The 56629-nt window shown below is 62.8% G+C and carries 45 protein-coding genes, 1 tRNA gene, 2 pseudogenes and 1 riboswitch; of the genes and pseudogenes, 25 read left to right on the top strand and 23 right to left on the bottom strand.

Going from position 1 to position 56629, the window contains the following annotated elements:
• A pseudogene (gene glyA / locus G3N64_RS15940) lies at window positions 1-202 on the bottom strand (serine hydroxymethyltransferase); the annotation flags it as partial.
• A gap of 137 nt (window positions 203-339) precedes the next feature.
• A riboswitch (ZMP/ZTP riboswitch) is annotated at window positions 340-440 on the bottom strand.
• A gap of 180 nt (window positions 441-620) precedes the next feature.
• Between glyA and G3N64_RS15945 the strand changes: the two are divergent.
• From G3N64_RS15945 to G3N64_RS15985, 9 genes are all read left to right on the top strand, one after another.
• Window positions 621-1367, top strand: a complete 747-nt coding sequence (locus G3N64_RS15945) for an SDR family NAD(P)-dependent oxidoreductase (RefSeq protein ID WP_205784792.1) — start codon at window positions 621-623, stop codon at window positions 1365-1367.
• A gap of 102 nt (window positions 1368-1469) precedes the next feature.
• The gene (ybgC, locus tag G3N64_RS15950) at window positions 1470-1955 is read left to right on the top strand and encodes a tol-pal system-associated acyl-CoA thioesterase (RefSeq protein WP_205784793.1); all 486 of its coding nucleotides are present in this window, start codon (window positions 1470-1472) and stop codon (window positions 1953-1955) included.
• A gap of 130 nt (window positions 1956-2085) precedes the next feature.
• Window positions 2086-2763, top strand: coding sequence for a protein TolQ (gene tolQ, locus G3N64_RS15955; protein WP_006484959.1), 678 nt, complete (start codon window positions 2086-2088; stop codon window positions 2761-2763).
• 10 nt (window positions 2764-2773) lie between these two features.
• A complete protein-coding gene (gene tolR / locus G3N64_RS15960) occupies window positions 2774-3223 on the top strand; it encodes a protein TolR (protein ID WP_205784794.1) in 450 nt (149 codons plus the stop codon).
• Window positions 3220-4275 carry a cell envelope integrity protein TolA gene (tolA, locus tag G3N64_RS15965; RefSeq protein ID WP_205784795.1) on the top strand — a complete coding sequence of 352 codons (1056 nt, stop codon included), beginning with the start codon at window positions 3220-3222 and terminating at the stop codon, window positions 4273-4275. Before tolR ends, tolA begins: the two co-directional genes overlap by 4 nt.
• 109 nt (window positions 4276-4384) lie before the next feature.
• Window positions 4385-5680 carry a Tol-Pal system beta propeller repeat protein TolB gene (tolB, locus tag G3N64_RS15970; protein WP_205784796.1) on the top strand — a complete coding sequence of 432 codons (1296 nt, stop codon included), beginning with the start codon at window positions 4385-4387 and terminating at the stop codon, window positions 5678-5680.
• 17 nt (window positions 5681-5697) lie between these two features.
• Complete coding sequence (pal, locus tag G3N64_RS15975) at window positions 5698-6207, top strand: peptidoglycan-associated lipoprotein Pal (RefSeq protein WP_205784797.1); 510 nt, start codon at window positions 5698-5700, stop codon at window positions 6205-6207.
• A gap of 19 nt (window positions 6208-6226) precedes the next feature.
• Window positions 6227-6976 (top strand): tol-pal system protein YbgF, encoded by a 750-nt coding sequence (gene ybgF / locus G3N64_RS15980; protein ID WP_205784798.1) that lies wholly within the window; start codon window positions 6227-6229, stop codon window positions 6974-6976.
• A gap of 108 nt (window positions 6977-7084) precedes the next feature.
• Window positions 7085-7161, top strand: a tRNA-Lys gene (locus G3N64_RS15985).
• A 241-nt stretch (window positions 7162-7402) separates the two neighbouring features.
• Here G3N64_RS15985 and G3N64_RS15990 read toward each other — a convergent pair.
• From G3N64_RS15990 to G3N64_RS16025, 8 genes are all read right to left on the bottom strand, one after another.
• Complete coding sequence (locus tag G3N64_RS15990) at window positions 7403-8350, bottom strand: fatty acid desaturase family protein (RefSeq protein WP_205784799.1); 948 nt, start codon at window positions 8348-8350, stop codon at window positions 7403-7405.
• Window positions 8347-8964 carry a phosphatase PAP2 family protein gene (locus G3N64_RS15995; protein WP_205784800.1) on the bottom strand — a complete coding sequence of 206 codons (618 nt, stop codon included), beginning with the start codon at window positions 8962-8964 and terminating at the stop codon, window positions 8347-8349. The genes G3N64_RS15990 and G3N64_RS15995 overlap by 4 nt, the downstream gene beginning before the upstream one ends.
• On the bottom strand, window positions 8961-10118 hold the full coding sequence (locus G3N64_RS16000; protein ID WP_205784801.1) for a hypothetical protein: 1158 nt from the start codon (window positions 10116-10118) through the stop codon (window positions 8961-8963). Before G3N64_RS16000 ends, G3N64_RS15995 begins: the two co-directional genes overlap by 4 nt.
• Entirely contained in the window at window positions 10115-10864 is a 750-nt protein-coding gene (locus G3N64_RS16005; protein ID WP_205784802.1) for a hypothetical protein, read from the bottom strand. Before G3N64_RS16005 ends, G3N64_RS16000 begins: the two co-directional genes overlap by 4 nt.
• A complete protein-coding gene (locus tag G3N64_RS16010; protein ID WP_241021006.1) occupies window positions 10861-11877 on the bottom strand; it encodes a hypothetical protein in 1017 nt (338 codons plus the stop codon). Before G3N64_RS16010 ends, G3N64_RS16005 begins: the two co-directional genes overlap by 4 nt.
• A 65-nt stretch (window positions 11878-11942) precedes the next feature.
• Entirely contained in the window at window positions 11943-13007 is a 1065-nt protein-coding gene (locus tag G3N64_RS16015; protein ID WP_205784804.1) for a glycosyltransferase family 2 protein, read from the bottom strand.
• Window positions 13008-13146: 139 nt separating this feature from the next.
• Window positions 13147-13590, bottom strand: a complete 444-nt coding sequence (gene yiaA / locus G3N64_RS16020; protein ID WP_205784805.1) for an inner membrane protein YiaA — start codon at window positions 13588-13590, stop codon at window positions 13147-13149.
• 103 nt (window positions 13591-13693) lie between these two features.
• A complete protein-coding gene (locus tag G3N64_RS16025; RefSeq protein WP_205784806.1) occupies window positions 13694-14641 on the bottom strand; it encodes an AraC family transcriptional regulator in 948 nt (315 codons plus the stop codon).
• Between the two features lie 130 nt (window positions 14642-14771).
• Here G3N64_RS16025 and G3N64_RS16030 point away from each other — a divergent pair, with 130 nt between their 5' ends.
• The gene (locus tag G3N64_RS16030) at window positions 14772-15101 is read left to right on the top strand and encodes a carboxymuconolactone decarboxylase family protein (RefSeq protein ID WP_205784807.1); all 330 of its coding nucleotides are present in this window, start codon (window positions 14772-14774) and stop codon (window positions 15099-15101) included.
• A 176-nt stretch (window positions 15102-15277) separates the two neighbouring features.
• Window positions 15278-16111 (top strand): annotated as a pseudogene (locus G3N64_RS16035) (class II glutamine amidotransferase).
• A gap of 26 nt (window positions 16112-16137) precedes the next feature.
• On the opposite strand, the gene G3N64_RS16040 reads toward G3N64_RS16035, so the two are convergent.
• From G3N64_RS16040 to G3N64_RS16070, 7 genes are all read right to left on the bottom strand, one after another.
• On the bottom strand, window positions 16138-16812 hold the full coding sequence (locus G3N64_RS16040) for a GNAT family N-acetyltransferase (protein ID WP_205784808.1): 675 nt from the start codon (window positions 16810-16812) through the stop codon (window positions 16138-16140).
• The gene (locus G3N64_RS16045) at window positions 16809-18137 is read right to left on the bottom strand and encodes an aminotransferase class I/II-fold pyridoxal phosphate-dependent enzyme (RefSeq protein WP_205784809.1); all 1329 of its coding nucleotides are present in this window, start codon (window positions 18135-18137) and stop codon (window positions 16809-16811) included. Before G3N64_RS16045 ends, G3N64_RS16040 begins: the two co-directional genes overlap by 4 nt.
• A gap of 64 nt (window positions 18138-18201) precedes the next feature.
• Entirely contained in the window at window positions 18202-19119 is a 918-nt protein-coding gene (locus G3N64_RS16050) for a UDP-3-O-acyl N-acetylglycosamine deacetylase (RefSeq protein ID WP_205784810.1), read from the bottom strand.
• Window positions 19116-26753 (bottom strand): type I polyketide synthase, encoded by a 7638-nt coding sequence (locus G3N64_RS16055; protein ID WP_205784811.1) that lies wholly within the window; start codon window positions 26751-26753, stop codon window positions 19116-19118. The genes G3N64_RS16050 and G3N64_RS16055 overlap by 4 nt, the downstream gene beginning before the upstream one ends.
• A gap of 3 nt (window positions 26754-26756) precedes the next feature.
• Window positions 26757-28295 carry an LTA synthase family protein gene (locus G3N64_RS16060; RefSeq protein WP_241021007.1) on the bottom strand — a complete coding sequence of 513 codons (1539 nt, stop codon included), beginning with the start codon at window positions 28293-28295 and terminating at the stop codon, window positions 26757-26759.
• A 1-nt stretch (window position 28296) separates the two neighbouring features.
• Window positions 28297-29082, bottom strand: a complete 786-nt coding sequence (locus G3N64_RS16065) for an SDR family NAD(P)-dependent oxidoreductase (protein WP_205784813.1) — start codon at window positions 29080-29082, stop codon at window positions 28297-28299.
• Complete coding sequence (locus tag G3N64_RS16070) at window positions 29075-30280, bottom strand: capsular biosynthesis protein (protein WP_205784814.1); 1206 nt, start codon at window positions 30278-30280, stop codon at window positions 29075-29077. The genes G3N64_RS16065 and G3N64_RS16070 overlap by 8 nt, the downstream gene beginning before the upstream one ends.
• A 1212-nt stretch (window positions 30281-31492) precedes the next feature.
• Here G3N64_RS16070 and G3N64_RS16075 point away from each other — a divergent pair.
• The 7 genes from G3N64_RS16075 to G3N64_RS16105 all read left to right on the top strand — a co-directional run bounded on the left by G3N64_RS16075 (window position 31493) and on the right by G3N64_RS16105 (window position 41633).
• Complete coding sequence (locus G3N64_RS16075) at window positions 31493-32641, top strand: hypothetical protein (protein ID WP_205784815.1); 1149 nt, start codon at window positions 31493-31495, stop codon at window positions 32639-32641.
• Window positions 32634-33440, top strand: coding sequence for an ABC transporter permease (locus tag G3N64_RS16080; RefSeq protein ID WP_346778819.1), 807 nt, complete (start codon window positions 32634-32636; stop codon window positions 33438-33440). Before G3N64_RS16075 ends, G3N64_RS16080 begins: the two co-directional genes overlap by 8 nt.
• Window positions 33437-34093: an ABC transporter ATP-binding protein gene (locus G3N64_RS16085; RefSeq protein WP_205784816.1), complete on the top strand. Its 657-nt coding sequence runs from the start codon at window positions 33437-33439 to the stop codon at window positions 34091-34093. Before G3N64_RS16080 ends, G3N64_RS16085 begins: the two co-directional genes overlap by 4 nt.
• A 111-nt stretch (window positions 34094-34204) precedes the next feature.
• Window positions 34205-36427 (top strand): glycosyltransferase, encoded by a 2223-nt coding sequence (locus G3N64_RS16090; RefSeq protein WP_205784817.1) that lies wholly within the window; start codon window positions 34205-34207, stop codon window positions 36425-36427.
• Between the two features lie 17 nt (window positions 36428-36444).
• Window positions 36445-37659, top strand: coding sequence for a glycosyltransferase family 4 protein (locus tag G3N64_RS16095; RefSeq protein ID WP_205784818.1), 1215 nt, complete (start codon window positions 36445-36447; stop codon window positions 37657-37659).
• A complete protein-coding gene (locus G3N64_RS16100; protein ID WP_205784819.1) occupies window positions 37656-39050 on the top strand; it encodes a sulfotransferase in 1395 nt (464 codons plus the stop codon). The genes G3N64_RS16095 and G3N64_RS16100 overlap by 4 nt, the downstream gene beginning before the upstream one ends.
• A 285-nt stretch (window positions 39051-39335) precedes the next feature.
• Complete coding sequence (locus tag G3N64_RS16105) at window positions 39336-41633, top strand: glycosyltransferase family 2 protein (protein ID WP_241021009.1); 2298 nt, start codon at window positions 39336-39338, stop codon at window positions 41631-41633.
• 38 nt (window positions 41634-41671) lie between these two features.
• Here the strand turns inward: G3N64_RS16105 and rfbC are convergent, their stop codons facing one another.
• The 5 genes from rfbC to G3N64_RS16130 all read right to left on the bottom strand — a co-directional run bounded on the left by rfbC (window position 41672) and on the right by G3N64_RS16130 (window position 46461).
• Window positions 41672-42214: a dTDP-4-dehydrorhamnose 3,5-epimerase gene (gene rfbC / locus G3N64_RS16110; protein WP_205784820.1), complete on the bottom strand. Its 543-nt coding sequence runs from the start codon at window positions 42212-42214 to the stop codon at window positions 41672-41674.
• A complete protein-coding gene (rfbA, locus tag G3N64_RS16115; protein ID WP_205784821.1) occupies window positions 42211-43095 on the bottom strand; it encodes a glucose-1-phosphate thymidylyltransferase RfbA in 885 nt (294 codons plus the stop codon). The genes rfbC and rfbA overlap by 4 nt, the downstream gene beginning before the upstream one ends.
• An 18-nt stretch (window positions 43096-43113) precedes the next feature.
• Window positions 43114-44004, bottom strand: a complete 891-nt coding sequence (gene rfbD / locus G3N64_RS16120; RefSeq protein ID WP_205784822.1) for a dTDP-4-dehydrorhamnose reductase — start codon at window positions 44002-44004, stop codon at window positions 43114-43116.
• 2 nt (window positions 44005-44006) lie between these two features.
• Window positions 44007-45065 (bottom strand): dTDP-glucose 4,6-dehydratase, encoded by a 1059-nt coding sequence (gene rfbB, locus G3N64_RS16125; protein ID WP_205784823.1) that lies wholly within the window; start codon window positions 45063-45065, stop codon window positions 44007-44009.
• Window positions 45066-45288: 223 nt separating this feature from the next.
• Window positions 45289-46461 (bottom strand): polysaccharide biosynthesis/export family protein, encoded by a 1173-nt coding sequence (locus G3N64_RS16130; protein ID WP_205784824.1) that lies wholly within the window; start codon window positions 46459-46461, stop codon window positions 45289-45291.
• A gap of 167 nt (window positions 46462-46628) precedes the next feature.
• Between G3N64_RS16130 and G3N64_RS16135 the strand changes: the two genes are divergently transcribed.
• From G3N64_RS16135 to G3N64_RS16150, 4 genes are all read left to right on the top strand, one after another.
• Window positions 46629-47780, top strand: a complete 1152-nt coding sequence (locus G3N64_RS16135) for a glycosyltransferase family 1 protein (RefSeq protein WP_205784825.1) — start codon at window positions 46629-46631, stop codon at window positions 47778-47780.
• 29 nt (window positions 47781-47809) lie between these two features.
• Window positions 47810-49750, top strand: a complete 1941-nt coding sequence (locus tag G3N64_RS16140; RefSeq protein WP_241021010.1) for a capsular biosynthesis protein — start codon at window positions 47810-47812, stop codon at window positions 49748-49750.
• A 283-nt stretch (window positions 49751-50033) separates the two neighbouring features.
• Window positions 50034-50234, top strand: coding sequence for a sugar phosphate nucleotidyltransferase (locus G3N64_RS39750; protein WP_241021011.1), 201 nt, complete (start codon window positions 50034-50036; stop codon window positions 50232-50234).
• 98 nt (window positions 50235-50332) lie between these two features.
• Complete coding sequence (locus tag G3N64_RS16150) at window positions 50333-51145, top strand: mechanosensitive ion channel family protein (protein WP_205784827.1); 813 nt, start codon at window positions 50333-50335, stop codon at window positions 51143-51145.
• 79 nt (window positions 51146-51224) lie between these two features.
• Here G3N64_RS16150 and G3N64_RS16155 read toward each other — a convergent pair whose 3' ends face one another.
• Window positions 51225-51908, bottom strand: coding sequence for a DedA family protein (locus G3N64_RS16155; protein ID WP_205784828.1), 684 nt, complete (start codon window positions 51906-51908; stop codon window positions 51225-51227).
• A 172-nt stretch (window positions 51909-52080) separates the two neighbouring features.
• Between G3N64_RS16155 and mutL the strand changes: the two genes are divergently transcribed.
• Together mutL and miaA are read left to right on the top strand one after the other, a co-directional pair.
• Complete coding sequence (gene mutL / locus G3N64_RS16160) at window positions 52081-54072, top strand: DNA mismatch repair endonuclease MutL (protein WP_205784829.1); 1992 nt, start codon at window positions 52081-52083, stop codon at window positions 54070-54072.
• The gene (miaA, locus tag G3N64_RS16165; protein WP_205784830.1) at window positions 54069-55052 is read left to right on the top strand and encodes a tRNA (adenosine(37)-N6)-dimethylallyltransferase MiaA; all 984 of its coding nucleotides are present in this window, start codon (window positions 54069-54071) and stop codon (window positions 55050-55052) included. The genes mutL and miaA overlap by 4 nt, the downstream gene beginning before the upstream one ends.
• Window positions 55053-55057: 5 nt before the next feature.
• On the opposite strand, the gene tetR is transcribed toward miaA, so the two are convergent.
• The gene (gene tetR / locus G3N64_RS16170; protein ID WP_205784831.1) at window positions 55058-55690 is read right to left on the bottom strand and encodes a tetracycline resistance transcriptional repressor TetR; all 633 of its coding nucleotides are present in this window, start codon (window positions 55688-55690) and stop codon (window positions 55058-55060) included.
• Window positions 55691-55753: 63 nt separating this feature from the next.
• Here tetR and G3N64_RS16175 point away from each other — a divergent pair.
• A partial coding sequence (locus tag G3N64_RS16175) for an MFS transporter (RefSeq protein ID WP_205784832.1) occupies window positions 55754-56629 on the top strand: 876 nt, incomplete at its 3' end.

Genomic DNA, 56629 nt, shown 5'->3' on the forward strand with positions numbered 1-56629 from the left:
CGCCGTAGTAGCGCTTGCCCGGATACCCTTCCGCGTACTTGTTCGTGAGTTGCGAGCCCTGCGCGGCCATCACGGCCGGGCTCGTGTAGTTTTCCGACGCGATCAGCTCGATGTGATCTTCCTGGCGGCGGTTTTCCTGCTCGATCGCTGCAAAGACTTCGGGATCGACGTTCGCGATGGTGCTTTGGGCTCTGTCAAACATACGGTTTCCGTTAAGTGTGTACAGGTTGACCGGAGCGGCCGAGTACGGTGCGCTGCTGGCAGGACCAGCTCGACGTGGCGGAAGAATCCGTATGACGCGAGGCAGGACAGCCACCGGCAATGCACGCGACGGCGCACAACGGCTGCCCAGGCGAACGGCAAAAACGGCGCCCCGCGCTTCACGGTGGGATGCTCCACCTTGAACCCGAAGGGTTCTATCGCCAGTCACGCGGGGGTGATGAGCGCATTAGTGTATTGGATGCGTCATGAATAGGCAACCGCACGGCGGTGCGCCGGAAGCAATTGGGGCCAGACTCTACGCGCCCGTGCCGGAACGCTTTGCCGCCTTGCCGCGGTGCGGCAATCTCAGTAGGCTTGCGGGATACCACCCGCTATTTTGTCATCCACCAGGAGCAGCAATGATCGTGTTCGTCACAGGCGCGTCCGCCGGCTTCGGCGCCGCCATCGCCCGTGCCTTCGTCAAGGGAGGCCACCGCGTCGTCGCGACCGCGCGCCGCAAGGATCGTCTCGATGCGCTCGCCGCCGAACTCGGCGATGCCCTTCTGCCGCTCGAGCTCGACGTGCGCGATCGCGCGGCTGTCGAAGCCGTGCCGGCCGCCCTTCCCGCCGAATTCGCAGCACTCGACGTGCTCGTCAACAACGCCGGCCTCGCGCTCGGCGTCGAGCCGGCCCCAAAGGCCAGCCTCGACGAATGGCACACGATGATCGACACGAACTGCACGGGCCTCGTCACGGTCACGCACGCACTGCTGCCCGGCATGATCGATCGCGGTCGCGGTCACATCTTCAATCTCGGCTCGGTCGCGGGTTCCTACCCTTATGCGGGCGGCAACGTCTACGGCGCGACCAAGGCTTTCGTCAGACAATTCAGCCTGAACCTGCGCGCCGACCTGCTCGGCACGCCGCTGCGCGTCACCGACATCGAGCCGGGCCTGTGCGGCGGCACCGAATTCTCGAACGTCCGCTATCGCGGCGACGACGTAAAGGCGGCGAACGTCTACAACAATGTCCAGCCGCTCATGCCCGAGGACATCGCCGACACGATCTACTGGATCGCGACGCGCCCGGCGCACGTCAACGTCAACACGATCGAGCTGATGCCGATCGCGCAAGCACCCGGCGGCCCGACCGTCCACCGCGGCTGAAGCCACGCGGGCCTGGCCCTTCCGGGCCGGCCCGCAGTGTGCTACGGCATACTACATTCCGTTACGAATCGGTTACGAATCAGGCCCCTGCCTTCCGGTAGAATGCGCGCCATGACCCAGCCTACCCGCTCCCCGGAAGCGCCGTCCGGCTTCATCTGGCCGGTGCGTGTTTACTACGAGGATACCGACGCAGGCGGCATCGTCTTCTATGCCAACTACCTGAAGTTCTTCGAACGCGCCCGCACCGAGTGGCTGCGCGCATGCGGCATCGACCAGCGTCAGCTCGCCGACGACACCGACGCGATCTTCGTCGTCCGCAGCACGTCGCTCGACTACCGCGCGCCGGCGCGACTCGACGACACGCTGGCGATCACGAGCCGGCCCGGACGCATCGGCCGCGCATCGGTGGAATTCATGCAGGAAGCCTGGTGCGGAGACACGCTGCTCGTGGCCGGACACATCCGTCTCGGCTGCGTCGACCGTACCGGCATCCGGCCCGCGGCCATCCCGCCGGCCGTGCTCGACGCGCTGCAGCGCGGGCCCGTCATCGACGACGGACAGATTGCACTGTCAACGAAGCTCGCATGAGCGCCGTTTAGACAAAGCCTATGAACTTGCCTTTCTGATTCGATACTAAGCAAGGTTCGGCGTCAGGCATGGCCGGCGCGCCGCGCCACACGCATACCGGGCGCCCCGAAGGGACGTTACTCAAACCTCTATGAACACTTCTCAAGACCTGTCGATCATTTCCCTCGTCCTCAACGCGAGCGTGCTGGCCCAGGCCGTGATGGGGCTGCTGCTGCTGCTGTCGCTGATGTCGTGGACCTTCATCTTCCGCAAGTGGTTCGCGATCCGCCGCGCACGCGCGCAGACCGAACGCTTCGAGAAGGATTTCTGGTCGGGCGGCGACCTGCAGGCGCTGTACCAGAGCGCGGCCAACAACCGCCACACGATCGGCGCGCTCGAGCGGATCTTCGAATCGGGCATGCGCGAGTTCCTGAAGGCGAAGGAAAAGCGCCTCAGCGATCCGGGCCTCGTGCTCGACGGTGCACGCCGCGCGATGCGCGCGTCGTTCCAGCGTGAAATGGACGTGCTCGAAGCGAACCTCGCGTTCCTCGCGTCGGTCGGCTCGGTCAGCCCGTACATCGGTCTGTTCGGCACGGTCTGGGGGATCATGAACTCGTTCCGCGGCCTCGCGAACGTGCAGCAAGCCACGCTCGCGAACGTCGCGCCGGGCATCGCCGAGGCGCTCGTCGCCACCGCGATCGGCCTGTTCGCCGCGATTCCGGCCGTGGTCGCGTACAACCGCTACGCGCACGACATCGACCGCCTCGCGATCCGCTTCGAGACCTTCATCGAAGAGTTCTCGAACATCCTGCAGCGTCAGGCCCAGTAAGGAGCGCGTCATGGCAGGAAGTCCCATCCGATCCAGCATGCGCGGCGGCCGCTCGCGCCGTGCAATGGCCGACATCAACGTCGTGCCGTACATCGACGTGATGCTGGTGCTGCTCGTGATCTTCATGGTCACCGCACCGCTCGTTGCCCCGTCGATCATCAACCTGCCGACCGTCGGCAACGCCGCGCCGCAGGAGCAGACGCCGCCCGTCGTCGTCAACATCAAGGCCGATCGCACGATGAGCGTCAAGTACAAGGGCGACTCGGGCTCGACCCAGGAAGACACGATGACGAAGGCCGAGCTCGACAGCTTCATCGTGGCCCGGCAGGCCGATCATCCCGACCAGCCGGTCGTGATCGCGGCCGACAAGACCGTACAGTACGATGCAGTCATGACCGTGATGTCCGATCTGAAGGCGCGCGGCGTCAAGCGCGTCGGCCTCCTCGTCAAATCGCAATGAACCGGCAGCAATCCACGCGCAGCTCCGCCTACCCGCCTCAGCCTCCCCGCGAGCGCGGCACGTGGCGCGCATTCGCGCTCGCCGCGCTGATGCACGTGTTGCTCGCGCTGTTCCTCTACCACGGCGTGCAGTGGCAGAACAGCACGCCGGCCGGCGCCGAAGCCGAGCTGTGGACCGAAGTGCCCGATGTCCCCGCGCCGCGGCCCGTCGTCACACCCACGCCGCCCGCGAAGGTCGCACCGCCCCCTCCTCCGGTGCGCGACGAGCAGGCCGACATCGCGCTGCAGCAGAAGAAGCGGCAGCAGGAAGCGGCCGCGCGTGAAGCGCTGCTCGACCAGCAGCGCCGCGCGCAGCAATTGAAGGCCCAGCAGGAAGACGAAGCCCGCCGCGCGCAGCTCGCGGCGCAGCAGGCAGCCGCGCTCGCCGCTCAGAAGGCCGCGGAACGCGACAGGCAGAAGCAGGCCGACAAGCTCAAGCAACAGCAGCTCGCCGAGCAGCAGAAGCTCGAACAGCAGAAACTCCAGCAGCAGAAGCAGGCGCAGCTCGAAGCGCAGCAGGCGGCGAAGGCAAAGGCCGACGCAGCCGCGAAGGCAAAGGCGGAAGCCCAGGCCAAGGCGAAGGCCGAAGCCACGGCGCGCGCGAAAGCCAATGCGGCGGCGAACGCGAAGCTCGACCGCGAGCGCAGCGCGCGTCTCGCACAGATGCAGGGCCTGTCCGGCGCCGGTGAAGGCGGCGGCGAGGGCCTCGCGAAAAGTGGCACGGGCACGGGCTCCGGCGGCAATGCCGCGACGCCCGGCTATGCCGACAAGGTGCGCCGCCGCGTCAAACCGAACATCGTTTGGGGCGGCGAGCGAGCAGGCCTGACCACCGTCGTCAAGATTCGGTGCACGCCGTCCGGTGACGTATTGAGCGCATCGGTTTCCCGCTCCAGCGGGAATTCGGGGTGGGATCAAGCCGTGGTCAATGCGATCCACGCATCGGTCCCGTTGCCGCCCGATTCTAACGGTCGTACCCCGTCGGACATTACGATTACCTTCAAGGCAGCGGAGTGAAAGGAAATGCGCTTACACTCCGGGCGTCACTGTCGGACGGGAACGAATCGGGTATTTTTACTGTCTCTGCCGTTGCGCAGCGATCCAAGTCATACGGGAAGCAAGAAGCATGAGTTTGATGACAAAGCTAGGTTTCAGGGCACTCGTGGCCTCGTGTCTGATTACGGCGGGCAGCGCCGCTAACGCCCAGGTCAACGTGCTGATCACCGGTGTCGGGTCGACCCAGTTCCCCATCGCCACCGCGAATTTCGCAAACGAGGCGAACCTGCCGCAGCAGGTCACGTCGATCGTCCGCGCCGACCTCGCCCGCAGCGGCAAATTCACCAACATCGACGCAGGCAGCACGCCCGTGCCGGAGTCCGCATCGGTCGATCTCGGCGCATGGAAGGCCAAGGGCGCCAATGCGTTCGTCGCCGGCAGCGTGAACCGCGAAGCGAACGGCCAGTACAAGGTCAACTTCATCCTGTACGACACCGTGAAGCAGCAAAGCCTCGGCGGCCTGTCGCTGACGGCCACCGACACCACGCTGCGCACGGCCGGCCACAAGATCGCCGACTACATCTACCAGAAGCTGCTCGGCGTGCGCGGCGTGTTCGCCACGCGCCTGTCGTACGTGATCAAGACCGGCAACCGCTACCAGTTGCAGATCTCGGATTCGGACGGCCAGAACGCGCGCATCGCGCTGTCGAGCACCGAGCCGATCATCTCGCCGTCCTGGTCGCCGAGCGGCACGAAGGTCGCGTACGTGTCGTTCGAGCGCAAGAAGCCGATCGTCTACATCCACGACCTGCCGACCGGCCGCCGCTACATCGTCTCCGACCAGAAGGGCAACAACAGCGCACCGGCATGGTCGCCGGACAGCAACACGCTGGCCGTCGCGCTGTCGCTGACGGGCAATACGCAAATCTATACGGTCAACTCGACGGGCGGCGGCCTGCGCCGCCTCACGCAGAGCAGTTCGATCGACACCGAGCCGTTCTACTCGCCGGATGGCCGCTGGATCTACTTCACGAGCGATCGCGGCGGCGCGCCGCAGATCTACCGGATGCCCGCCCAGGGCGAAAGCGCCGGTGCCGCGCAGCGCGTGACCTTCACCGGCAGCTACAACACGAGTCCGCGTATCAGCCCGGACGGCAAGCTGCTTGCTTACATCTCCCGCACGGGTGGGGGCTTCAAGCTGTACGTTCAGGATCTGCAGTCTGGCGCGGCGAACGCCATCACGAATACGAACCACGACGAATCGCCGAGCTTCGCGGCAAACGGCCAGTACCTTCTGTACGCTACCCAGTCGGGTGGTCGCAATGTTCTGGCAGCAGTGCCCTCCGACGGCAGCGCGCCGCCGCAGATCCTGTCCGTCCAGGGCGGCTCCGTACGTGAGCCGTCGTGGGGGCCCTTCATGCAATGACCAATAGGAGAGTAATCATGATGTCGAATAAAGCTCGTCTGGCCCTGGCCGTGATGATGATCAGCGCGCTCGCAGCGTGCAAGTCGGGCGTGAAGCTCGACGACAAGGCAAACGCAGGTGCGGTCAGCACGCAGCCGAGCGCCGACAATGTCGCGCAAGTGAACGTCGATCCGCTGAACGACCCGAACAGCCCGCTCGCAAAGCGCAGCATCTACTTCGACTTCGACAGCTATTCGGTGAAGGACGAGTACCAGCCGCTGATGCAGCAGCACGCCCAGTACCTGAAGAGCCACCCGCAGCGCCACGTGCTGATCCAGGGCAACACCGACGAACGCGGCACGAGCGAGTACAACCTCGCGCTGGGCCAGAAGCGTGCGGAAGCCGTCCGTCGTGCGATGGCACTGCTCGGCGTGAACGATTCGCAAATGGAAGCCGTGAGCCTCGGCAAGGAAAAGCCGCAGGCAGCGGGTCACGACGAAGCATCGTGGGCGCAGAACCGTCGCGCCGACCTCGTCTACCAACAGTAAGTAACGGAAGAATCGCCGTATGACGCACCGTGTAACCTGGCTGCGCGTTGCCGCAGCATTCTGCGTCGCCGGCGCGGCGTGGTCGGCCGCGCCGGCGCACGCCGGCGTGTTCGACGACAACGAAGCGCGCCGCGCCGTGCTCGACCTGCGCAGCAAGACCGACAACCTGTCCAGCCAGCTGTCGGCCGCCCAACGTACGATCCTCGATCAATCCGGCCGTCTCGACCAGCTCAACCAGCAGGTCGCGACGCTGCGCGGCGAGAACGAGGATCTGACGAACCGGCTGACGACGCTCGAACGGCAGCAGAAGGAGTACTACCAGGATCTCGACACGCGGCTCAAGAAATTCGAGCCGCAGCAGGCGACGATCGACGGCGTGGAAGGCACCGTGCAGCCGGGTGAAACGGATGCGCTCAGCGCGGCGCAGCAGCAGTTCCGCAACGGCAACTTCAAGGCGGCGGCGGCTTCGTTCCGCGCGTTCATCGCGAAGTATCCGCAGAGCCCCTACCAGCCGACCGCGCAGTACTGGTACGGCAATGCGCAATACGCGCTGCGCGACTACCGCGGTTCGACTGCAACGTGGCAAGGGATCGTCAGCAAGTTCCCGCAGCACCCGCGCGCGGCCGACGCACTCGTGGCAATCGGCACGAACCAGCTCGAGCAAGGCCAGAAGGCGGCCGCGAAGAAGACGTTCGAGCAGGTCGTGTCGCAATACGGCGGGTCGAACGCTGCGCAGACCGCACAGGGCAAGCTCGAGACGATCAAATAATTATCGCGTCGGGTTGTTGACAGCCTGACAATCCGTCGCTATAATCTTTTGCTCTTTGGGTCGTCGCGCAAGTTGTTGAAGCAACGAACCAACAGGTTTCAAGAACGTGGGGTGGTAACTCAGTTGGTTAGAGTATCTGACTTTTAATCAGAGAGTCGAGGGTTCGAGTCCCTCCCACCCTACCAACTATCTTTGATAGTGCAATTAAAGCCTCCCAAGCGGAGGCTTTTTTGCGTCTGTCGCATCCGTGTCGAGCGCGGCATCCCGGTGATACCCGCCACGCATTCAGCCGCGCCCTCCCCCTGGCTTCGGCAGAAGCATCTCTCCCTTCAAGCCGGCGTAAAGAAACGCGCTCATGAAAACGATCGAGATGATCGACTCGAGCCACATGTTCGTGAACGTGTCGACTGTGCCCCCACCCGCGCGTCAGCGCACACTCACGTCGCGCAGCACGCCACCATATCCCGCATACAGATTGCCGGCAGGCAGCAACTGCCGCAGCGCGAGTTGCCGATGCACGACCGGCAGGTGATGGAACGGCATCCGCGTGAACAGGTGGTGTTCGATATGAAAATGAATCGCGTGCGGGCCGAACAGGAACGTCTGCCACGAACGCCGGACGATCGTGCGCGCGTTGCGGCTCTGGTCGGCACATGCCGGCAGCCCCGCGTGCTCGAAGATCGCGCGCACCTGGCCGGCAAGCGGCAGCAGCGTGACGGACGGCACGATCCACAACGCGACGTACAGCAGCGGATGCCCGGCCAATGCAAGCGCGCCGAACAGCACACCGTTGCCGGCCAGCATCGACGCGACTTCCCACGCGGCATACACGCGCGACTTCCGGACCTTCGGCAGCGCATGCGCAAACTCGCCGCGGGCGAGTTTCACGACACTCGTCACGTAGCCGATCCCGCACGCGTACGCGAGCAGACGGCCGATCAACCGCCCGCGCGTCACCGGATAGTCGTGCACGCCGAACAGCAGCGCGACGGGATCGTCCGACTGCATCGGTGCGCGATGGTGCTTCAGATGGCCTGCGCGATACGTGCGCAGCGACAGCCACAGCGGGCCGGCTGCGAACAGTTGGCCCAGCGCGTCATTGACGCGCCGGTTCCGCGCGAGCAACCCGTGCGCGCCTTCGTGCATCATGACCGCGAGCGCAAGCTGGCTGCGCGCGATCACGATCGCGGCCAACACGTACGCGAGCGGATGCGCAAACACGATCGCAACCGCGAACGCAGCGGCAATCATCAGCCAGTCGCCCGCCAGCGCCGCGCCGACGCGCAACGCGCTCACGCAAAACAACGCGGGATCGGGCACGAACCGCGCAAGCTCGGCATTCGGCCCGGCGTGGTGGACACGGGCATCCGTCACGCGAGCCTCCTGCGCAGCAAACGCCGCTCGACCCACAGCGCACTGGCCATTGCAAGCGCCACGCCGCCCAGCACATCGGCCACCGTATGCTGCTTGAGCGTCAGCGTCGACGTGCAGATCAGCAGGCCGATCGCCACCGTCACGAGCTGCCGCCGGTCCGCCAGCATCCGGCAGGCAAGACACGTCACCGCGACGTGCAGGCTCGGAAAGCCGTTGGCCGCGAGATCGAGCTGCCACATGCGCGCGAGACGGTGGCGCACGAACACGTTACCGATCTCCGCGACGTCGGGCCGCGGCACCGCTTCCGGAAACAGCAGGAAGCACACGACACCGAGCACGAACGCGATCAGCACGGCCTCCTTGAACGCGGCGAACGCAGGCGGCCGCGCATACGCGGCAAGCGCAATCACGAACGGAAAGAAGCCGACATAGACGAACCACGACCACGCGATGAACGGAATGCGTGCATCGATCGCCGTGGCAAACACGTAGCGCGGCGTGACGCTGCGCTCCAGCAGAAAGAAGATCACGAGGCCGGCTGCCATGCCGAACGTCGCGGCCAGCATCTGCCGGACATCGGGCCGGCGCTCGTCACGAAACGACAGCGAATTCATCGTGGCGCCGGCGCCTCGCATCGCGTATCCGCATCGGCCACCTGCGCACGCGGACGCAGCGCGAGGAGGCGCAATGTCCATGCGTCCAAGCGCGCACGTGCATGCTCGCGGCCGGCGATCGTTCCTGCCAGCGTGCCGGGATTGCACATCAGCTCGGCTGCGGCCTGCCCGACTTCCCGCCGGAACGCGGCCGCATCGCCGCGCCACGTGACGACGCGATGCACGAGTTGCAGCCGGGCCGCGCGCGCGGCGTTGCTCGCCTGCTCGGGCTGATCGGTCTGCACGAGCAGGATCGGACGGCGATACACACGCGCGATCGACAGCGCAGCCATGCCGGGAGCCGACACGATCAGCGGTGCATGGGCGGCGCGCGTCACCCAGTCGGCGTCGACGCCGGTCCAGCCGTCGTGCCCGGCATAGCCCTCGCCCACGCGGTGTGTAGCGAGCCCTGCATCGCGAATTCCGGCCGACAACGCATCGGCGAGCGCGATATCGCGGAAATGCGGATTCAGATAGACGGCGGCAGCAGCCGGTTCCGACACCGGCCATTCGGCGACGACCGGCACCGGCGTCGGCAACCGGCAATGAAAGTGCGATCGCCGCACATCGTCGACGGCGTCGTACGCAAAATCGTGCTCGATACAGCCCCGCGCGGAATCGATCTGCCAGTCGACGATCTGCGCGAACGCACGCGCCAGCACGCGCGGCAACCGCGCATCGAAATTCGCGGTCAACGCGCGGCGCAGGCTGCCGCCATACACATGGACGACGCAGCGCCGCCAGCGCGGCATCGCGCCCATGAACAGCAGCGCCGGATGAAACGAGTCGTTGATCACGAGATCGGCATCGCGGACGATCGCACGCAGCCGCGCGATGTCGCGCAGCATGCGCGTCGGCCTGAACACGTAGTGCGCGACATTGCGATCGGTCGCGTCGCGCAGCATGTTCTGCCGTTCGTCGAACTGCACCGCGTAGTGACGGGACAGCACGGTCGCGTCGACGCCGAACGCAGCCAGGAACGCCCGCCCCGCATCGGACGTCGTCAGCACGTCGACCTGCGCGCCGGCCGCGCGCAACGCATGCACGAGCAGTTGCGCGCGCATCAGGTGGCCGCGTGCGTCGGCCGTTGCCAGGTAGACGATCCGCGGCATCATGCGCGCGGACGAAGCGACTGGAGCCAGCCGGCCGCGACCATCGCCAGCGCGCCCGTCACGCCGAAACCGGCGTCGATCGCACGGATCTCGTTCAGCAACGCGGCGAGATGCGCAGTCTCGGACGGTGCGACCAGGCGGCGCAGCGTGTCCGAACAGAGCCGGACATGCCGGGTCTCGTCGGCGAGCACGCGCGACAGCAGCGGGTACAACGGATGCGCATCGCCGATCGTTTCGCAGTGGCGCGCGAGCACGCGCATCGCCATCTGTTCCGCGCACAGACCCGTCGCATAGGCCGGCACGAGCACGCCTTGCGCGAAATGCGGCGCATGGCGCTGCGCGAGCCGGCGCCATCGCATGATCTTGCGCCGGCTCAGCCAGTCTGGCTCGTGCGGCGCGGTCGACGGCGCGACACCGCGCACGCGCAGCGCATCGGCAAACGCGGCCGCGTGGCGACGCTCGTCCGCGAGATGCTGCTCGATCCGCGGCGCAAGCCAGTCCGGCGGCTGTCCGGCCCAGTCCTCGTGCAACGCGCACTCGGTTGCTTCCTCGCCGATCAGGTACATGCGCAGCACCCAGCGCTCGCCATGCGTGCTGCGATGAAGCTGCCGGATCGCCGCCCGCTTGATACGATCCACGAGGTATGCGCGCACCCGCGCCGCGCCGCGTGGCACGGGCGCATCGAGACAGTCGAAGCGCGTGTCGTGCGACGCTTGCGGCGACGCCGGCAGTTCACCTGCCGTCGTCATGCCGGCACGCCCCGTACGGACGCGGATTTCGCCGCAGCAGCCGCAGCGGCGGCCGGATCGCGACGCCATCCGAGGATCAGGCCGATGAAGCTTTCCTGCATGAACGCATGCGCGGACGCGGACGCCCCCGCGAATGCCTCCTCACGGCCGTTCACGCGCAGATAACCGTTGCCGTCGCGTGTGCCGAATTCGATCCGGTCGTTCTTCCTGAAGCCGTGCACGCGGATGTCCTTCACGAGCGCGCTGCCGTCGAGACCGAACAGGAACAGTTCGCGCTGTGCGACCCACACCGGAATGTGATTGCTCAACGCATCGAACCGAATCGCCCACGTGCCGGACGCAAGTGCGCGATCGACGTCGGCATCGTGCGGCGCGTTCGACGTAAAGCTCGCGCGCGCGACCGACTTCGTCAGGCCGCCTACACCGAGCGCGATCGTGATGTCGTCCGCGGACGGCTGCTTCGGATCGGTCGCACGCACCTTCACGAGGTGCCGCGCGAGTCGCGATGCAAGCGACGGATGCGCAAACAGCGCCAGCATTTCGTCCGGCGCGAGCACGTCGCGCTCGCCATCGCCCTCCTTCACTCGCACGCGATACGGATCGATCCGGACATCGGTGAACGTGCCGTGCACGGGCGCATGGACGTACACGTCGCGGTTCCATTTCGCGCCGTCGCGACGCAGCAGCACATGCACGCTCAACGGCACGCGCCGGCCGTCGCCGTCGACGCCCGTGCCCTGCAGCAACACGTCGCCGAGCACGTCCTTCGTGCGGCGCGTCGCATCGCTCGAGAAGACGATCGCGTGCGCATCGGTATCGATGCTCGCGTGAACGTCGGGCGCATCGAGCGCGACGCGATTGCAGTCCGCCGCGGCCGCGTTCGCGAACGGGCAACCGCTTTGCGACGCGAAGTGGTAGATCCCGCGTCCCGCGTGATCGACCAGCGCGGCATGGGCACCGGCACCGACGGCAAATAGGGCGAGGCAGGCAACACGGGTGGCGATCGAGGGCATGGTCGTTGTCGGGATGGATGCAGGATGTCGACGTGTCATGGCCGCGCGCGATGCGCGGCGCCGGTTCAATGGCGGTGGTAGGACAGCGCTTCGAGATCGCGCCGGGCCGATGCGCGCCCGGCGAGACCGAACCCGCGCGCAAGCGCGCCGAGCGTATCGACGCCGGACGCGGCGATCGTAACGCCGACGGCCGCGAGATAGCGGGCAGCGCCCAGCGGCGGCAACTGCTGGCGATTGAGCGCGCGCAGGCTGTAGCCGAGCCGCATCGCCATCACGCAGAACGGGCCGAGCGGGCCGCTGCGGCCGAGCCACTGCCATCCGCGCGGCAGGTATGCGTTCACGAGATACGGTGTCAGCCCGACGCTGTCCTCGCCGCGCATCCAGCGCAGCTTCAGCGATTCGCGATGCGTGTCGGGCAGCCGATGCTCGGTATGCGCGTCCGGCGCGAACTCGACGGCCACGCCGGCCGCCTGCATCCGCAGCCCCATCACCTGGCAATGCGCACGATAGACGCCGTCGAGCGGCTCGTAGCGGAATTGCGCGAACACGTCGCGCCGGAACGCGACGTTGTTCGCGTAGAAGTTGCGCGTCGCGCCGTCGCGCAGCGGGCTCGGGAAATACATGAAATCGATCGACGTCAGCGCGATGCCGAGCACGTTCGGCGCATAGCTGGTGCGCCCCGCCACCGCGACGGGCGTATCGCCGGCTGCGCGCGCGAACGGCGCGAGCAGGTGTTCGAGCCAGTCGTCGGCCGGGCGGCAATCGGCATCGCCGAACACGACGATGTCGCAGCGGTCCGCGTCGACGCGATCGAAGCCGTCGTTCTTCGCATCGTAGTAGCCGGTGCGCGCGCCGATCTCGACGAAATCGATCGAACGGCCGGCCAGCGTAGCGATCTCCGCACACGCATCGGCCGGCAGGCCGTCATGCGTGATGATCCATTGTGCGAGCGCCGCGGGCGGCACGGTCTGCTTCGACAGCGCCGATACGAGGCGCTTCAGGCTGTCGACAGCCTGCGCGAGACCCGCGCCGCCGCGCAGGTTGTTCGTCTCCAGCACGAGCGCGGCCTTCGCCGCCACGGCACGGGCGGCTGCGCGCGTGCGCGGTGCGATTTCTGTGATGTCCGGCATCCTGAATGTCTCCATCGTCATGCGCGACGGCATGGATGAAACGAACGGGCGGCAAGCCCGGCGCGCGACGGCGAATGCGGGTCGCTCGCGACCGTCGTCGCGAAACGGGCAGCCTGGAAGGCGCCCGCTTCGCGTGCCGTCACTCCTGGGCGGACGGCGCCGAATCGGCGTCGGTATAGCGCGGCTTCGCGTTCTGCAGGTCACGCGTGTTCTTCTGCACGGCCACCGAGCCGAACAGCGCGAGCACGAACGACATCGCGTAGAAGCCCTTTTCGCTCAGTTGCAGCGTCGCGTTGAAGAGGCCGACGACCAGCAGCGCGATCGACAGCAGCAGCGCGATCCAGCTGAGGCCGTAGTAGATGCCGGTGACGGGAATGCCTTCCGCGCGGTCGCGGACGCTTTTCTGCAGCGAGATCGCCGCATACAGGCCGAACACCAGCACGGTGAAGTAGTAACCCTTCTCGTTGAGCTGCATGCCGGCGTTCCAGAGCCCGATCAGGAATGCCGCGAAACCGGCGAGCAGCGCGGCCCACGATGCGGCCACGAACGCGAACGACGGCTGCTGGATGGTGGTCTGGTTCATTGCTTTGCCCTCTCTTTCTTCTTGTTCGAAATCGTTGTCGTTGAACTGCGTTTCGCGCATGGTAGCAGCTTTGGCGCGTGCCACGACAGCCGCGCTTGCAGTCTTACATGCCGCGCTGCTCGCGCCGCCAGCGCCCCGGCGTCGTGCCGAGCACCGCGCGAAACGCCTTGCCGAAGGCGGCCTCGGACTGGTAACCGACTGCCTGCCCGATCTCCGCCTGCCCGCGCTGCGTGTCCTGCAGCAGCGCGCACGCATGCATCATCCGGATCTGCGCGACGAACGCGCCGACACTCATCCCGGCCCGCTCGCGGACATGGCGCGCGTACGTCGCGCGCGACATCGCGGATGCATCGCCGAGCGACTCGACCGTCCACGGCTTCTCCGGCGCCTGCAGCACGGCCTGGACCGACGGGCCGAGCCGCGCGTCGGCCGCAAGCGCGAGCCAGCCGGACGGCACGCGCGCACCACGGCCGTATGCGCGCAACGCATACGCGAGCAGCGCCTGGCCGAGCGCGTTCACGATCGCGCCGGCGCCCGGCTGCCCGTTCGACGCCTCGGTGCGCAGCACGCTCGTCAGCAGTTGCAGCGGCGCGAACCCCGACGCCTCGCGCAACCCGACATGCAGCACATGCGGCAGCGTGCGCATCAGCAGTTCACCCGCACCGCGCGCATAGACGAACCGTCCGCACAGCAGGTCCACGCTCGCGCCGCCCGCTTCGGCCGGATCGAGATTCGACTTGACCGGCAGCACCATGCCACCGCCGGTACCCAGATCGCGCAGCGCCGCAACCGGCCGCGACCGGCCGGCCCCTGCGTCGAGCAGGTCGTGCGCGCCACCCGCAGGCAGCAGCACGAAATCGCCGTCGGCAAGCTGCAGCGTGCGCCCGTCCACGGTACGCATCCGGCACGTTCCGGCCAGCACGAGGTGAAACGCCGCCTCGCCGGGCGGCAGCGGGTCGTGCGGCATCGCGAACGGCCCGTCGAGCAGGCAGCGCACGTCGAGCTCGACATGACTGCGGCCCAGCGACAGCAGTTGGCTCAGGGCATCCATGAGACGATTGCGCTAAAAATTGACACTCTAGCGTATCGAAGCCCTCAGCGCGAACGATCAGAATAGGTCTGCATCGCCCGAGATCGCGGCGCCCGCCGCCCTCCCCACCTCTTCTCGAAAAGGACGCATCATGCTGAACTGGAACGAATACCGGAAGGAACTCTCGACGCGCATCGGCGACATCGCCAAGCTGTCGCCCGATACGCTGGCCGGCTACCAGGCACTGGCTGGCGCCGGCGCCAAGACGGGCCATCTCGACGCGAAGACGCGCGAACTGATCGCGCTCGCGGTCGCCGTCACGACGCGCTGCGACGGCTGTATCGCCGTGCACACCGCGGAAGCGACCAAGCACGGCGCGACCAGGGAGGAAGTGGCGGAAGCGCTCGGCGTCGCGATTGCGCTGAACGCGGGTGCAGCGCTCGTCTATTCGGCGCGTGTGATGGACGCGCTCGGCGAGTGACCCAGACGGCCGCGGCGCTGCCGTCGTGTGGCGGCGCCCGGCCGCATGGCCGCTCGGTTGCGCATCGCGCGTCCCGGCGAGCCATGTATGACGATTGGCCGGCGGCCGCGCACTGGCACGGACGCGTCGCGAAGTCGGCTACCATGCGCGAACGATCCATCGTGAAGGAGCGCGTCATGTGCCGCTGGCTCGCCTATACGGGTAATCCGATTCATCTCGAGACCGTCCTGTTCCGCGCGAAGCATTCGCTGATCGACCAGAGCCTGCATTCGGAACTGGGGGCGACGACCACCAACGGCGACGGCTTCGGCATCGGCTGGTACGGGCACCCGGACGAAATCCCGTTCCGCTACCGCTCCGTACATCCCGCATAGAACGACCGCAACCTGCGCGAAGCCGCGCGCGCGATCCGCTCGCGGATGTTCATCGCGCACATCCGCGCGGCCACCGACACGCCCGTGCAGGAAACCAACTGCCACCCGTTCCGCCACGGCCGCTGGCTGTTCGCGCACAACGGGCTGATCCGCGACTTCCACAAGCTGCGCCGCGACCTGACGTTGAAGGTCGATCCCGCGCTGTTCCCGACGCTCGAAGGCTCGACCGACTCCGAACTGATGTTCCGCCTCGCGCTGACCTACGGTCTCGAGCAGACGCCGCTGCCGGCGCTCGAGCGGATGGTCGGCGTGGTCGAGGAAACCGCCGCGCGGCATCGCGTGGCCGACCCGCTCAACATGACGATCTGCACGACCGACGGCGAACGGATCATCGCGGTGCGCTACTCGAGCGAACGGCAATCGCGTTCGCTGTTCCACAGCACGTCGTTCAAGCACCTGCACGAGCTGTATCCGCACAACCCGCGCATCGCCGAAGCCGGCGACGACGCGTTCATGGTCGTGTCCGAGCCGCTCGTCGACTTGCGGGGCGCGTGGGAGGAGGTGCCGGAGAGCATGGCGATCGTCGCGCAGGGCGCCGATGTGCAGCAGCGGCCGTTCAACCCGCGGCGGAAGTAGCGCAGCAGGCTGCCCCATACGCACCATCAGGCGCGGCGCGACAACCGCATCCGGATCGAATCGAGTTCGGCCGGCAGCCGGCGCGAACGGGCGCGCGGCCGCGGCAGCGCGGTGAACCCGAGCCGTTCGTAAAGCGCGCGGGCCCGCACGTTGCGGGTCAGCACGTCGAGCACGACTTCGCGGCTGCCGTCGGCCGGCAACGCGCCGGAATCGAGCGCATCGCGGAACAACGCGCTGAAGATACCCGTGCCGCGCTGCCGTTCGTCGGTCGCGCAATGCGCGACGAGGATCTGCGAACGCTTCGGCGCCGGGAGTTCCGTTTCGAGGATCAGCCCGCGCAGCAACTGGCCGATCGTGCGGCGCACGCCGAAGAAGCGCGCGAGTGCCCACACGACATGCACGTCGTCGAACATCGTCTGCTGCCCGTCGTGAATCGCCATCACGGCAAGCACGGTGCCATCGTCGTCAACCGCGACGCGATGCCGGCGCCACGAGAAGCGCCCGTGACGCGACCGGAACGCCTGCTGCAGGAACGCGATGCAGCGCGCGTCGCTTTCGCCGAGAAAGAAGCCGAATTCGGCCACGCCGGACGCAAACACGAGGGGCGCGCACGCCGCCGCGTCGCTCGCCTCGGCCGCACGAAACCGCACGTGCTCGCCGGCGCGCGGAACCGCTTGCGCGAACGCGCCGGCCAGCGTCACGCGCTGCGTCCCGCCAGCCGCGACAACACGCCCACCGTCCGGCTGATCTGCTCCGGCTCGTGCGTCGAGCAGATGAAGAAGCGCAGCCGCGCCGCCTTTTCCTCGACGGCCGGATAGAAGATCGGCTGCACGTTGATCCCTTCGTCGAACATCGCATTGGCCCATTGCGCGGCCTTCAGCGAGCTCCCCGTGATCACCGGCACGACCGCGAACCCGGCGCTCGTGCCCGTATTCAGCCCGGCGGCGCGCGCCTCGGTCAGGAACTGCCGCCCGCGCGCCTGCAGTTGCGCGACGCGCGCCGGCTCGGCCTGCAGGCGCTCCAGCGCGGCCAGCGACGCTTCGGCGAGCGTCGGCGCGAGCCCGACGCTGTACAGGAAGCCCGGCGCCAGGTGGCGCAGCATGTCGACGAGCGGCTGGCAGCCGGCGATGAAACCGCCGCAGCCGGCCAGCGTCTTGCTCATCGTGCCCATCCACAAGTCGACCTGGTCGGGCGCGACACCGCAATGCTCGCGGATGCCCTTGCCGGTCGCGCCGAGCACGCCGAGCGAATGCGCCTCGTCGACCAGCAGGAATGCACCGTGGCGCGTCTTCACGTCGACGAAGCGCTGCAGGTCGGGGAAATCGCCGTCCATGCTGTACAGCCCCTCGATCGCGATCAGCACGTGCCGGTATTCGCGGCGTACGCGCGACAGCAGTTCGTCGAGCGCCTGCCAGTCGTTGTGCACGAAGCTCAGCCGCTTCGCGCCGCTCAGTTGCGCGCCCTGCACGATGCTGTTGTGCGCGAGCGAATCGTGGACGACCAGATCGCCGGGGCCGAACAGCGCGCCGATCACGGTCACGTTCGTCGCGTGACCGCTCACGAATGCGACGCAATCGTCGGTCTCGTAGAACGCGGCCAGCGCGCGCTCGAGGTCGCGCTGCACCGGGCGCTCGCCCGCGACCATCCGACTCGCGGAGGCCGACGTGCCGTAGCGGTCGATCGCGGCCTTCGCGCGCGCGGACACACCCGGATCGCCGGCCAGGCCGAGGTAGTTGTAGTTCGCGAAGTTCAGGTACTCGCGGCCGCCGATCTGCGTCGTCGCACCGGCGACGCCGTCGTGCACGCGGAAAAACGGCGAGTCGACGCGCAGCTTCTCGCCCATCTCGCGCATGATCCGGACCTGCTGATACTGCGGCATCGATTCGAAACGGCTGCGCGCCGATGCGGTCTGCGCGGTCGGCGTGCCGGGCACGCCCGGTGCCGCGGCTGCCTCGGTCGCGCGCTCCAGTTGCCGTTTCAGCGCTTTCGCCGCCAGTTGCTGGCGAAGATGCTCTCCCAGTGCCATTGCGTCCTTCGTTTTATCTCGAAAAGACGTTATGTTACGCCGCGTATCTTGAAAAAGTGTGGTTTCAGGTCTCGGAAAACTCCGCCCATTGCCATGCGTCCGGCGCGGCCAGCAGCGCGTCGACCAGCCGGAAATTCATCTCGTGGCTCGGCCGCAGTGCGCTCACGCGCGCCAGCAGCGGCGCGCCGGCCAGCGCGAGATCGCCGACCAGGTCGAGCACGCGGTGCCGGACGAACTCCTCCGGCAGCCGCATCCCGCCCAGCACGCGATTGCCGACGATGGACGCCGTGCACGACGGCCGCGCGCCGCGCAGGATCGGCACCCCGCGCAGATAACCGGCGACGATCGCGGGGACCGCCCACTTCACGCGGCCATAGGAGCGCGATGGCGCGATTTCGGTCGCGAAGGCGGCCGGCGTCAGCGCACCGTCCCAGTGCATGTCGCCGAAGCCGCGCAGGTCGTTGCGCACGCTCAGCTCATAACGCGGCGCGGGCTCGATCCGCATCTCGCGCCGCTGGTCGCCCTCGCCGTCCGTGACGACGACGGGCCGCAGCACGCGGATGAAGCGTTTCGGCGCAGCGAGCGCGACGCGGCCGCACGCGCGGATCGCGTCCACCCACGGCGCGGCGCTGCCATCGAGAATCGGCACTTCCTCGGCATCGATCTCGACGATCGCGTGATCGATCTCGCACGCGAGCAGCGACGCGAGCAGGTGCTCGACCGTGCGAACGCCGACGCCGTCGGCATTGCGCAGCATCGTGCACAGCGGCTGCGCGCGACGCAGCGCGGGATCGACCGGCAGCGTCGCGAGCGTGCGCCCCTGCGCGACGCGACGGAACGCGATGCCCGTCACGCCGTCTTCCGGACGCGCGGGCAGGATCCGCACGCCCACCCGGCGCCCTGTGTGCAGCCCGTGACCGTCGATCGCCAGCGGACCTGCCAGCGTGCCCTGACGCGTCGCCCAGCCGGACGGCGCGCTCATCGCGCGACCTCCAGCGTCGGCGACGCCTGGCCCGCCACGGGCGACGGCCGCGTATCGAGCATCGCGCGCGCCTCGCCGTCGATCGCATGCTTCGCAGCCAGCGCGGCGACGGCCTCCTGCGCGGCATCGGCCGCGGAACCGGCGTCGACATCGGCCGACGCGCCGATCGAATCGACGATGCGTCCGGCCAGCGTCGTCACCGACGCGCCCTCGGCAATCGCCATCACCGACAACTTGACCTCGAACGCTTCCTCGACCGCGAGGCCGAGCTCCATCCCCATCAGCGAATCCATGCCCATGTCGAGCACGGATTTGTCGAGTGCGATGCGATCCGGCGTCATGTGCAGGATCCGCGCGATCTGCGCCTGCAGCGTCCGGGCAACCAGCGCGATCGCTTCGTCGCGCGGCAACGCCAGCACTTCTTCGCGCAGCTGCGTGCCGCCGTCGCGCGCATCGCCGCCCTTCGCATGCGATTGCAGCAGCGCATACCGGCGCGCCTTCGCGGCCGGCATCCCGCGCGCCACCGCGTGCCAGTCGAGCCGGACCACGGCTTCGCCCGCCGCGCCCGCCACCAGCGCGCGCTCGAGCGCGACCATCGCCTCGTCGGACGTGATCGATGCGCCGCCGATCCGCGACTGCAACGCCTCGCGCGTATCCGCATGGCGTGCGAGGAAGCCGACGTCCTCGAGCGGCCCCCAGGCCATGAACGTGCCCGGCAAGCCCGCCGCGCGGCGATGTTCGACGAGCGCCTCGAGGAAGGTGTTGGCCGCGACGTAGTTCGATTGCCCCGGATTGCCGAGATAGGTCGTCGCCGACGAATAGACCACGAACAGGTCGAGCGGCAACGCGCGCGTCGCGCGATGCAGGTTCCACGCGCCGGCCACCTTCGGCGCGAGCACCGCGGCCATCCGCGCATCGTCGAGATTGCGCACGAGGCCATCGTCGATCGACATCGCGGAATGCAGCACGCCCTTAAGCGGACTGCCGCGCCGGACGATCGCGTCGATCATCGCATCGACCGCCGCTGCGTCGGTTACATCGCACGACACGACATCGACCGTAACGCCAAGCGTCGCGCGCCAGCGCTCGACTTCCTCGCGCGCCGCACCGGCAAGCTCGCCGGAACGGCTCGCCAGCGTCAGCCGGCGGGCGCCGCGCTCGACCATCCAGCGCGCGCTCGCGAAGCCGAGCCCGCCCGTGCCGCCGACCACCAGGTACGTGCCATGCGGATCGAGCGCGAGCGAACCCGCACGCGTGACGCCGCGCGTCGGCGCCGGCGTGCCGGACGGATAGGTCACGAGCACCTTGCCGATCTGGCGCGCCTGCTGCATGTAGCGGAACGCATCCTCCGCCCGTTCGGCCGGAAACGCACGATACGGCAGCGGATGCAGCACACCGGCCTCGAACAGCGCCATCACGTCGCCGAACAGGCGTGCGGTCAGTTCCGGCAGCGCCCGCATCAACTGGTCGGCGTCGATACCGAAATAGCTGATGTTGTTGCGGAACGGCCGCAGCCCGATATGGCTGTTTTCGTAGAAGTCGCGCTTGCCGAGCTCGAGGAAACGACCGAACGGCCGCAGCGTATCGATGCTGCGCACCATCGCTTCGCCGGCGAGCGAATTCAGCACGATGTCGATGCCCTGGCCGCCCGTCAGCGCGCGAATCTCGTCCGCGAACGCGAGGCTGCGCGAATCGAGCACGTGGTCCGCGCCGAGCAGACGCACGAACTCGCGCTTCTCGTCGCTGCCGGCCGTCGCGAACACTTCCGCGCCGAAGTGGCGCGCGAGCTGGATCGCGGCGATCCCGACTCCACCGGCGCCGCCGTGCACGAGCACACGCTCGCCGCGACGCAGCCGCGCAAGCTCGACGAGTGCGTAGTACGCGGTGAAGAACGTGGTCGGCACGGTCGCCGCTTCCTCGAACGACAGCCGCTCGGGTTTCAGTGCAATTGCTTGCGCGCGCGTCCTGACGCGCGTCGCGAACGAAGCCGGCGCGAAGCCGAGCATCGCGTCGCCCGGCGCGAATGCCGTCACGGCGTTGCCCACCCGCACGACGCGGCCGGACAGTTCCATCCCGATCGTCGCGCCCGCGAAGCCGGTCTCGACTGCTTCATCGGACAAGAGCCCCATCGCATACATCACGTCGCGGAAATTGAGGCCGGTGGCAACGGGCTCGATCTCCACCTCGTCATCGCCCAGCGGGCTTTCCGGCAACGCGAACCATTCGAGATTGCGCAACGAGCCCGGCGCGTCGAACGCGAGCACGGCCGCACGCGCGATCGCGCCATCGTTGCGGGCCGCGGCCTGCGCGGCCGTCAACATACGCGGCACCTGCCGCCCGTGGGCGCCCAGGACGACTTCTTCCTCGACCGCCGCGCCGGTCAGCTCGCGAATCAGCGCGTCGGGGATCCGGTCCGCAGCCCGATCGACGTCGATCAGGCGACACGCGAGTTCGGGATGCTCGTTCGCCAGCACACGACCGAGACCCCACAGCGTGGCTTGTTCCGGATGCGCATTCGCGGTCCCGGCGAACGGCGCGCCGCCGCGCGTGACGACGGTCAGCCGCGTGGCCGCGTTCGGCTGCGCACCGAGCGTGCGAACGAGTTCCGCAAGAGCGATCACGCCGTTACGCTGCGCGGCCATCAGGCCATCCCCCGTCGCCGATTCGGCGAGCGGCGTTTCCGGCGCGCAGAAGACAACATGCGTCGGCCGTCCGGCCGGCAACGACGCGATCGCATCGGCCGCGTGCGTGACGTCGACGATATCGGCCGGATAGCCCGCGCGCGCCAGTGCATCGGCGAGCCGCCCGCCGAAACTGCCGGCGGCATCCGGTGCGTGCACGACGAGCCATTGCTCGCTGCGTGCAAGCGTATCGAGATCGCTCGGTTCCTCGCCGCGTTGCGCGACAACGGCGCTCGCGGGGTTGCGCGCGATGACGAACGTCGGCGTGCCGTCCAGATCGAGCGATTGCTCGACGTGCCGCACGACATCGACGAAACCCGCGCGTTCGAGCGCCGCATCGAGATCCGCCGGCGCCAGCGGCACGGGCGCATCGGCTTCCGTCGACGAAGCCTGCGCGCCGAATACGATGTCGGAGAAACGGCCGCGACGCGACTCCGCCAGCAGCAGCAATCCGCCCGGCGCCAGCCATGACCGCATCGCATTCAGCGCGTCGGCCACATCGTGACGGCCGCTCAACGCGCGGTTCGCGACGATCAGGTCGTAAGGGCCGGCTTCGTCGGCCGCCAGCGACAGCCGCTCGCCCGACTGCAACGCAACCGTGCGCACCGCCGCTTCCGCATCAGCGTCGAACCCGGCGAGTTGACCGGCAGTCGCCGCAATTGTGTGATCGCAGCGCGCGGCCGCGAGATGCATGCCGAGCGTCTGCAGCACGTCGCCGTCCGTCGCGCCCAGCTCGAGCACACGCAACCGGCGTGCCGGTTGCCATGCGTCGACTGCCTGCTCGACGCTTGCGGTCAGCAACGCGTGCACGTGCTGCCACGTCGGCGATGCGGCAAGGAGTTGTTCGACCAGGCTGTGCCCGGTCGGCGACAGCAGGCGGGCGCCGTCCTTCGCACCGTTCAGCACGTCCGGCAACGCCGCGCCGCAATGCGCGAGCAGCGTCAACTCGGCCACGTGCCCCGGTGATTCGGCCAGCAGCCCGCGCCACAGCTCGTCGAGCGGCGGCAACGCCGCGCACGCTGCGTCGTCGCGTACGAGCAGCGCGCCATCGCGATGGGCGAGGCCGTCCTCGACCAGCATGTCGGCAAGACGCGTGGCCAACGCCGCACGCCCGGCCGCCGGCTGCCATGCCCCGCCGAACGCGCCGAGCGCATCGAACGCGCGGAGCGCGTAGAGGCTCGCCAGCACGTCGAGCAGCGGCAGGATTTCGGTCAGATGCTGCGTCCGGCGGACGTCGTGCCCGGCTGCATCGAGCCGTGCGGCAGCAAGCGCGAGCAACGCGTCGGGGGCCGGCAAACCGGCTGCATTGACGTCACCCGGCAGCGGCACTTCTTCAAGGCGGTAGACGAAGCGCGCGGGCAGGTTCTGCCGACGGCCGACGAGATCGACACGCCGGAACCGGCATGCGCCGAGCCGCGCGACAATCGCGCCGCGCGCGTCGAGGAATTCGAAATGCGCGACGATCGAATGCGGGCTGTGGCGGTCGATCCGCACCAGTACCCGTTCGACCGTGTCGCCGCGCAGATAGTCGACCCGGCCGATCTGCACCGGCACGTAAGCCGGATGCTCGCCTTCGCGCGCATGCGCCGCAAGGAGTGCGAACAGCGGATGAAACCCGCTGTCCATCAGCGCCGGATGCAGCAGATAGGCGGACAATGCGCGCGCATCGCCGCATGCCGCCGGCGCGGCGACGTCGGCCAGCGCTGCGCCGTCGCCTTCGGCGACCCGCACGCTGCGGACCCAACGGAACGCCGGCCCGTAAGCCAGACCAATAGCTGCCGTGTTGGCGTACAACGTGTCGCCGTCGGCTGCGGGCAGCGCGAGCAGACGATCGAGCGCGTCGGACGGCACGACGCTCGCGTCGCCGAGCGCGTTGCCGCTTTCCAGCATCCGCCCCGTCACGTTCAGCGTCCATGCGCTGTCGGACATCCGGTCGCGCGTCTCGATCGTGAAGGTCGCGGTGCGCGGCTCGATCACGAGCCGGAACAGTTTCGCCTGCTGCGGCTGGAATACCACCGGCGTGCGGATCTCGACGTTTTCGAGCGCCGCATCCGGCGTATCAAAGAAGGTGCGTGCCGCGGCGAGCGCCATCTCCACGTACCCGGCCCCCGGGAACGCCACGCCGCCGTCGACGACGTGATCGGCCAGCATCGGCAGCTTCGCCGGATCGAGCTGGTTTTCCCACGCGAATGCGTGCTCGTGGAGACGATAGCCGAGCAGCGGATGCTCGCGGCGACGATTGACGAGGCCGTAGCCTTCGACGGTCGGCGTCAGCCAGAAATGGTCGCGCTGCCACGGATAGGACGGCAATGCAGCACGCGATTCGCCCGGCGCGAAGCGGTCGGGATCGACGCTCGCACCGTGCGCGATCGCCGCGAGAATCGCTTGCCGCAGCGTCGCCGCGCTGCCGTGATCGCGCTTGAGCGTCGGCAGCGCCACGCCGGTCGCGCCGGCGGCCGAGAATGCCTGCTTCACGTACGTGCGCAGGATCGAATGCGGCGAGACCTCGACGAACAGCCGGACGCCCTGCTCGATCAGATGCGCGATGCCGTCGCCGAAGCGCACCGGCTCGCGAATGTTGCGCCACCAGTAACGAGCATCGAGCTCGGTGCCGGCCAGCGCGCCACCGGTCACGGTCGACACGAACGTGCCGTTGCCCGGCTGCGGCCGCAGGCTCGCCAGCTCGGCCAGCACGACCGGCTCGATGCGGTCCATGTGGCTGCTGTGGAACGCGTAGTCGAGATCCAGCATCTGGAAGAACTTGCCGCTGCCGCGCAACGCGGCCTCCAGTGCCTGCAGGCCCTGCAGCTCGCCCGCGAGCGTCACCGCGTCGGGGCTGTTGATGCCCGCGATCTCGACGCGCCGCGCCAGCCCGTGGCGCGCGATCAGTTCGCGCGCCGCCGCGTCGCCGATGCCGACCGCCGCCATCCGGCCGCTGCCGCGCGTCATCGCTTGCGCGCGGCTGCGGATCTTGATCACGCGAACCGCGTCGGCGAGCGACAGCGCGCCCGTCACCCACGCCGCGGCAATCTCGCCGACGCTATGGCCGACGGCCGCGTCGTAACGCATCCCGCGCGCGTCGATCACGCGAATCATGCCGACCTGGATCGCGAACAGCAGCGGCTGCGCGTTCTCCGTCGCGGCGAGCCATTCGGCGCCCGCGCCGGCCAGCCATTCCGCGCCCGGGCCGCCGCGCATCACGTCGACGAGCGACGGGCTGCCATCGGCACACCACAGCGCGTCGACTTCGTCGAGCGCCGCGCGGAACACGGCGTTCTCCGCATAGAGTTCGTTGCCCATCCCGACCCACTGGCAGCCGTTGCCAGAGAAGACGAGCGCGGTGCGGACCGCGTCGGCCGGGGCCTGGCCGGTTGCCACGCAGGCCGGCAGGCCTTCCGCTGCCGGCTGGGCCAGTGCCGCAAGCGCCGCGCGGCCTTCCGCCACGTCGGCCGGCGCAACGATTGCTCGATGTTCCAGCCACTGGCGACGACGTGCGGCCGCGGCGGCCAGTGCCTGCCAGTCGCCGCCGTTGTCGAGCATCGTCAGATAGCGGCCCGCGAGCGCGCCGAGCGCATTCGCGCTGCGCGCGGTCAGGACGAGCGGAGACAGTTGCGCTTGTGTCGGCTCGGGCTCACGCGCGGCCGCCAACGCCGCGTTTGCAGCCGGCGCCTCTGTCAGCACGACGTGTGCGTTCGTTCCGCCGAAGCCGAACGAGTTGACGCCGACCGTCAGCGGCGCGTCGCCCGCGTCGAGCGGCATGTAGCGATCGACGACGCGCAGACGCCCGCCGTCGAAATCGATGCCAGGATTGGGCGTGACGAAATGCAGCGAGCGCGGTACCGCGCGATGCTTCAGGCACAGCACGGCCTTCAGCAGCCCGGCCATGCCGGATGCCGTCTCGAGATGGCCGATGTTGGTCTTGACCGAACCGATGAGCAGCGGACGATCCGCCGGGCGCTCGCCCGATACGACGTCGATCAGCGCACGCGCCTCGATCGGATCGCCGACCGCCGTGCCGGTGCCGTGCGCTTCGAGATAGGCCAGCGACTGCGGATCGATGCCCGCGCGCGCGTACACGCTGCGCAGCAGCGACGCCTGCGCGGCCGCGCCCGGCACGCTGATGCCGCCCGGCGAGTGGCCGACCGAGTTCACGCCGGAGCCGGCGATCACCGCGTGGATCGTGTCGCCGTCGGCGAGCGCGCGATCGAGCGGCTTGAGCAGCACGAACGCGCCGCCTTCCGAGCGGACATAGCCGTCGCCGGTTGCATCGAACGTGCGGCAACGGCCGCGCGGCGACAGCATCGACGCCTTGGAGAAGCTGACGAAACCGAACGGGTGCAGCAGCAGGTTGACGCCGCCCGCGAGCGCCACGTCGGCTTCGCCGGACTGCAGCGCCTTGACGGCCTGGTGGAGTGCGACGAGCGACGACGAGCAGGCCGTGTCGACGGACATGCTCGGGCCGCGCAGGTCGAACAGATAGGACACGCGGTTCGACGCGATGCTCAGGGTGTTGCCGGTCGCCGAATATGGATCGATCACGTTCAGATCGTCCATGTTGCGGTTGCCGTAATCCATGCTGGCGGCGCCGACGAAGACGCCGCAGTTGCTGCCGCGCATGTCGGCCGGGCGCACGCCCGCGTCCTCGAACGCTTCCCATGCGAGTTCGAGCAGCAGGCGCTGCTGGGGATCCATCTGGGCCGCTTCGCGCGGGGAAATGCCGAAGAACGCGGCATCGAAGCCGGCGACGTTGTCGACGACGCCGGCCGAGAACGTGTAGCTCTTGCCCGGCTCACGCTTGGACGGGTGCTGGTAGAAATCGGTGCCGAAGCGGTCGGCGGGGATTTCGGTGACTGCGTCGCGTTCGTCGCGCAGCAGTTGCCAGAAGTCGCCGAGATTGTTCGCGCTTCCGGGAAACCGACAAGCCACCCCAATTATTGCAATCTTACTGTTCATCTTTTATGTCGCTTTCTCGGATGCGTGCGGCTGTTCCGCGCGATTTCCGTCATCTTGTACCACATGCAGCAGCGCCGCCCCAAGCTCTTCGGCCGCCAAATTCAGGCATTCGGGAGCATCTGTGCCGTAATTTCGCCAAATGAAGTAGTCGCTGGTTTGTGGAGAAACGCCCAGCTTTTCGAATACGTGAGGTAACGCGGGAACATGGTCGCCGTAAAAACAAACGACTGTTTCACGATCGCTGGCGCGCAAATGATCGAGCAAGCGGCCGATCATAGCGTCGGCGTTTTCAATGTGCCGCAAGTAGGCTGTCAGGTCGCGCCAGGATGGGTCTTCGCCGAGAGTATGCCTTGAAGACGATTCTCCTGGTAATACCTGCTCGAGGTGCAGTGGGCCGTGGTTCTCCATTGTCATCGCGAAGATGAACTTGGGCTCGTCCGTTGGCACATTCAAGGTCTCAATAATCTCGTCTGCGACCGCTGCATCGGACACATAGGGCCCAAACCTCGACGCGCCAGCAAAGGCCTCGACGCCAACAAACCTGTCGAACCCCATCAACGGAAACACGCGATCGCGGCCGAAAAAATCAGCATAGTACGGGTGGATCGCGACCGTCGAGTAGCCACCGCGACAGAACCAGCTGGCAATCGATGCGCATGTCCGGCGAACAAATGCATACGGATAAAAACGCGCGTAACCCAAGCTATCTGCCCTCAATCCTGTCAACAACGCGAACTCCGTTCGCATTGTGTTAGCCCCCCAGGCTGGCACTGTCAGCTCACCACAAACAGTGGCCTCCTGGCGGGCCTGATCGAATCGGGAAAGAATATCGCGATTGATTGCCGGCCCCACTCTACGGACATCAAAAAAGGATTCGCTCTGGATCACAACGACATGCGGGTGCTTAGCTGGGGCACCAGCGACGAAGACCCCTAACCCCATCTGCCGCTCGAATTCCCGGAGTGTGGAAATGCGCAGGCCATTCAGCAAATAGGCGACGAATACTGCAAAAAAACCGAACCGCCTCTGATCGTCGACAGCGACAAGAGATAGCTCAAGATGAGCGGCAAACCAACGCGCGCACAGAAAACACATCGCCGCAGCCAACATGGCAACACCGCGAAAGCTCGAAAACAGCGGACGCTCGAGCACGTAGCCGCTTATCAGCAATATCACGCCGGCCGCAATCCCAACTACCTTGCCTACGCTCAGGAACGGCAGGTAGAGACGTGGATGGGAGAAAAGTTGGCTGAAGAGACTGAGGTCGGTGAACACGAAAGGCTCGAGCAACGACTCGTACTTCGCATTGCTCACGGCAGCTAGAAGGCCGACAAGTGCAACAGAAACAAACGCAGAAAAGACCGGCCGAATGGTTAGCGAGAAAGCCACGCAAAACACGAACATGACTGCGAAAGCGTGCAATGAGACGGCAGCCAGCGGCCGATGTCCCACGCCTCGCGGACGGGCGATCAAATCCAACACAAAGGACAACACCAGCGCCGCTGCAACTACGAGACCCTGCGTCGCAAGTTCCCCACTCAAGCTATCGCCCCTCTCGCGGAATGTAGGACAGGCGCGACAGTATGGCATCTGCAATCCATACCGGCAAAACGTTAAGTAGTCGCATGCCTACTGCAAGCATTGCCGGAAAGGCGACTTCAGCACGTTTAGCCGCAAGCCCGGCACGTATGTGGCGGGCCGCCTTGTCGGCCGACCATATGAATGGTTTGTCACCGGGAAACACATCGCTCATCGAAGTTTTTACGAATCCCGGCAAAACAACGGACAATACAATCCCCTCACGTGCAAGCAGCGGACGAACCGAGTCGCCATAGGCCTTGATCGCCGCCTTGCTGGCGCAATAGGCCGGCGAGATAGCCATACCGCGGAGTGCCGCGATCGAACTGACCATTGCAATCTGCCCGCACCTGCGCACACGCATCCTCTCGACTACCGGCAGGACGGCATGTAGAGTGCCGTAGAAATTGGTATCGTTGACTGCCACCGTTCGATCGAGGGTCTCCCAATCGGAACTGGATGCGAGCGTGCTTGCTGCCCCTGCATTGGCGATCAACAGGTCGATCGGGTAAGCGTCGTCGAATCGATGAAGCCAGGCTTCTAGTTGCAACGCATTTCGAACATCGATACGACCGGTGACGACAGTTGCTCCCCGCTCACGACAAGCCGCTTCGCACGCGTTAAGCCTCGCTTCGTCACGGGCAACCAATCCAAGGACAACCCCAGGAGCGGCATAGTCTAGTGCCAATGCAAGCCCAATTCCGGAACTAGCGCCCGTAACGACCACGTGACGTACGCGCTCCTTAAACACGAGCCGCCTCAAGGCGTATGACTGTCCGCTCCACCGCCATCGCAATTCCGCTACGGGTATAAAAGTCACCGTTGATCTGGGTGTGATGCATGATGTAGTCAAGGAATGCTTGATAAAGTGCCATGTCGGGACGATCGGCTTGCGTCCAGAAATCCTCAAGCGTCCCTTGCCAAGTGAGGCCCTGTATATCGTAGATCGCAGTTCCCAACGTGATGAGCGGTCGGCAATGGTGAACTGCGGACAGCCCCACTGTGCTATTCACGACCACGACACCCCTTGCACGCTCCAGCAGAGTTGGCAAATGTCCGGAATCAATAAAGCGCAGACGGTCGGCAAGACCCAGAACGCCGGCAAGCTGGGCGACGAACCGACGATAATTGATTAGTCCCGTGTCAAGCGGATGATTTTTGATCACCAGGAGGCTGCCCTCGGGCGCATGGGCTGCAAACGACCGCATGACGCGATCAATTGCACTGCAGACTCCGTCAAACGGGGAATGAAAAACTATCTGCGCATCGGAATTAAGTTGCAACGGGAACAGATAATATGCGCACCCCTCATCAAGCAGCGCTTTCGTTACTTTGGTCGCCTCCCGACGATGCCTGCCTTGCTGGAGAGCGCGAAACCCTAATCCAGCATATTCAACCACACCGTTCTTCGGCCGATGCGATTTATAGTTAGGAAACTGCGCAGCATAGAAAGCGTTAGCAGCGCGATACCGGATATCGTGCAACGAACGTTCGTAGAGATTGTAGCCAGTCGGCAAGCCGGCAGGACTTGGCGGAAGCACGCTGCGCTGGTCGAAATACCATTTCGGATCGCGCGGAAGCAGTGAGCGCCCGTTGACGCCGTGCGCTTCGAGTGTCAGCCAGTGCGGCCGAACATACCCTTCCTCGAACACATGTACTTTCACACCCATCGCCTGCGATATTGGATGAACATGCGCATGCACCTCGCGGCAATCGCCGAACATGAGAATGTCTGAATAGCTGCCTGCCTGCAGCATTTCCCGGTACCAGCCTGGAAGGTCGCTCGCTCGGCCACTGTAGTTCAGGAAAGGCCCTTTACAACTGTAAGCCAAATCTCCGCCGCAGAAATTTACCCTGCGTACCGCATGCCCTCGGTCGCGCAACGCAGACGCAAGCTGGCCGAAGAACGGTGAGGCCGTGCCCTGCAAGGCAAGGAAGGATCGATGCATCGATTTTTTGAGCGGAGCAAAAACAGGGCACCCAAGAGCCCCCCCTTGGGAAACGAGCCTGTCTGGATGGTTTTGTTGGCGCTACGGGCTGGACAGCGGAGAATACATCATTACGCGGGAAAGAAATATAAAGCTCACAAAAATTTAAAATCAGTGTCGCTCCGACGCCGAAGACCGATAGCAATAGTCATATCAAGTCGTTATATAATCGCCGCTGCGCCGCTCTCCTTCCTTGCGCCGCCCCGCCGCCATACCCTCAAACGTATCGGCAAATGCTCGAGCCGCCTCTCCGAAGATGTCAGGCGTGTGAACCAAGCAAAATCCAACCGAGAAAGCGGTATCAGTTGATGGGATCTGTTGTTTTTCGGGTTAATCCAGCGGCATCCAGTTCCTTCACCATGACGAGTGATGTGCGGAAGGATTGGTACGGGCCGGGCATGTGGCGGCAGAGGCTGATCTCCCGGAAAACTCCCCTGGTCGCTCGAACTCGTCAAGCAACACTCGACCACCAGACGACCGGGGCAAAATCGGCGAGATCTCTCGCTCCGTCAGCTCGAAGCAGGACGACGCGGTTTTGCGCTGCGGCCTTTGACCTGCCCGTTCCGCTGTTACCGGAATCACACAATGCGCCGAACCCGCTCGCCTCACCGGCAACATCAAGCGGAGAGCTACGAAGCGCCGGCCCGTTGAAGCCATCAGTTCACCGAACCGGCTGCACAAGCGATCCGGGGCACAACCTGACAACGCAATGACAAACTATGCAACCGCTCGACGACGGACAACTCGCCGCCGACGATCTGCTATGCCTCCATTATTGAGCGATTGCTGGAGCGCTTCCCGTTCGAACGCTAAAATTGCTCGACGAAGGATGCGCACCGCCCGACTACCGGTTCAGCAGCGATCCAGCCGCACTGTACCCAGTGTCACCGACATTGCGCATCGCCTCGCGGGCAGCCGTCCGGGCGTCGATGAAACCCTGGGAGTCGGCCGACTAGGTACTCGACTCGAATGTCCGACTCGCTTTCCTACGTAGCCGATCTGTTGTTCGACATCTTCGTCTCGGATGCCTGCCGATCATGCCCGAATTAGCAACACCGACCCGTCTGCCGTGTACCGCAGCTTACTTGAGATTTTTTTGCTCGCTGCACCGTACGTTCCCGTTTGATGCGACACGTTCGCCAAACCCCACTCTTTGATTGTGATCGATTCGAAATGGAAGTTACCGCTTCTTCCGCAGCGCGCCGAGAGTCGCTGGTGCACAAAGTAACGAACAAGCTTCGTCGCGCCAGCCCGCTCTTCATTTGCACGGTGGTCATCCCGACAGTTGTTGCCACGACGTACTATGGTCTGATCGCATCCGACGTCTACATCTCAGAATCCCGCTTCGTGGTACGGAGCCCCGAGCGCCAATCTCAAAGTACGCTCGGCGCGTTGCTCACTAACACCGGGCTGTCTCGCTCGCAGGACGACAGCTATACGGTCGAGGACTACATCCTCTCGCGCGACGCACTGAAGCGCTTAAACGAAAAAATCGACCTCGCCGCCGGTTACTCGGCACCGGCAGTCGACATATTCAGCCGGTTTGGTGGCTTTTCGTTTGACAAGAGTTTTGAAGCGCTTTACCGCTACTACCAAAACAAGGTAACGGTCCAGCTCGACTCGGCATCGTCGATCACGACCCTCACCACGCGTGCGTTCACGCCGGAGCAGGCATACGCTGCGAACGAAAACCTCATCGAGATAAGCGAAGGCCTGGTCAACCAGCTCAACAACCGCGCGCGCGAAGACATGATCAAGTTTGCATCGCGCGAAGTTGAGACGGCCGAACAACGCGCCAGAACCGCGGCGCTCAATCTTTCGGATTACCGGAACAAGAAGGGCGTGATCGACCCGGAGCGGCAGTCCGCCCTGCAGCTTCAACAGGTCGCCAATCTTCAGGATGAAATGGCCGCGGCTACGGTCACTCTCAACCAGGTCAGACAAGCATCGCGCGACAACCCCCAAATTCCGATCCTAGTGAACCGGATCAGCTCGCTGCGCGACGAGATTGCCAAAAGAAGCAATCAAGTTACCGGTGGCGACCGCTCGCTTGCCAACAAGGCCGCCGAATATGAACGCCTCTCTCTCGAGAGAGATTTTGCCGATAAGCAACTCGCGGTCGCGCTCGCTTCGCTCGAGCAAGCCCGGAACGATGCGATGCGCAAGCAACTTTATCTCGAGCGTGTCGTACAGCCGTCCAAACCGGATATGGCACTCGAACCGCGTCGCCTGCGGAATATTCTTGCGACCTTGATCCTCGGCATCATTGCCTGGGGTGTTCTAACGATCCTGATCGCCGGCATTCGAGAGCATCGTGACTGACACGACAACGACCATTAAGCCTTCTCTCTGGCGCTCGTTCGAGATCCAGCGCCAGGTCATTTTCGCGCTACTAATGCGCGAGATTATCACGCGGTATGGACGTCACAATTTCGGCTTTCTGTGGCTCTTTCTTGAACCGATGATGTTCACGTCGGGGGTCACGATCGTTTGGTCTCTCGGTCACTTCACCCATGGCTCGAATCTGCCTATTGCCGGCTTCGCCGTGACTGGTTACTCGTCACTGCTTGTCTGGCGAAACTCCGGCAACCGCTGCTCGAAGGCAATCGAGCCAAACCTGAGCTTGCTCTATCACCGCAATGTCCGGGTACTCGACGTCTTCCTATCACGCTTGATACTTGAAACGGCTGGCGCCACCGCATCCCTGTCGCTCCTGGTCCTGATATTTACCGCGCTTGGCTTGGCTTCGCTTCCTGCCGATTTGCTTACGATGACGATCGGCTGGCTGATGCAATGCTGGTTCGCATTCGCCATTGGCCTGACGATCGGCGCCGCCTCCGAGCGCTCGGAGGTGTTTGAGCGCGTCTGGCACACCGCCACTTACCTCCTCTTCCCGTTCTCGGGTGCCGTTTTCATGGTCGACTGGCTACCGAAGGCGGTACATCCGTACATTCTCGTGTTGCCGATGGTTCATGGTGCCGAAATGATTCGGCACGGGTACTTCGGAAACATTGTCCGGACGCACGAAAACCTTCTCTACTTTATCGCGGCCAATTCCGTATTGACGTTGATCGGGATGATGCTGGTCAGGGACGTCAGCAAACGCGTGGAGCCGGAATGATCGCAATCAAAGCCGTCACAAAGGTTTATCACACCCGCCAGGGCCCACGCGTCGTCCTCGACAAGATCGACCTGAACGTGCAGAAAGGGGAAAAAGTCGGCATCCTCGGCCGCAACGGCGCGGGCAAATCGACGCTCATCCGGATGATCAGCGGCGCCGAATTTCCGACCTCCGGCAACATTGAGCGGAATATGACCATTTCATGGCCACTTGCGTTCGGCGGAGCATTTCAGGGCAGCCTCACTGGATACGACAACCTTCGTTTCATTTGCCGTATCTACGGGGTGGATTTCGCCAAGGTTGCGCCGTACGTGGATGACTTTTCCGAACTCGGCGTGTACCTGCGGGAGCCCGTCAAGAAATACTCATCCGGAATGCGAGCGCGACTCGCATTCGCAATTTCCCTGGCCGTCGATTTCGACTGTTTCCTGATCGACGAGATTGTGGCAGTCGGTGATGCGCGCTTTCATGCGAAGTGTCACCACGAATTGTTCGAGAAGAGAAAGGATCGCGCCATGATTATCGTTTCCCACGATGCCGGATATATGCGCGAACACTGTGATCGCGCCGCCGTACTCGTGTCCGGAAAGCTGCACAATTTCGACACTGTCGACAATGCGCTTGATTTCTACTACAGCGAATCCAACGTTTAAATCATTAGAATTTTTCTTAAACTACAAATACCAATTGCATTCACGATCAATCGATATTCACCGCACTTTACTGTCACGAAAACCTGGATATCGATTTAAATTTGGCCGGCAATGAAAAAAATCTTTCTCAGATCTCGCAGAAATGCATCGGGCCGCGACACTACTCCGGCCGAACTCGACCTCTCGTTCTATCGCTGCTGGTACAGCGATCTGGCATCGCTGAGTGACGCCCGACTGGTTATGCATTGGCGCAAGGAAGGGCCGGAAGAAGGCCGTCATCCTAATCTGAATGCGCTGCTTCAGAAGGAGCACCTCGACCCCGCAGACCTGCCCGAGGACTTTTCACCGGAAACCTATGTCGCGCTCAATCCAGACGTCAAGGCCGCGTTGCCAAGCAACTATCACGCGACTTATCACTATCTGAAAACAGGCGCTGCGCACGGTCGACCATTCCGGTTCGACTGGCAATTCTATGTCGACGCCCACCCGGACCTAGCTCATTTGAAGAGCAGAGAGGAAGCGATCCAGCACTGGCTCCAGCAGGGACGTCAAGGCGGCCGATTTCCGTCACTCGACGACTTTCTCTCGTCGCTGGGCGTCACGCGCCGCGTGCTGCCCTCGCAATTGACTCTTGACGAAATTCACCGACTGAATCCGGACGAGCATTACCCGAATTTCTTTACTGCACTCAAGGAAATTGCCTCTCAGATTCCGGTACGCAAGTTGTCGATTTCTGACGATGCTGCAACCAACGCCAATTTTTACCTCCAGCTCGCCCTGCATCAAGAACGTATCGAGTCTCGCTCACGGGCGAACGAGTTGTATCAGTTGTCGCTCCATTTTGCGCCTACCGCACTTGCGCACGAGCATCTCGGCAATCTTGCCGTTAATCGTCACGAGTTGCAGCAGGCGATCGCTCACTACCGGCATGCGCTGAAGCTCGGCTCCCGCTCAGAATGGGTTCCACAGAATCTCGCCCATGCTCTGTCCAAGGTGCATCAGTTCGACAAAGCAGTTGAAGTACTGATTGCTGCGACGGCAACGCAATCCAATCTCGATCTTCTCTCCGACAAGCTCGACGACATCCTGTACAACTACTGGTATACGCAGGAGCAGGTATTCAACTGTCTTGCGATCAGCCACGAGCGCAACGCGCTTATCGAAACGTCAGAGGCTGCCACGAAGTTCGTTGCTGATGCATACGGCCGGTTTTTCACCGCCTACTCCACGCAGCGCAAACTCTCTACCCCGATTCGCAGCAACCGTGTCCTGATCATCGGGACGTTTGATCTGCCGCAATGCCTACGGTATCGGATCGAACAAAAAGTCGAACAACTGGAACTCGCCGGCTATGAGGCTACCGCTGTCAATTATCGCGATCATGACCAATGTGACGAACTCGTCAATTTCCACGACGTCGTAATTTTCTACAGGGTACCCGCCGCGATCCGAACCATCCGCACGATCGAGCGTACCAGGGCGCTCGGGAAAATCACGTTCTACGATATCGACGATCTGCTTATCGATCCGGTCAGCCCACCGCCTATCGAATCGTTCGGGGGCCAGGTGTCGCTGCAAGTCTATGCAAACCTGACCAAAGATACGGCCGTATTCCGTGCAGCCGCGACGCTTTGCGATTTCGCGATATCGTCTACCAAGCCGTTACTCGACAAGTTGTCTGAATTGGTCAGATATCGAACGGGATTTCTCCATCGCAATGCGCTGGACGACATCATATTGAAGTCGACAAAAGCGGCCGCGAACTCGTCAGGGTATATTAATATCTTCTATGGCAGCGGAACACTAGCGCACAATAGCGATTTCATCGATATCGCACTACCGGCAATCGACAAGCTGCTGCAGAACTATCCGAAGACGCGCCTCGTCACAATCGGCCATCTCAAGCTCCCTGCACTGTTCCTGAAGAAGCATGGGAATCAAGTCGTTCAGTTCCACTCCGTACTCGAACCGAAGAGCTACCTGAATTTCCTGTCATCGGTTGACATCAATCTCGCTGTTCTGCACGACGACATCATTAACGACTGCAAAAGCGAGATCAAGTGGATGGAGGCCGCGCATTTCGGCATCCCATCGATCATGAGCAAGACGAAAAACTATGTCGACACGATCAACCATGGGGTTACCGGCTTCCTGGCAACGAGCCACGAGGAGTGGTACGAGTACCTCGAGAAGCTCACGGTTGATGCGTCCCTCCGGCAACAAATCGGCGTCGCCGCGCAAACGCGCATTCGGTCAACTTACATGCCTGAAGCGCTTTCTGAAAACATCGTCAACTTCATCGATTCTGCTGTTCGCCAGCATTCAGGAATCTGATTACACGTCGCGAAGCCATGAGTAACAACAGACCGAAAATCGCCATTGTCAATGTCTTTTTCCCGCCTCAAGCAATCGGGGGAGCAACGCGCGTCGTTGCCGATCAGGCGCAACTTCTGACGGAACAGTATTCGGAGGATTTCGATCTGGTCGTGTTCACCAGCGATGCGCACAATCACAAGCCGTACACGCTGCGCCCGTACATCCACAACGGGGTGCGCGTCTATTCGACGTCGATTCTGTGGCGCGTCAACATGGACTGGCACGAAACCGATCCGAAAATTGGGGAAATCTTCGATCAGTTTTTGGAGTTCGAAAAGCCAGATCTAATTCACTTCCATTGCATCCAGCGCCTCGGCGGGGGCATTGTCGAGTCGGCACGAAACCGTGGTATTCCGTACTATGTCACAGCTCACGATGCATGGTGGATTTCCGACTATCAATTCCTGACTGATGCAAGAGGAAATGTCTATTCCGATGGGCATCCTGACCCATTCTCAAAGTATCAACTACCAGAAGGCATCACCTGGGAGGAATCGCTTCAGCGTCGCAACTACCTCAAGGCATTGCTCGCGGACGCTGAAGATGTATTGTGCGTCTCGGAAACATATACGAAACTCTACCAGAGTAACGGCATCTCCAATTGCCTGACGAATCGGAACGGGATTTCCGATTTCGTTGACTGGAAAGTAAAAGACACGTCATATAGCAAACGCGTTATCTGTGGGCACATCGGTGGCATGGCCACTCACAAGGGGTTCTTTTTGTTCCGCGACGCCGTCATGCGAAGCGGATCGAACAATATCGAGGCACTGGTCGTCGATCATTCACAACCGGAGAACTTCTTCGAGAAGACCCTCTGGGGTGACGTGCCCGTCACCATCATTGGCCGCGTCGCACAGCAACGGATCATCGATGTGTACGGGCGTATCGACGTACTGTTCGCTCCTTCGCTCTGGCCGGAAAGCTTCGGATTGGTTACCCGGGAGGCAGTTGCCTGTGGCTGTTGGGTTGTCGCATCGAATGTCGGCGCCATCGGAGAAGAAATCATCGAAGAAAACGGTTTTGTTGTAGACCCAACAGCCGATGCCATCTCGTCAACGCTGAATATCATCGATCAAAATCCTGAAAAATACAAACAACGGTCCACTTCCGGAAACATACGCTACTCGTCACAGCAAATTAGTCAGCTTGCCGAACTATTCAATCATAAATTGGCACAACAAAAATGATCGAAAATCTTTTCATGAGCGTCGGCGCGATGAAGGCATCGACATCGTGGCTTTATACACAACTCAAAGATCATCCCGACATTTATTTTCCGCCTCAGAAAGAAATACACTATTTCGCTCATGTTAGGCAACATTGCGATTTCGAATCCCGAGACAACCGGGTCCGCGCACTTGCCTCTTATCTCGATCAACAGAACGGTTATTCTGGCGATTTCGTAGAAGACCATGCCACTGAATTCAAATGGTTCGGGCGGTATGCCGCGCAGCATGAAATCGATGATCGATGGTATCAGTCGCTATACCAGGATGCCGGGAATTCCAAGTATTGTGCCGATTTCTCGAATCTGAACAGCTGTCTCGATGAAGCCGGGTGGCAACTGGTTCGAGCAAACGCGAAGAATATCCGGGCAGTTTACGTGCTCCGTGACCCGCTCGAACGAGTTTGGTCGCACTATAAGTTCGAGCTTGCTTGGAACGGACTCGCTCACGAGATCTCACATGAATATTTTCAGCGGTTCCAGGAAACACTCAATCAAGATTGGTTCTGGAAGCATGCGCGCTACGATGAGATTATCAAGAATCTCCGAGGGTTCCTAGCGGATCACGAACTTCGAGTCTTCTACTTTGAGGATTTTCGCAAAACCCCCCGAGAAGCACTGGCAAGCGTATGCGACTTCCTCGAAATCGACCATCAATTCCCAGCGATCGACAATGCAGGCGACAAGGTCAACTCGTCTCCGGAGGTTTCAATCCCTGACGAATTCCTTGTTTATCTGGCGGATCGACTTCAGCCGATCTATGACGAACTTGACAGGCTCGGGATCGGCCATACCGGCTGGCGTCGCCACGAACAACGCACGACCGCCATTGCGCGCGGAATTCGGCGTATGGCCGCATCGGACTATTACTCCGAAGATCCGTTTGTACTTCGAACGTTGATCGACAACTACGAGAGGGAGTTGAGCTCGCTCGGTACGATGCTCGGAAGCAAAGCGGAAGAGATCACGCGCCTTCGGCAGTTGTGCCTGAATTACGAAGAACGGATCCTGGAGCAGGATCGCATCCTCTCCAGCCTGAGCTCCGGCGCAACCGCGTCCAACCGGACAACATTCGAGGCAGACGCCGCGAACACTAACGCGACATCAATGGCACATGGTTCCTCATTTCATGTCGCGAACATCATGGCTAGGCGCGACCAGACATTCATGTTGTCGCCCGACGAAACGGTCGACGGCACGAAAAATACCTCCCTTATCGGCACGTCACTCGAATCCGCCATTGAATCCGTGGGAAGCGAGCGGTCGCTGCCGAGTGAACTCATTAATACTGCGTGCGCTCCAAAGCAGAATATCGCATCGGACGTTCACGGCCCAGACAATATCACATCATGATCATGTCCGACATCGATGCGTCGACATGTGCCGGGGGGGAAGGAACGCGCCCCGGCAAACGGCTCTGTGCCCGTGGGCCGATATCGATCGATCAAACCGCAACCGCATGTTGTTCGACCGATGACAACGTCCCCCGACGCCTATGCAGTAGATATGCTTCCCGTGCTTGATAGCATTGGTCTGTACGGCAAGTAACCCGTGCGCCGCAAACGGAGAAGTAACGAGCTCCAGCCAGGCAGCGTTCATCGCAGCCAAATATGCTTCATTGCTTACCGACAAAGTTAAATGCCTGCCCAATCCATTCCGTTTATTCGCCGCGCGTTCTTATTCAAGCTGGCGCCCATGCAAGACGTGGCGATAGACGACACCCGATCGAATACGTGGACATCTACCGGCACCGATCCTACGTTCGACCTAATTCCAATAGACGGTATATATCCTCGTGGATGGGTGTACATGCAATCGTCTTTGGTTCGGCGTGGCGCACAGCTTCAGGCACAACTGTATATCGACAGCGGCTCAGGGTTTTCCGAGGCAGAATGCATTGTTATTCCCACGACCCGGCCCGGAAACATCAAGCACATATTTAAACTTCCGCCGACTGTTCGCGCACTTCGTTGGGTGCCGATGCGCGGCAAGGGTGTGATCGTACAACAGTCGATCGTCATGACGGCAATCACTGAAATTGAACGCGTCGCCAGGATGGCCGAGTGGGTTGCGAGCGACATCTGGAAGTTTAGAAAAACCAATCAAGCGAAGCAGTACTCGCTAAAGGCAAGACGCATCATCCTTGACCTCCACGGCGCCTATGAGGACTGTGCGAAACTCAGGATTCATTCTGCACCGCCTTCCTATCAGACGTTCATCGAAAATTACACTGCATTGAGCAATGCAGACGAGGCCGCCATTCGATCCCATATCGAGCAATTCTCGCAGAAGCCGCGGATTTCGATTGTAATGCCGACGTTCAATCCCCCATTGGATTATCTCAAAGAGGCGATCGAATCGGTACGAAATCAGTTGTATTCGAATTGGGAGTTGTGCATTGCAGACGATTGCTCCACCGCTAGCGACGTCCGACCGTTCCTGACATCATTACCGGCACTAGATTCGCGTATCAAGGTACATTTCAGGGACGTCAACGGCCACATATCAGCCGCATCGAATAGTGCGCTTGCAATCGCTGAAGGGAGTTTCGTTGCGCTTCTCGACCAGGATGATCTGCTGCCGAAACATGCGCTCTACCATGTTGCGCTGGAGATCAATCGCTTCCCCGATGCAAACATCGTCTATTCTGACGAAGATAAGATTGACAACGCAGGCAATCGAAGCGATCCATATTTTAAGAGCGACTGGAACCCCGATCTTTTCCTTTCGCACAACATGATTTCGCATCTGGGTGTATACCGAACCTCCCTGCTTCGCGAAATCGGGGGATTTCGTGTCGGCTATGAAGGCAGCCAAGATTACGATCTGGCACTGCGATGCGTGCGCGCGAGTCGACCGGACCAGATCCGACACATTCCACACGTCCTTTATCATTGGCGCCTTCACGGCGAATCGACGGCGGCCAATCCGAATGCCAAACACTACGCCTATGACGCCGCATTGCGCGCCATACAGGACTTTCTTGTCGACAAACCAGGCACGCGGGTCGAGCATGGCCATTTCATTGGCACCTATCGCGTCATCTATCCGATTCCAGAGAGACAACCTCAGGTCAGCATTCTGATTCCGACACGTAACGGCCGGAATATTCTGAAGCAATGCATTGAGAGCGTCCTCCGTAAAACGAAGTATAAAAATTACGAGGTCATCGTCATTAACAATCAGAGCACATGCTCCGAGACAATAAATTACCTCAATCAGATTTCGAATCACGACAAGATTCGCGTCATAAACTACGACGCGCCGTTTAACTATTCTGCCATCAACAATTTCGCGGAAAAACACGCAACCGGCGAGATCATCGGTTTGCTGAATGACGACGTCGAGGTCGTCTCACCTGACTGGTTAAACGAAATGGTATCTCAAGCCCTTCGACCCGAAGTTGGCGTCGTTGGGGCAAAACTACTTTATTCCGACGGCTTCGTTCAGCATGCGGGGGTAGTCATCGGCATCGGAGGCTTTGCGGGTCACGCGCATCGCCTGTATCCCGGAACGCACTCTGGCTATGCAGGGCGCGCCGTACTGACGCAAAACTTCTCGGCGGTTACCGCCGCCTGCCTGATTGTTCGACGATCAATTTACCGGGAACTCGGCGGCCTCAACGAGCAGGATCTGACCGTCGCATTCAATGACGTCGATTTCTGCTTACGTGCAGGTGCGGCAGGATACCAAGTTACATGGACGCCTTATGCAGTCCTGTACCATCACGAATCATATTCACGCGGTAGTGACCAAGCATCGGCGGAGAGCCGTGCGAGATTCGAACGAGAAAAAAACTACATGCGGGCGCGGTGGAAAACGGATTCCGAACCGGATCGTTTCTACAACCCCAACCTGACGTTGGAAAAAGAGGATTTCACCTTGGCGCACCGGCCGCGCGGCGAACGCCCTTGGTTACCGTTCATGAAGCAATAAGTCCTTCTGCCCGCCTAACCTAACGGGCACCTCGGCGTTTAGAAATATGCAGCGTCTTTGAATGCCGAGGCCGCACGATCCTTGTCCGAAACGAGGGCGTCGTCGGTAATTGGCCATTCGATCGCTAGCATTGGATCGTCCCAACGAATTGCCCGCTCGGCGTCTGCGTGCCAGTAATCGGTCGTCTTATATAGGAATTCGGCTGCATCCGACGTCACGGCAAAGCCGTGAGCAAACCCTTCAGGTATCCACAATTGACGCTTGTTTTCCTCAGACAGAGTCACACCGACCCAATGACCGAACGTCGGCGACGAGCGCCGAATATCGACCGCGACATCAAATACCTCACCCGCGACAACGCGGACCAGCTTTCCCTGTGCGTGATGGATCTGATAATGCAACCCCCTCACGACGTTCCTTGTCGACTTCGAATGATTGTCCTGCACGAAAGTGATTGACTGACCGATTGCTTCTTCAAACGAGCGATGATTGAAACTCTCAAAGAAAAAACCACGTGCGTCGCCAAACACCTTTGGTTCAAATATCTTGACGTCTGGAATGATCGTATCGATGACGTTCATTGGACCTTGCCCTCCTTCAGAACGTTCTGCAAGTAGCGTCCGTATCCATTCTTGCTGAGTGGCTGCGCAAGTTGCTCAAGCTGCTCCCCATCTATGTAGCCGAGCCGGTATGCAATCTCTTCGACGCAGGCGATTTTCAGGCCTTGTCGATGCTCCATCGTAGCAATGAAGTGCGATGCTTCGAGCATCGAATCGTGTGTTCCGGTGTCAAGCCAAGCATAGCCGCGCCCCATCGTTTTTACATCGAGCAACCCTTCCTTTAGGTACAGCGCATTGAGATCGGTGATCTCAAGTTCGCCGCGTGGCGAGGGTTTGATCGACTTCGCGAAGTCGACGACACGTTCATCATAAAAGTACAAACCCGTCACCGCGTAATGAGATTTCGGTATCGCTGGCTTTTCCTCAATGCTGACCGCTTTTCCTGCATGGTCGAACTCCACGACCCCATACCGCTCGGGATCTTGCACGTGATAGGCGAATACGCTCGCTCCCGACGCTTTAATTGCAGCGCTTCTAAGCAAGCTTGCGAAATCGTGTCCGTAAAAGATATTGTCGCCAAGAACAAGTGCGGACGGATCACATCCGATGAACGCCTCACCGAGCAGAAACGCCTGCGCAAGGCCCTCTGGACTTGGCTGCACCTTGTATTGCAGGCGGATTCCCCACTGCGAACCGTCACCGAGCAATTGCTCGAAGCGAGGCGTATCCTGCGGTGTCGAGATAATAAGGATATCCTGAATCCCCGCGAGCATTAGCGTGCTCAACGGATAATAGATCATCGGTTTGTCATAGATCGGCAGCAACTGCTTGCTGATCGCTTGAGTTGCCGGATAAAGCCGAGTTCCGGACCCACCGGCGAGAATGATGCCTTTACGCTTCATGCTATAGTCGTTCCTGCGTCAAGGATGCAGCTGCTCAAAAACATGGGCGACGCCTTCTCGCCAATCCGGTAACACCAAGCCATATCCCGTTGCAAGCTTCGTGCAGTCGAGGCGCGAATTCGCCGGACGTTTTGCCGGCAATGGATATTCGTGACTTTTGATCGGCTGAATATCGGACGCGCGGGCCCTGAGATCAAGACCTTTTGCTTCCGCGAGCGTCAGAATATAGCGAGCATACTCGCACCAGTTCGTTTCACCGGATGCCGCGAGATGATAAGTCCCGAATGTAAAGGATTCGGGAGATGATAAATAGCGTGAGACTAACTGAGCGGTGACGTCGGCAATCAATTCAGCCGATGTCGGCGCGCCGAACTGATCGGCGACGATGCGAAGTGTGTCACGGTCCTGTGCCAACCGCAGAACCGTCTTGAGAAAATTCCCGCCGTGCGCACCGACAACCCAGCTGGTCCGCAGTATCAAATGCTTCGACATCGCACGACGGACCGCGTCTTCACCATCGCGTTTGGTAACACCGTAGACGGACTGCGGATTGGCCGGATCATCTTCACGATACGCATTCTCGCCAGTCCCGTCGAATACGTAGTCGGTCGAATAGTGCACAAATAGCGCGTTCCTGCGCGCAGCCCATTCGGAAATGACCCCTGGGGCAACGGTATTAACCGCTCTTGCGAGATCGGACTCATTCTCTGCTTTGTCCACAGCGGTATACGCCGCGGCATTGATAATCACGTTCGGTTGATGTTGCTCCAGCACCTCAATCGAGCCATTTGGATCGCTGAGATCCAAACCGCTTCGGTCCATTGCCACAACATCGCCGAGAGGCGCAATTGCTCTCTGCAATTCAAAACCGACTTGGCCGTTCGAACCGGTAATCAGAATACGCGCCATCTTTACTCCCCATACTGCCGTTCAATCCAAGTACGGTATTGTCCGCTCGTGACGTTTTCTACCCAAGACTGGTTCGATAGGTACCATTCAACGGTCTTGCGAATACCGGTATCGAAAGTCTCGGCTGGTTTCCAGCCAAGTTCCCGCTCAAGCTTGCGCGCGTCGATAGCATAGCGTCGGTCATGGCCGGGACGATCCTGAATATAAGTGATTTGCGACGCATATGATTCAGAATCTGCACGCGGTTTTAATTCGTCGAGAATGCGGCAGATAGTGCGCACCACATCGATGTTCGGTTTCTCGTTCCAGCCGCCCACGTTGTAAGTCTCTCCAACTCTTCCGTCGGCCAGAACGGTTCTAATCGCCGCACAGTGATCCTTCACATACAGCCAATCGCGAATCTGTCGACCGTCTCCATAAATTGGTAAAGATTTTCCGGCAAGTGCATTCAGGATCACGAGCGGAATTAATTTCTCGGGGAAATGGTATGGCCCATAATTATTTGAGCAATTGGTCGTGAGTGCCGGCAAACCGTAAGTATGGTGCCACGCGCGCACTAGGTGATCGGACGCCGCCTTGCTCGCCGAATATGGGCTGTTCGGCTCGTATGTATCACTCTCCGTGAACGGCGGATCATTGTCCGCGAGCGTACCAAACACCTCGTCAGTCGACACGTGCAGAAAACGAAAAGCTTGCTGCTCGGAGCCGGTAAGCTCCATCCAGTATGAACGTACCGATTCGAGCAAATTGAACGTACCAACAACATTCGTTTGAATAAATTCGCCCGGCCCTTGAATCGAGCGATCGACGTGCGATTCGGCCGCAAAATTCACGATTGCTCTCGGTCGGTGGTTCCTCAGCAAATTGGCAACCAGCGCTCGATCCCCAATATCTCCGCGCACGAAAATATGCCGCGCATCACCTTCCAATGATTTAAGCGTATTGAGATTTCCTGCGTACGTCAGCTTGTCGACATTTATCACCGGCTCGTCACTCGTTGATAGCCAATCGAGCACAAAATTGGCGCCAATAAAACCAGCCCCTCCAGTAACAAGCAGCATAAAAATCCCCAAATGATTACCGCTTTTATACGCAGCGAAACAAAGACGACGCCGCCCAGCAAGCCTGCCGCATGTAGCATAAGATGCTCACGTCTCGTTGAAACTGAGCGCAGCAGGAAAGACGCAACATCCACTGCACCCCGTCCCGTGCAGTCAGAAATCCCCTTGCGCATGTCGCAACTTCACGCTCCGGAACTATGCAGATGCGACCTCAATAGAGCCATCACTTGAATGTCTGCACACCGGTAACAACGGGGTAAGCGACAGAAAATACCAAATTAAGTACCTTCTGAATATCCGTGATGGGTGCGTTCGACACGTATAGCAGATCCTTGTTGTCCATCATGAAGCTCTGGGACACGAAGAACGAATTGGGATCATGCAAGTTGAGTCGATAAATAACGGGAACCCTGCCATCCGCCGTGATTCGAACAGGCAAGTGGGGCCATGCAAGTGCATTCGCCTTTTCCATTCTGAACACGAACACACCCTTGGCATCGGAACGGGAATCCTCCAAACCGCCCGCCCGCGCGAGAGCTTGCGCAAGCGTGATGCCTTGCGCTTCAAAGTTAATTTCCTGATTCTTGCCAGTCGCACCAAGCGCCATGAAACTGTAAGGTTGAAACAATGCAGTTACCACATCCCCCGCGCGCAGCGGAATGTTCTGTCTCGGATCGCGAATAACCGTTTGCAGCGGCAACGATACGACTTCGTTGCCACGCGTGACCTGTAGGGTGATCTTGTCAATTGGTTGCCGAACACCGCCCGCGTTTGCAAGCGCGTCCAACAGGCGTTCGCCGCGAGCGGAGAGTTGCATTCGATTGCTGCTAACGACATCCCCAACAACCGTAACGTACGACGTTGCGTTACGCGATAGCTTGACGAGCACCTGCGGATCGTGGGCGATGTTCTTCAGGCGCCCGGTAATGTCGGCTGCGAGTTGCACCGGCGTCCGTCCGATAGCCTTCACGTTACCCACGAACGGCACGTTTATCATGCCGCTTCCATCGATGGTCTGGTCCGGCAAGACTGTAACGCGGGCATTGCTCGGGCCACCTCGACTGTCACCCTGCAATGCACCGAACAGGGTCGCTGGAGGGGCTTCCCAGATCGACACTTCAATCGAGTCGCCGACGCCGAGTTGCTGACGAAACTGGGCCGTATCCCCAAGTGCTGTCGCAAAATCCGCTTGTCCGCGCTCCGCGTGGAGCTTGCGCGCGACGTCATCGGTCATATCGACGACCTGGATGCCAGCAGCCTCGGCTGGATTGTTCGAGGAGTCAGCGACTTGATTAATACGTGCAGTGCTCGGTCCGGATGTCGGAACAACGGAACACCCGGTAAGCACGCCGACTATCAAGGTGGGCAGTACAGCACGACTGAGCAAATGCGGCATGTGATGCGGTCGATAAATATGGGCTGGCGCGAATTGTCGCACAATGCAACATGCCATAGAATAAGCGGTTGGAAAATTGTTGCATCCCAACTCGCAACCTTAACGGGGTACAAAGCCCCCTCCGGAACAACATCCATCGCCTCCCGGCACACTCTTATTTCAACCGAGTGACAAACATTCTCCTCGACGTCACCCGCCTGACCACGCGCCATTACGACGGACTCATCCCGACCGGAGTTGACCGGGTTGGACTCGCGTATATCAAGCGATACGGAAATTGCGCACGGGCGGTTTTCAGTGAGCGGGGTTTCTCAACCGTCCTGACGGAAAGCAATTCACAACGTATCTTCAATCTGTTGCTGTCACCTCGGCGGGAGAAAAACGAGGTGCGTTCGATCGTTGCGCGGGCGCTGCTGAATCGGTTCAACACAAATCGATTTGAACGGGCAATTTTGTTGCATACAAGCCACAACGGGATGGAGTTTCCGCGATACTACCGGACCATGCGCGCGCTAAACGCTCGTCCCGTTTTTATGGTCCACGATCTGATTCCGTTGACGCATGCGGAATATTGCCGCCCTGGCGTCGACGCGACTCACCGTCTGCGTATTCGCACGGCATTGAAGCACGCGAGCGGTCTAATCGCGAATTCGCATGCGACACTCGACGAGCTAGCCATCGAGGCTCGGCGCGCTGGACTTTCGCTGCCACCGAGCGTCGTTGCACATCTCGCACCTGCAGTCTCGCATTACGCGCCAGCGCCGCCCCCCCTCGACGCGCCCTACTTCGTAATGCTCGGTACCATCGAACCGCGCAAGAATCATTGGTTCGTCCTGCATCTCTGGCGCCGCCTTGCGGAACGCTTGGGAACAGCAGCGCCGCGACTCGTGATCATCGGCCGTCGCGGCTGGGAATGCGAAAACGTGGTCGATATGCTTGAACGCTGCGCAGAGCTTCGCGGTCTAGTGCACGAAGAGTCGAATTGCTCCGACAAGCGGCTTCATGCACTGCTCCAACACGCGCGGGCGCTCCTCTTCCCGTCGTTCGTCGAGGGCTATGGCCTGCCGCTTGTCGAGGCTCTGATGCTGCGCGTGCCCGTCATTGCGAGCAATCTCGCAATCTTCCATGAGATCGCTGCCGACATTCCGGACTACCTCGACCCGCTTGACGGCACCGACTGGATTAACCGAATCCTCGCATACGTGCCGGCCAACAGCGCCGAACGCTCAGCTCAAATGGCCCGAGTTGCTCATTTCCGTGGACCAACATGGTCCGAACACTTCGAGCGAGTCGACGCGTTTCTCGACTCGCTCGCTTGACGCGACGACGAATCTCAGGAGCAGCCACGTTGCGCATCGAGAACGTACTGATCCGCCAGCGACGGCCCGCCTGCTCACCCACGCACCGAATCAGTGCATCGGCGAGTACGACAGTATGGCCCGGGCCGCTCGCTGCACGGCCATCCCCTTCCGCAGCGAGGCTTTCGTGGTTCCAGGTATCCGTCGAGAGAGCGCCGCAGAACGCGCTGATAGACTCACTCGACGCAATTCTCCGCTCAGAACCACGGCTCGGCGCATCAAGACGAAACGCAACACTGATGTCTCGCGTACTTGAGAGCGATGCGCTGCACCTGCGTAGCCGAATCGATCCACTGCCGGATGCGCTGCGCCTCAACAACGGAAGCAAACATGTTGTCGTCATGGACGAGCGCATCCGTTCAGAGATCGACGTGGGCGCGTCCGCTCGTGACCGTTGTCGTCAATTCTCCGCGCTGCTTCGGCATCTCGAGGAATTTCAATCCGACGCACAAGTCTGGCTCTTGCGTAGCAACGATCCCGGTAGAGGCCCTTGGTTGTCGGAACGAGCACGTTTGCCTCGTAACGTGCACTCCGTCTCCAGCTCGAGTTCGCTGCGCGATATCCTGCGACAAGCCGACCAAATCTATACAGTTGCCGCCTCGGAAGGCATGGCGGCATTGCTCGCCGGGGTGCCGACCTATGTGTTCGGCGCACCCTACTATGCTGGCTGGGGACTCACGAACGATGCGCTGCCACTGCCCGGCCGTCACGCGCGCCCCACACTCGCCGCTTTGTTTGAAGCCGTCTTTTCGCGTTCGGCGCGCTACCTGAACCTTGAGACATACACGGTTGGCACACTCGACGCAGTTCTCGATGCTGTCGACCTACAGCACGCAGTTGCGCACCGTTTTGCCGATCTGCGACGCGTTGCTGGCATCCACTTTCAATGGTGGAAACGCCCTTTTGCAACGCCCTATCTGAATGCCGGCGGAGGGCGCCTACGCTGGAGTGCCCAACCGACCACGCTCGGTACCGACGAACATGCGGTCTTATGGGGCGCACGCGACGCGACAGCGCTACCTGCCACTACGCCGCGGGTGAGGATGGAGGACGGCTTCATCCATTCCAGTGGACTAGGCTCCGACATGTCCGCGCCACGCAGTCAGGTCATCGATCGGCGCGGAATCTATTTCGATGCCAGTACGCCAAGCGATCTGTCGACACTGCTCAACACGATAAACTTCCTCCCGGCGGAGTTAGCACGCGCTGCCGCACTACGAGGTCAAATCGTTGCGGCCGGCATCACTAAATACAACCTCGGGCGCAAAGCGCCTACCTGGTTGGCACCCGACAATCAAAAAGTCGTGCTTGTCGTTGGTCAAGTCGCCGATGACGCATCTATCCGGCTCGGCACGCGCGGCATCGACAATCTTGACGCACTGCTGCGCCGCGTACGCTGGCGTCGCCCCGAAGCATTCATCGTGTACAAGCCCCACCCGGATGTGCTGTCCGGAAACCGGAACGGCCTCACCCATGCCGCCCAGTTGGCAAACATCGTTGACTCCCAGTCAGACATGATCTCACTCATCGAGGCGGCCGATGAGGTGCATACGCTATCGTCTCTTGCCGGATTCGATGCGTTGCTGCGGGGCAAGACCGTCTGTACCTACGGGCTACCGTTCTATGCCGGCTGGGGCCTGACCGACGACGATCTCTCCCCCCTACCTTGGCGGGAGCGGACTTTGTCGCTCGATATGCTGGTGGCAGGCGCTCTGCTGCACTACCCGCTTTACTGGGACTGGAAACTCCGGCTCTTCACAACTCCCGAAGCCGTCGTCAGCCAGTTGGCGGAGGCTGCTGCGCGTCCGCTGAGAAACGTCGCACAGGATCGCTGGCGCCCCTACTTGAAGGCATTCCGCTGGACTCGCAATATCGTGCGCCATCTTTCGTGGCAGTATCGACGAGTCATGACTCGTGACCACTCTATCTAGCGTCGCTTACACAGCAGCTAAAGGCGACCAAATTGGCGTTTCGTAGCGCCATGCTTTGCGAGAATGGCTCACCTCGACAACCGATGCCCTGCAGAGGTGTTCCACATGAGCCTCCATCCGACCATTCTGTGCAGCGGCAACGGCAGCCGGCTGTGGCCAATAATCCGCAGCAATACCTGAAGCTGGCGGGCGAGCAAACACTATCCCGCAAAAAGTTCAGCGGGCGAATGAAATACCGGGGATCGCACCCCCCATCATTATCGCGAATCACGCGCATCGATTCATGGTTGCCGAACAACTTCAGCACACCGGAATCAAGCCGCGAGCAATCGTGCTGGAACCGCTCGGCCGCAACACAGCACCGGCCATTGCTGTTGCCGCACATATTGCGTTACGCGATGATCCGGATGCCTTGCTTCTTGTGCTTCCGTCCGACGACGTCGTGCAGAACGTGCCGGCATTCATGTCTTTGACATTTCTTTAGCATCTCACCGCACCCGCTCGATTGCCGTACTGCCGTCGCACAGGTATAACTGCGCAGCCAGGCGCACGTTACGCCCCGATTATCTACCCGGAGAACGCATGATCGATCTCGCCACAGCCCAGCAATTCCTGATGACCCGCGGTCTCGACTTCGGCCTCAACCTCCTCGCCGCGATCGTATTGTGGTTCGTCGGCCGCTGGGCGATCCGCATCGGTACCCGCCTGCTCGGCAAGGTCGTGCGCCGCAGCGGCAAGGTCGACCCGACACTGACCGACTACCTGACCTCCGTCGTCGGCGTGCTGCTGACGATCCTGCTGATCCTCGCGATCCTGCAGATCTTCGGCGTGCAGACGACCTCGTTCGCTGCCCTGCTCGCCGGCCTCGGCCTCGCGATCGGCACCGCCTGGGGCGGCCTGCTCGCGCATTTCGCCGCAGGCGTGTTCATGCAGGTGCTGCGTCCGTTCAAGATCGGCGACGTGATCAGCGCAGGCGGCGTCACGGGTACGGTGAAGGAGCTCGGCCTGTTCGGCACGACGATCGTCACCGCCGACAACATCGTGACGATCGTCGGCAACAACAAGATCTTCTCGGACAACATCGCGAACTACAGTGCCACGCCGCACCGCCGCGTCGACCTGACCGCGAAGATCGCAAACAGCGTCGATGCGGTCGACGCGATCAACCGCCTGAAGACGTCGATCCAGCAGATCCCGAACGTGCTGACCACCCCGGCGCCGGACGTCGGCGTGCTGCAGTTCACGCCGGAAGGCCCGCTGCTGTTCGTGCGCCCGTCCACGGCACCCGAGAACTACTGGCAGGTGTATTGCGACACCAACCGCGTGATCATCGAGACGTTCCGCGACGCGCAATACCCGACGCCCGAAACCCCGATCTCGCATCGCAACGCGTAACGGCGGCACCGGACGAAAAAAAGCGTGGCAGCCGCCACGCTTTTTTTACTGCACCGAGACGAGGACGAAACGCTCCTGCTCAGCGCCCACCCGCCTTCGGCGCGTTATCCGACCGCCGTCCCCGCACCAGCTTCCACACCGCGCCAAGCGCGACCGGCACGACCGCCGCGCCGATCCCGACCAGCACGATCACGTTCAGGTACTGGCGAATGAACGGGATGTTGCCGAAGAAATAGCCGAGCAGCACGAGCAGCAGCACCCACACCAGCGCACCGATCACGTTGAAGAGCTGGAAACGCGCGGCGCTCATCGACGACGCACCCGCGACGAACGGCGCGAACGTCCGCACGACCGGAATGAAGCGTGCGAGCACGATCGTCTTGCCGCCGTGCTTGTCGTAGAACGAGTGGGTCTTCTGCAGCGCGGCGCGATCGAGGAAGCGCTCGAGCACCGGGATATGCGTATTGAACACCTTCGGGCCGATCCAGCGGCCGATCATGTAGTTCACCGTGTTGCCGGAAATCGCCGCGACGAGCAGCAGCACGATCAGCAGGCCGACATTCATCTCGCCGGTCGCCGCGAACGCACCGCCGATGAACAGCAGCGAATCGCCCGGCAGGAACGGGAACACGACGAGCCCCGTCTCGCAGAACACGATCAGGAACAGCACGAGATAGACCCATGCGCCGTACTGCCGGATGAAATCGCCGAGGAAGGCGTCGATATGCAGGACAAGATTGACGAAATGAAGCAGCGTATCCAAATGCGATTCCTCGAAGGCGATAGGGCCGGAACGGCCAGAAAGGCGGAAGCGCCCGCCGGTCAAGGCGGTGCGTGTAACGAACCCATGATACCGAAACTACCTTAAGGCTCCGTGAAAAAACGTAACCGGCGGTCGCCCCGGCACGCATTCGCCGCCTCGCTATAATTCGGCCATGTCCGATATCACCGAAACGGCCGCGGGCGCCGCGCCCGCCCCTGCTCCGCGCCCGCTGCGCGCGATCCAGCCCCTGCCCGACCAGCTGATCAGCCAGATCGCCGCCGGCGAGGTCGTCGAACGCCCGGCGTCGGTCGTCAAGGAGCTGCTCGAGAACGCGATGGACGCCGGCGCCACGACGCTGCGCATCGTGCTGGAAGAAGGCGGCGTCAAGCGCATCTCGATCACCGACGACGGCTGCGGAATTCCGCCGGACGAACTGGCGCTCGCGCTGATGCGCCATGCCACCAGCAAGATCCGCTCGCTCGAGGAGCTCGAGGCGGTGGCCACGCTCGGGTTCCGCGGCGAAGCGCTCGCGTCGATCGCGTCGGTCGCCGAGATGTCGATCACGAGCCGGACGGCCGATGCCGCGCATGCGATGAAGATCGACGCGCAGACGGGCGTGCTGTCGCCCGCCGCCGGCTCGACGGGCACGACGATCGAGGTGCGCGAGCTGTACTTCAACACGCCCGCGCGGCGCAAGTTCCTGAAGAGCGAGCAGACCGAGTTCGGCCACTGCCTGGAAATGATCCGCCGCGCGGCGCTCGCGCGGCCGGACGTCGCGATCTCGGTGCTGCACAACGGCAAGGCGGTCGAGCACTGGAATGCGACGGAGCCCGCGCAGCGCGTCGCGAAGATCCTCGGCGACAGCTTCGCGACCGCGCACCTGCCGCTCGACGAGCAGGCCGGCCCGCTCGCGGTCTACGGCTGCGCCGGCCTGCCGACCGCAAGCCGCGGGCGCGCCGACCAGCAATACTTCTTCGTCAACGGGCGCTTCGTGCGCGACAAGCTGCTGACGCACGCGGTACGCGCGGCCTACGAGGACGTGCTGCACGGCGACCGCTACCCGTCGTACGTGCTGTTCCTCGACCTGCCGCCCGAAGCCGTCGACGTGAACGTGCACCCGTCGAAGATCGAGGTGCGCTTCCGCGATTCGCGCTCGATCCACCAGTACGTGTTCCACGCGGTCCAGCGCGCGCTCGCGCGTCACGCGGGCGCATCGCCGGAAACCACGGCGGGCGGCCATGCCGCCCATATCGAACCGGCGCCGCGCGGGCCCGCTTCGTTCCTGGCTACGCCGCTCGGCCAGAGCCAGCCGGGCAACGCCACCGGCGGCAGCGGCTTCTCGCCGTCGTCGTCCTCATCGTCATCGTCAGGCAACACCTGGATGCGCCAGGCGCGGATGACCCAGGGCACGCTGCCCGTCGCGCAGCCGCTCGCACTCTATGACGCGCTGTTCGGCCGCAAGGACACGGGCGCAGGCACGCCGGACGGCACGACGACCATCGCCCGCGATTCGGCCGACACGCCGATCGCGCCGCTGCCGGGGTTCTCTGCTTCGCCGATCGCTGCCACCGCGCATGACGAGCAGCCGCTCGGCTTCGCGCTGGGCCAGATCCACGGCATTTACGTGCTCGCGCAGAACGCGCACGGCCTCGTGATCGTCGACATGCACGCGGCCCACGAGCGGATCCTGTACGAACAGTTCAAGAACGCGCTTGCCGACCGCTCGGTCGCCGTGCAGGCGCTGCTGCTGCCGATCTCGATGACGGCCACGCCGGTCGAGATCGGCACGGTCGAGGAAGAACGCGACACGCTCGAATCGCTCGGCTTCGACCTGGCGGTGCTGTCGCCGACGACGCTCGCGATCCGCGCGGTACCGGCGCTGCTGAAGGATGCCGACCTGCAGTCGCTCGCGCGCGCGGTGCTCGCCGATCTGCACGCGTTCGGCGGCTCGCGCGTGCTCACCGAGCGTCAGCACGAACTGCTCGGCACGCTCGCGTGCCACCACGCGGTGCGCGCGAACCGGCGCCTGACGCTCGACGAGATGAACGCACTGCTGCGGCAGATGGAAGCGACCGAACGCGCGGACCAGTGCAATCACGGCCGGCCGACGTGGTATCAGCTCACGCTGAACGATCTCGACCGCCTGTTCATGCGCGGGCAATGAGCGTGTCCAGCGTGTCCCCGCAGTCCCGTCCGACGACGATCGCCTGCCTGCTCGGCCCCACCGCTTCGGGCAAGACGGCCGCGGCGCTGGCGCTCGCCGCGCGCCGCCCGATCGAGATCGTCAGCGTCGATTCGGCGCTCGTCTACCGCGACATGGATATCGGTACCGCGAAGCCGTCGCGTGACGAGCGCGCGAGCGTGCCGCATCACCTGATCGACATCATCGATCCGGCCGACGCGTATTCGGCCGCAAGTTTCCGCGTGGACACGCTGCGCCTGATCGGCGAGATCACCGCGCGCGGCCGCACGCCGCTGCTCGCGGGCGGCACGATGCTGTACTACAAGGCGCTGACGCAGGGGCTCAACGACCTGCCGGGCGCCGATCCGGACGTGCGCGCGACACTCGATGCCGAAGCCGCACGCGATGGCTGGCCCGCGCTGCACGCGCGGCTCGCGCAGGTCGATCCCGACACGGCCGCGCGGCTCGCACCGAACGATTCGCAGCGGATCCAGCGTGCGCTCGAAGTGTTCATGCTGAGCGGGCAGCCGATGTCGGCGCTCCTCGCCGCGCCGCGGCGCACCGACGATGCGGCCGCCGCTTACCGCTTCGTGCCGGTCGCGCTCGAACCGTCGGATCGCGCGGTATTGCACCAACGGATCGCGCAGCGCTTCGACGCAATGCTGGACGCGGGCTTCATCGACGAAGTCGAGCGGCTGCGCCGTCGCGAGGACCTCCATCCCGACCTGCCGTCGATGCGCTGCGTCGGCTACCGGCAGGCGTGGGAATTCCTCGACGGCGACACCGACTACCGGACGATGCGCGACAAGGGGATCTTCGCGACGCGCCAGCTCTGCAAGCGCCAGATCACCTGGCTGCGCGCGATGCCGGAGCGGATCGTCGTCGACTGCATCGCGCCGGACTCCACAGCCCGCGCACTCGACGCGCTCGAACGCGTGCTCGACGGCAGCACGCCGGGCTAACCGCGTCAGCCGCGCCCGCGCGCGGCCAGGCGCGCGCGGGCGCCATCGACGATCAACGCGACGCCGCGCTCGAACGCTTCGTCGCCGCCGCGCTCACGCAGCGCGGCCCAGCCCTTCGCGAGCAGCGGATACTCGGCCGCGTCCGGCAGCGGCGCATCGGCCTCGCCGCCCGGTTCCGCCTGCTCCTCCAGCACCCATCCGACCACGAAGCGGCCAAGCGCATACATCACGTCGACAGCCTCGTCCGGTGCGAAACCCGCGTCGCCGAGCAGCGCGACCTTGCGTTCGATCGAGCTGAAATGCAGCGCGCGCGGCCGCGTACCGGCATGCAGGCGCGCGCCGTCGCGATAGGCCAGCAGCGCACGACGGAAACTGCGTGCGTTGTCGAGAAGCCACGCATCCCACGCGTCGCCCGCTCGCGGCAGCGACGCACCGTGACGCTCGAGCATGATCGCCTCCGCCATCGCATCGAGCAGTTCGGCCTTGTTCCGGAAGTGCCAGTAAAGCGTTGGCGACTGCACGCCGAGCCGCTCGGCGAGCCGCCGTGTCGACAGCCCGTCGATGCCGACTTCGTCGAGCAGTTCGAGCGCCGCGCGCAGTACCGTGTCGCGCGTCAGCCGCGCCCCTGTGTCCTTCATCTCTATCACCGATAGGGAAAGCTGTGGAATAATCGCCACTCTATCACCGATAGAGTTACGCTCTTGAATCCGTCCCTGATTGCCATCCTGGCCACGGTCCTGCTCGACGCGATCGGCGTCGGGATCGTGATGCCGATCCTGCCCGGGTTGCTGCGCTCGCTGGCCGACGCAGGCAGCACCGACACCCACTACGGGGTACTGCTCGCGCTGTACGCGTTCGCGCAGTTCCTGTGCGCACCGCTGCTCGGCGCACTGAGCGACCGCTTCGGCCGCCGGCCCGTGCTGCTCGTGTCGCTCGCGGGCGCCGCGCTCGACTACCTGTTGATGGCGCTCGCGCCGACACTCGCCTGGCTTTACGTCGGCCGGCTGATCGCGGGCATCACCGGTGCGAACGTCGCGGTCGCGACTGCGTACGTCACCGATGTCACCGCCGAACCCGACCGCGCACGACGCTTCGGCCAGCTCGGCGCGATGATGGGCGTCGGCTTCATCGCCGGCCCGTTGATCGGCGGCCTGCTCGGCGCGCTGCATGTGCGCGCGCCGTTCGTCGCGGCCGCGGTGCTCAACGCGCTCAATCTCGTGCTCGTCTGGCGCACGCTGCCGGAATCGCGGCCGCGTTCGGCCCGCGAAGGCCATGCAGCCGGCGCGCTCAACCCGTTCGCCAGCCTGCGCCGGCTGACCGGCGCGCCGGCGCTCGTGCCGCTGCTCGGTATTTACGTGGTCGTGGCGCTGGTGTCGCAGGCGCCCGCGACGCTGTGGATCCTGTACGGCCAGGAGCATTTCGGCTGGTCGACGCCGGTCGCCGGGCTGTCGCTGGCGGGCTACGGCGCGTGCCACGCACTCGCGCAGGCATTCGCGATCGGGCCGCTGATTGCGCGGCTCGGCGAGCGCCGCGCGCTCGCGCTGGGCCTCGCGGGCGACGCGCTCGGGCTCGCGGCG

The organism is Burkholderia sp. Ac-20344 (assembly GCF_017104975.1).
In the GTDB taxonomy this organism is placed as follows: domain Bacteria; phylum Pseudomonadota; class Gammaproteobacteria; order Burkholderiales; family Burkholderiaceae; genus Burkholderia.

What these genes read in the sequence shown, in the direction of transcription:
- G3N64_RS16045 (WP_205784809.1), bottom strand. Translation starts at nt 18,137, where the DNA reads ATGGCACTGGGAGAGCATCTTCGCCAGCAACTGGCGGCGAAAGCGCTG.
- ybgC (WP_205784793.1), top strand. Translation starts at nt 1,470, where the DNA reads ATGCGCGCCATGACCCAGCCTACCCGCTCCCCGGAAGCGCCGTCCGGC.
- tolA (WP_205784795.1), top strand. Translation starts at nt 3,220, where the DNA reads ATGAACCGGCAGCAATCCACGCGCAGCTCCGCCTACCCGCCTCAGCCT.
- G3N64_RS16090 (WP_205784817.1), top strand. Translation starts at nt 34,205, where the DNA reads ATGAAAAAAATCTTTCTCAGATCTCGCAGAAATGCATCGGGCCGCGAC.
- rfbC (WP_205784820.1), bottom strand. Translation starts at nt 42,214, where the DNA reads ATGAACGTCATCGATACGATCATTCCAGACGTCAAGATATTTGAACCA.
- G3N64_RS16010 (WP_241021006.1), bottom strand. Translation starts at nt 11,877, where the DNA reads ATGCCCTCGATCGCCACCCGTGTTGCCTGCCTCGCCCTATTTGCCGTC.
- G3N64_RS39750 (WP_241021011.1), top strand. Translation starts at nt 50,034, where the DNA reads ATGGTTGCCGAACAACTTCAGCACACCGGAATCAAGCCGCGAGCAATC.
- G3N64_RS16150 (WP_205784827.1), top strand. Translation starts at nt 50,333, where the DNA reads ATGATCGATCTCGCCACAGCCCAGCAATTCCTGATGACCCGCGGTCTC.
- G3N64_RS16105 (WP_241021009.1), top strand. Translation starts at nt 39,336, where the DNA reads ATGCCTGCCCAATCCATTCCGTTTATTCGCCGCGCGTTCTTATTCAAG.
- tolB (WP_205784796.1), top strand. Translation starts at nt 4,385, where the DNA reads ATGAGTTTGATGACAAAGCTAGGTTTCAGGGCACTCGTGGCCTCGTGT.
- G3N64_RS16000 (WP_205784801.1), bottom strand. Translation starts at nt 10,118, where the DNA reads ATGATGCCGCGGATCGTCTACCTGGCAACGGCCGACGCACGCGGCCAC.
- G3N64_RS16130 (WP_205784824.1), bottom strand. Translation starts at nt 46,461, where the DNA reads ATGCCGCATTTGCTCAGTCGTGCTGTACTGCCCACCTTGATAGTCGGC.
- rfbB (WP_205784823.1), bottom strand. Translation starts at nt 45,065, where the DNA reads ATGCTGCTTGTTACTGGAGGGGCTGGTTTTATTGGCGCCAATTTTGTG.
- G3N64_RS16100 (WP_205784819.1), top strand. Translation starts at nt 37,656, where the DNA reads ATGATCGAAAATCTTTTCATGAGCGTCGGCGCGATGAAGGCATCGACA.
- G3N64_RS15945 (WP_205784792.1), top strand. Translation starts at nt 621, where the DNA reads ATGATCGTGTTCGTCACAGGCGCGTCCGCCGGCTTCGGCGCCGCCATC.
- G3N64_RS16005 (WP_205784802.1), bottom strand. Translation starts at nt 10,864, where the DNA reads ATGACGACGGCAGGTGAACTGCCGGCGTCGCCGCAAGCGTCGCACGAC.
- miaA (WP_205784830.1), top strand. Translation starts at nt 54,069, where the DNA reads ATGAGCGTGTCCAGCGTGTCCCCGCAGTCCCGTCCGACGACGATCGCC.
- rfbA (WP_205784821.1), bottom strand. Translation starts at nt 43,095, where the DNA reads ATGAAGCGTAAAGGCATCATTCTCGCCGGTGGGTCCGGAACTCGGCTT.
- pal (WP_205784797.1), top strand. Translation starts at nt 5,698, where the DNA reads ATGATGTCGAATAAAGCTCGTCTGGCCCTGGCCGTGATGATGATCAGC.
- tolR (WP_205784794.1), top strand. Translation starts at nt 2,774, where the DNA reads ATGGCAGGAAGTCCCATCCGATCCAGCATGCGCGGCGGCCGCTCGCGC.
- G3N64_RS16050 (WP_205784810.1), bottom strand. Translation starts at nt 19,119, where the DNA reads ATGAGCGCGCCGTCCGGCTGGGCGACGCGTCAGGGCACGCTGGCAGGT.
- mutL (WP_205784829.1), top strand. Translation starts at nt 52,081, where the DNA reads ATGTCCGATATCACCGAAACGGCCGCGGGCGCCGCGCCCGCCCCTGCT.
- G3N64_RS16030 (WP_205784807.1), top strand. Translation starts at nt 14,772, where the DNA reads ATGCTGAACTGGAACGAATACCGGAAGGAACTCTCGACGCGCATCGGC.
- tolQ (WP_006484959.1), top strand. Translation starts at nt 2,086, where the DNA reads ATGAACACTTCTCAAGACCTGTCGATCATTTCCCTCGTCCTCAACGCG.
- rfbD (WP_205784822.1), bottom strand. Translation starts at nt 44,004, where the DNA reads ATGGCGCGTATTCTGATTACCGGTTCGAACGGCCAAGTCGGTTTTGAA.
- ybgF (WP_205784798.1), top strand. Translation starts at nt 6,227, where the DNA reads ATGACGCACCGTGTAACCTGGCTGCGCGTTGCCGCAGCATTCTGCGTC.
- G3N64_RS16025 (WP_205784806.1), bottom strand. Translation starts at nt 14,641, where the DNA reads ATGGATGCCCTGAGCCAACTGCTGTCGCTGGGCCGCAGTCATGTCGAG.
- yiaA (WP_205784805.1), bottom strand. Translation starts at nt 13,590, where the DNA reads ATGAACCAGACCACCATCCAGCAGCCGTCGTTCGCGTTCGTGGCCGCA.
- G3N64_RS15995 (WP_205784800.1), bottom strand. Translation starts at nt 8,964, where the DNA reads ATGAATTCGCTGTCGTTTCGTGACGAGCGCCGGCCCGATGTCCGGCAG.
- G3N64_RS16095 (WP_205784818.1), top strand. Translation starts at nt 36,445, where the DNA reads ATGAGTAACAACAGACCGAAAATCGCCATTGTCAATGTCTTTTTCCCG.
- tetR (WP_205784831.1), bottom strand. Translation starts at nt 55,690, where the DNA reads ATGAAGGACACAGGGGCGCGGCTGACGCGCGACACGGTACTGCGCGCG.
- G3N64_RS16015 (WP_205784804.1), bottom strand. Translation starts at nt 13,007, where the DNA reads ATGCCGGACATCACAGAAATCGCACCGCGCACGCGCGCAGCCGCCCGT.
- G3N64_RS16085 (WP_205784816.1), top strand. Translation starts at nt 33,437, where the DNA reads ATGATCGCAATCAAAGCCGTCACAAAGGTTTATCACACCCGCCAGGGC.
- G3N64_RS16075 (WP_205784815.1), top strand. Translation starts at nt 31,493, where the DNA reads ATGGAAGTTACCGCTTCTTCCGCAGCGCGCCGAGAGTCGCTGGTGCAC.
- G3N64_RS16070 (WP_205784814.1), bottom strand. Translation starts at nt 30,280, where the DNA reads ATGCATCGATCCTTCCTTGCCTTGCAGGGCACGGCCTCACCGTTCTTC.
- G3N64_RS16055 (WP_205784811.1), bottom strand. Translation starts at nt 26,753, where the DNA reads ATGAACAGTAAGATTGCAATAATTGGGGTGGCTTGTCGGTTTCCCGGA.